Genomic DNA, 57,671 nt, shown 5'->3' with positions numbered 1-57,671 from the left:
CTTATTGTTCATGGTGGGTTCTTAGTTTCAATTTTCGATTATTTATTTATACATTCAGCGATAAATAAATGTCTATTTTTACTCAATTTTTTTGCCGAACGACTTTCATAATCAAATCACATTATTGAAAACATTAGCGGATAAATCATTATACAAATTTTTCAAGGAATGATTTTTACTTTTTGGTTGATAATCTACTAATTTGTTCCACTACTTTGGGCTCATTAATACCTCGACTAATCAGTTGATCTTTGTCCTTGATAATTGTTACTTGATAAACGGACTTCAAGTTGCAACTTTTTGAGATAGAGATAGAATAATCATTAATTTGATCAAATGGATTTATTTTGTTACAATTGGCGTTAATTTCGAGTTGGCTTCTGGCTTCAATCTGAATCGAAACTTGAAATACAACGACTTATCTTCTCCCCTAAGGATAGTTGGAGAACTGATTATCTAGTTTTAATGAATAAACGGGTTTGTCGCTGAGATAAAGGTCAGGAATAAATAAATTCAGGTTTGTTTAGTCCTTAAGATTTTAATTCAGTGATAAAACGACTCGTTTTAATCCATCAAGTCTTACTTTATCTCCTGTTAAAACAAGTTCCGCTGCTCTTGAAGTAGTAGTTTTAAATTTTTTTTAGGAGTATTGACCATGGCAATAATGAAACATGAATCAATAAAGCCATCCCCGGCTGTTGAGGGAATGAGCAGTGGCTGGATCACCATTCGCGTTGTAAATAATGATGTATACCATTACCAGATGCAGAAAAAAGAAATGTCACCTACTATTGATATTTTTGTTTCTGTCGAGGAATTTAATGAAAATCCATATCAGGCTATTGAAATAGCGATTAATGAACAGTCTAAAATCTGCCCCGTTTTATTTACTAAAAAAATGGAACGTACCAGTACCTGTGGTCAGGAAGCAACGTCTGTATTCTTTGATAGTAATCTTGCGACTTATATAGTAGAGGTCCAATTTCCATCCTCTACTGTGAACGGTGCAAAAAAAGCGGAAGGTACCGTTTATGAAAACGCCTTTGAATTACCCCAAGGAAGTCAAATTCAATCTGACCAGATGAAACGTATGGTGCTCGATGTATTGAGCTTGGAGCGTCATTTAATCGTTTCTTTGCACAAAACAAGTAAAAATTTGGAACGCCATGAAATTTGTCTTTTCAAAGAAAATGACAGCTGGTTTTATTGCCTCCCTGGGGAAGATCAAGCTCATATAGTACCAGATGTAATTTTGAAATTTAATGAGTGATACATTTATAAGATTCTAAATATCATTGCAAAGAATTTACCCACTCGTACACCACAATGGAAAGATCTATCAAGTGGAAACTATGGAGACTTGGGTATAGCACTTACCATGGAGCTATTCGAATTGATGGTTTCTGCAGGGCATATTCCCAAAGATTTTGGACTGGATTATCATTTTCCCTTGGAATTAGATTGGAACTATGATCCTACCAATCTGGCAATGGTGTTGATCCAAGGTTCGATGCAGCCAGAATCGAACTTATCCAAATTACCTGCGGACCTAATCAATAGAATTTTTGCAGACTCTGTCGATCAAAAGCCCGAAGAGGTCAGCGCTTACATAAACACAGTAAGAGAATCCGTTAAGAATACTTATGCTGCCAGTATTGTTCCCCAGCTTATTTGCAAAGGAAGCTGGAACAATACTCCAAGCATCAGTATTTCTTGTCCCAATGATCCATCCCTTATTGATAAATTTTATCAATCGAACCTGCAGCCGTTCCATCACATGGTGCATCTTGATCCGAAAAATCATCAAATTATCATGAAAAGCTCCAAGGGCGTTGGTGATCATGGTGTTTATTCAGCCAATGCTGGACATGAACTGGCTATTGCTTTTGCATCTCAGGAAGAACGGGACAACTGGGCTGAATTAATGGGTTTTCAACATGATTATTACAATCAAGGAATTGGAATCTGGGCTGATCACCCTCAATGCATCTATTTCACGCGCCGGTTTTTTCTGATTCAGGAATTAAAACAATACATTCAGGAACAATCCCAAAAGGCCGAAGCCATTGTGCAAGCACTTGATACCCTCTCAACAGAACCTACCAGCATTCTTACGAAATTTAGTCTCTTTGTGCAGCAATTTTATAGGAATGAACAAGAGGAAATGAAATCAAAGCTGAAATGCTGCAATGAGCAAATTTTAGCTGCAAAACTATTGATCGAAGTTTTAAGTAATAAAATCGATGTTAGCGAGTTAAAAGAGGAATACCCTGCTTATGTTTCAATCATTGAACAAGATGAAGGGCTTCATGATATTCTGGCACAAATTGAGGAGAACAGTTCTGCACCACAACCAATGTAACATAAAATACAAACTGAATTGGTTTTATTCAGCCATATTAATCCATAATATGGCTGAATAACTGTCCAGTCAGCACCGGTTATTTTTGCACGTTATTTGGGGGATATTCGTGAATTTGAAGCAGATAATTCAATAAACGAGCTGTAATGTAACCTATTGATTTTCTGTTTTTAATTATTCAATCTTCTTATTCTTGCATTCCTCAATGATGCCAGGAAACGACTTGAGTTTTACTTTTTGGTTGATAATCTACTAATTTGTTCGGCTATTTCGGGCTCATTAATACCACGAATAATCACTTGATTCGTTTTCTTGATGCTTGTCACTTCATAGGGAATCTTACCGCCTAAGGTTTTACCTAGATTCGTCAAGAAATCTGAGGATTTTACTCGTCGTGTCTGCTCAATTTTTTCGAGAGGAATAAGTGCATCGACACGAAGTTGACCGTCTTTGCGCAAATGGGCTGAAACTTCCGGGCCTATTAGAGATTTCAAAATGGATGCGGTCGATGTGTGAAGCTCCTCTGGTTCGTAACTATAACAATGAGCACTTATTTGATCCCATAACGCTGTATCCAACTTTGGATCGGAACTTAGAAACGTATTAATCCCCAGTGGAAAATAAGTGCCATAACCTCCTTTTGCATAGGCCGCAATCAATTCTTTGTGAACTAAAGTTTCATTAGCCGGATTGTGAATATGGAACCAAAGGAATTGATTTGCATTTTCAGCGTATCGTTTAATCATTTGTTGGAATATACAATGACCAAATCCCAGAACAACTATAACCCCGCCGTCATTTTTTTTAACTTCTTTTAAGGTATTATCAGTCAGTGTTTTTTCTCTTTTTTCAGAATTTAAACTTTTTTCTTTAAGTTGCTCAGAGACAGGTAAATCAATTCCCCCAAGTTTGAAACATTGCTCTTTCATTGCCTCAAAAAGTTCCAGTTTAGCAACAATGCTTCTTAACTTTTCAGCTTCGTGCGTATACTCAGGACGTGAAAGCGGTAGTTGCTCTACTTTTTTTACTTGTATACAGATGAGCGTTTTTATTATTGTAATATTTTGCTCCAGCGATGCTCCAGGCTCCATTCCATCGACACAAATTGTGGTATAACCTGTTTTTTTTAAATGAGGTAGATGTTTGATAAGAAATTCGCTTGTTGCTCTATCTGCATGGCTTTCATATAACACAACCGGAGGAAGCTCGTATTTGGCATACATGATAGTTCCAATCTAATTGTATTATTTCAATTATAGCAGGCCTAGGTTGATCATTTTGACCCAACATTAGGATGTTTGATTTGTGTGTTGGGTTATCAATGAAAAGAGAATGTCCATTATTATGTGATGCATGAAGGGTTCCTATAATATCTGTAGTGTTTTAACGAATGATGCTCTTCTATTAATTTATCAAGAGCATCAATAATTCTAAACATGCGAAATTGAAATTCTTGCACGATGAATCGAAACAATAAAGGAATTTTTTATTTTTAGATAATATTACAACATGAAGGTGAAGTTATTTTATCTGCATCATCTTCTTCATCTACTTCATCTGCAGCGCTCAAGATATTTAATTCATCCTGTAAGTCTTCAGGAAGATTTGTTGTAGGCAATCTATACGCTTTCACTGCAAATAAAGAGTGACTCAATAAAGAAGAAGAATAAATTGTGTTAAAACACAAAAATTGTTCTTGGTTCCATTTATGAAATGTATTACCAGTAGGTAAATTTGGAGGAATAAAATCATTACCAAGCTTTATGTAATACTCAAAAAATAAATTTAAAGTGTGGGAGAGGCAAGGGGTGATATATAAGCAACCCTTAGAAGCTCGCTCAATAATGGGGATTGCTAATCTCAATGCGTCCTGATCGGATAATCCCTGATAATTGTTTAATGCGGTATTGTAACCTGTAAACCAATAATTAGCTTCACGAATGTATTTATCATAAAGAGTGCTCTCTACAATTTCCGGAGAAAGAGTACCATATTTGGTAATTTGCAGGGTTATTGCCATATTCATGGTCCCTATCATGATTTGATCTAAACTGAGACCTGTATATTTTCCAGGTTCTTTCAATAAAGAAAGAGCTGGATTTAATACTTGATGAATAACTTCTGCACTATGGTTACTTGTGTGCAGATCAAGCTCAAGTGCTTCAATAAATTTTGGATAATATGTATTTTCTAATTCATATAAAGGGATTAAAGGCATTGTTTAAATTTAATTGGCTCAAAAGGGGGGATGATTATATTGTTTTAAAATCAAATGGTCAATTAATTACTCTCTTTGGTTATATAAATACCTACTTCGATGATCAAGATGAACGTACCATGACCTAACAATAGATAAGCCGAATCAGTATAATTTTATCAAATCTTCTTAATAAAATTCAAAAAAATTGTACGGATTACAAAAAATGTACTTAAATTTTTTAAAGAGCATGACAAAAATACTTATGAAGTCATGAAGAAATGGAGTCATTATGGCCAATCGAATCTGTTCGGCATCAAGCAGCATTACTTTAAGAGCTCGCGTAAAAAATACTCCAGGAACTTTTGGTAAATTAGCAGCGGTTATCGAAAAAGAAGGAGGGCAACTCAATGCGATTGATACTGTTCGTGTTGAGGATGGATATCAGATTCGTGATTTTACCATTTTTACATGCGGCCCAAAACATGCTGAAATCATCGTAAAGCAATTGAGTATGATTCCTGAAGTTGAGGTGCTCCAAGTTTCTGATCGAACTTTTCTTGCGCATCTGGGTGGGAAAATTAGAATTAAAGGTCGTATCCCATTAAAAACCCGAGATGATTTATCAATTGCTTATACACCTGGTGTTGCGCGAATTTGTGATGCAATTCATAAAAAACCAGAAGATGTATTTAATTTGACTATTAAAAAAAATATGGTTGCAGTTGTTTCAGATGGAAGCGCTGTATTAGGTTTGGGAAATATAGGACCTTATGCAGCGATCCCAGTTATGGAGGGAAAAGCATTATTGTTTAAAGAGTTTGCTAATGTTGATGCATTTCCTATTTGTCTGGATACTCAAAATGTGGATGAAATCGTTGCCACCATCAAACATATTGCTCCTGTATTTGGGGGAATTAATTTGGAGGATATCTCCGCTCCTCGCTGCTTTGAAGTGGAAGAACGACTTAAAAAAGAGTTGGATATCCCAGTATTTCATGATGATCAACACGGTACAGCAGTAGTACTTGCTGCTGCGATGATTAATGCACTCAAATTGGTTCAAAAAAAACTGGAACAGATTAAAGTGGTTGTAGTAGGCATTGGTGCTGCGGGTACGGCATGTACTAAAATGCTAATCAATTTAGGCGTAAAAAATATTATCGGTTGTGATTGTGACGGTGTGCTTTATCAAGGTAAACCAGGATTACACCCATCACATCAATGGTATGCCGAACATACCAATCCTAATCTTGAACAAGGTACGGTGCATGAAGTAATCAAAGGAGCTGATGTTTTTATTGGCGTTTCAAAACCCGGAGTTATTACGGCCAAAGATGTAAAAAAAATGAATAAGGATGCAATTGTCTTTGCAATGGCAAATCCTATACCTGAAATAATGCCAGAAGATGCAAAAAAATACGCTGCTATCGTTGCAACAGGGCGAAGTGATTACCCTAATCAAATTAATAATGTATTGTGTTTCCCCGGTATGTTCCGCGGTGTTTTAGATTGTATGGCGACCAGGATTAACGAAGAAATGAAGCTTGCCGCAGCTTATGCTATCGCAAACTCTATAGAAGAGCAGTATTTGAGCTGCAGTTACATTATTCCCAGCGTATTTGATACTCGTGTTGTAAAAAATGTCGCTCAAGCGGTTAAAGATGCAGCCATTAAAACAGGAGTAGCTCGTAAATTAATAAAATACAATTTTTAGCGCCATGCAGCACAAACCTTTAAAATAATCGCACCTACAGAAAGGGTGTATTAAAGACATCAATGAAAAAGGAGCGCTCTAAAATGCCAAACATTGAAATCAAAAGAATTTATGAGGCGCCTAAAAAGACAGATGGATTTAGAATACTGGTAGATAAATTGTGGCCACGTGGCGTTAAGAAAGACGATGCTGCTATTGATTTGTGGCTTAAAGAGATTGCACCTAGTGATTCGTTACGCAAGTGGTTTAACCATGATGATCAAAAATGGACGGAATTTCAAAAACGTTATGCAAAAGAATTGGAAGACAAGCACGATTTACTCGATTCCATTAAAGAAAAAGCAAAACAACAACAAGTAACCCTGCTGTTTGCTTCTAAAGAAACTGAGCACAATAATGCGGTTGCATTACTCAATATGCTTCTACATCGTATACAGTAGTATGGAAGAGAGTAGAAATACCAATAAAAAATGCATGGATTGCCTTAAAAGTGCCAAATTTAAAAACACACAGCAATAACTTCAATCTAAAGGTATTGCCGCAAATATCAAACTGATGAAATAGTAGGGCGTTGTTAAAGAAAAGGATCGCTAAAAATATGTTTAGAAGGAACTCCTGCGAGAAAGATAGTGGTTTTAAGTTTATTGGTCGTTTCTTTAGGTCCACACACATATACCCTGGTATCATGAGGATTATTGATGTGTGTTAATGCTCTTCGTTCAATTAACGCTTCAGGATAACGTCCCTGGCTTTGCACCACACAAGGGTCATAAACAAAGGAACTGAATACTATCGATAAGGATTCCAATTCTTCACGATAGTAAATGTCCTCATCGGTAAGACCGCCATGAACTAAAGTGATACGTCCTTGATGATTTTGGCTGAGTGCGCTTCTAATAATGGCAATGAGCGGCGCAAGCCCCGTACCCGTTCCAGCCAATAACATATCAAAAGTTAATTGGTCGGGATTATAGTAAAAACAACGGCCAAAAGGTCCTCTAAGTTTAACCTCCATATTCTTTTTTGCCTTACTCACAAGCCATTGCCCCATACTCCCGCCTGGATAGATTTTAACGTGTAACTCAATAAATCTTTCTTGCATAGAGAGGTTGGCGATTGAATAACTTCGCATGGTGCCTTCGGGATTAATCAGGCTAAGATATTGGCCAGGGATCCAATGTTGTAACTCGTCCACACTAAGTTTAACTTGCACCACATTGTAGTTAAGTGGTTTAAGCTCAATGATTTTCGCATTGACCTCACACTCTACGCTTTCTGGGGCAACAACTTGAAGGGCTGCTTCTGGTTGTGCCAGACATGCCAGAAAATAGCCTTGAGATTTAAGTGTTTCAGGTAATCCTTCTTGCCACGATGGATGAACTACACCATCTTTAGCTTTAATCAGACAGGACTGACATATTCCCGCCTGGCATGAGTTGGGGTAATTCACACCATGACGCAGAAGACACTGTAATACATTTTCCTGAGGTTCTAGGACATATGATTGATTGTTAAAGTCTATAATACTCATGAGCGCCCCAACACTTCATCGCGAACACTATTGGCAATAGCTGCCACTTGTTTAATATCCTCTGCTGCGGCCCCTAACTCCTTAAGCGTTGCTCCTAAATGTTCTATAACAATATCCACGTGCGTATCATTTAATCCTCGCTTGAGTAAATGGGCATGTCCTTCACTCATGCTTTTTCCACTGTAATGATTGGGTCCACCAAAGACCATGGTTAAAAAACCTTTTTGCTTCAAGATTTGTTGATCCATATCAATATCATCAAAAAAATGACTTACACGCTCATCCATTAACATTTTGCGATAAAAAATATCAACTGCGGTATTTACTGCATCTTGGCCTCCCAAGCGCTCAAATAATGACTCAAACATGGTATACTCCTTAAAGATGTATTTGCAATGCATCTTATAAAAAGAAATAATCGGAGTCAACTCACAATTTGGATTTATTTATGCAACTTACACAATTTACGGATTACTCATTACGCGCATTAATTTACATAGCCCTTCGAAAAGAGTCATGTACGATTAAGGATATAACCGAGGCTTATGATATTTCGAACAATCATATGATAAAAATCATTCACAATTTATCGAAATTGGGGCTGATTAAAACAATCCGGGGGAAGAATGGCGGTATTTTAATGGCAGCCCAACCTGAATCAATTAATTTAGGACAACTCATTACGCAGCTGGAGCCTCATTTTGATTTGGTACCTTGTTTTAATAGGGAAAAAGCCAACTGTTGTATTGCTCCTGTATGTAAATTAAAGGGGGTCTTGTATGAAGCTCAAGCCGCATTTATGGATATTTTGGGGCGCTATACTTTAGCTGATGTATTACACAACAAAAATGAGTTGTCTGTTATCTTGAACATTAAATAGGGCAGACTGGAGTTATACGATTTTTTGTGCGAGCAAAAGACCAAATAAACCTGATATGGGTCTTCCCAGTTCATCTTGTTTATGTAAATGACCTACCGATTCTTTATATTCAAGTATCGACCATCCACTGTCTTGATACACGTGATAGAGTTCTTCTTTTTGCGGAAGAAACGTGAAGAATTCTGGCAGCGAATAAAGTTCTGATTGAATGGGAAATACTAAAAAATGATATCCATCGTTTTTAGTTACTCCCTGAAGCTCGGTGAGCAATCCTGGAATGCGTTGAGGGTTTAAAAACTGCAACGTGACTGTTGAGAGAACTAAATCATAAAGTTCGGATCCAAGATTTAAGGGTTGATTTAAATCATGCAGCAGCGTATCAACCCCAGATAACGCTTCTTTCTGGACAATCTCTTCAATTGTTTCTAATGCCGGTTTGTTATGGTCAATTCCTATCACACGATGTCCCATTTTTGCCAAATAAAACAAATTTCTACCCGAGCCACAGCCTACATCAAGAATTGATGCGTTCTTCAAATGGTGTAAATAAGTCTGATAGGCATACACTAAGTCACTATGTGCTGCTCCTAATCCGTATTTTTTATTGAAATATCGTTGAGGCATGCAATAAAACTCAAGATTTGCTTTAAACGTGTCACTGATTGGAATAATTTTATGCCATGCAGCAGGGGGGATCAGTAATTGAGGGTGCTCCGTATCGATTCGAGCTCGGGAACATTCATGCCCCTGGCCATTTAGGAATACAAAATCAATAATTCCTTCCTGGAGGGAAAGCTTACCCCAAGTTCCTTCTTTGGTACTGTGTTTTTCCAAGAAAAATTTCAGTTTTCCATGGCTATCAATTTCGATTTGCTTATAGCACATTAACTCGCTGTATTCTGATATCATGATGCACCTTTTATTTCTGGTTATCGATAACTCTCTTATTGGTTGATATTCTTATTCTCAGTAAGCTCTGGTTCCAGCCTAGTTAAAAGAGTACGCTCGTTCACTAATTTATCAGCTAACTGATGATTTACATCTCGATGCCCTTCCTCATCAATACGTACGGCCAATAGCACATCTCGCAGACGTGCATCAGTAGCTAATCCCCAGTAGTTTTTAGCAATCTCGGGAGCCGGGCAATTTTCAATGCGGCCATCATCCAACTCTTGTAAATAATGGGTATAGCTAATCACTGCCTCTTCTTCAAGATAACCTACAAATCGATGGGCTGTTTTGGAAGAAATAACATACATCAATAAATATAAAACCACAAAAATAGCTTGTGCTACAAAAATAATAAATCGTTCAAACCAATTTGGTTTGGCGATATACATGAAAGTAATCAAATGCATCCGTTCATTTTCTGCTTCATCGAGCAACGTTTTAATCCAGCCCTCATCATTTTTGATTTTTCTTAAGCAACGTAGATGCAGTAATGCCGCTCCAACCATCCCAGGTACTGCCGCTACTGTTTCGAGTACTATCGCGCGATTTCCATAGCGTTTTTGAAAGAAAGTATCAGCAAAAAATCGAAAAAACTTCACAAGACCAAAGGCAAATTTATCACTGATGGTTTTAGTCGGTTTATGACTTGCTGACATGATATGCTCCTTTAGAGTATGTTACACCAGATTATTATAATAAAGATGTATTTTAAATGCAACTTTAAGTGAATACCTATCTATCAGGAGTTACGAAAAACCCCAAGGTCGAGGCAAAAAATGTTTTTAATGAGGGAGTTTAGATAGACTAAATGACCGAATTAAAAACATTTTTTAACGAAGAGATGGGGGTTTTTCGTAAGTCCTGATTATAAGAGATAGAAGTCTTGCATCGGTTCGTTTTAAACGAACTCAAGATGGCCTGCCGTTTGATGACATCTAGCTGCGCATTTTTATCGGCGGAATGGAACCTGGATGAACGTTGGGGAGGTTTAAAACACCGACTTTGAATAAATTGGAGGAGAATGCTGGATGTGCAGATTTTTTTATTTTTATCGAATTCAGATAGGATGGTTTATGTTCTTAATTGTCTAAGTATTCTAATTTATTACAAAAAATCCAGCTGATGCCATTCCATTCATCATTCTTTTTAAATGAGTCGTATTGTTGGTTTAATAACTATTAACAGCAAATCAAGATTACCCAAAATTGTTGTTTGGAGCGTTGTCCTGAGTTTTATCCTTATTCAAAGAATTAATAAACTCCTTAACACTTTCAGGGTTGTTAAGTTCAAGCTTTGCTAAATTTTGATAAAACTCTTCAACCTCAGGGGCTCTTCCACGCATCTTGTTGTGCCATCCTTTGGTAAAATCAGAGTCTGATTTTTTCCAGTCGGCTAATTGAATCACTTCAATCAATGATTGCATTGGTGAGTCAGAGTATGTTGCTATATCTTTCATTTTTTTTAAGCCATCTACGTTAGAATATGGTTCACAAAATTGGCGTATTTTCTCTAATAATTCACTGTGCATCTCTTTCATTCTAGGGTCTTGGGATTTAATTGCTGCCAAATCGGCTTTAACTTGAGAAGTGTTTGTTCTGGTTACTTTTGATTTTAGTGCTGTATCGATTTTTGAATGTAATTTCTCAAGATCTGTCCCGTTACTATAACTCGCTTTAATTTCAACTTGATTTGTCTGCCCATCTTTTTCTTTTATACTTGTAATTTTTGGTTTAACAGGAACTTTCAAAAAAATATCATTATGTGATCGTTGAGCATGATCTTGTTTCGCGCGGTTTAATAAAGGTGCCTCTGCATACTTGTATCCACTCGTATCTATATCCAGGGTAGTAGTGGAAAAAACCCCATCAACATCAGAGTCCCATTGAACATTATCATTTTTCATTAACTGTATTAATTTGGAGGCAATATTTTTATTTTCTTCTTCGATCGCTTGCTGATATTTCTCTGCCATTTCCTGTTCTTCTATTTTTTTTAAAAACTCGATAAGTTCGGAAGGCTTCGTGTATACAGCTTCATATGCAGGAGGCGACTCTTGAGTTTTAGAAAGTTTTTCCCCAAATAGCACGTTATGATGGATATTATCTTTATCATAATCTTCCTTAGCGATTTTATAGGCTACCCCATCGGCATTGGCAGTCCACTTCCCCTTAAAATTCCACGTTTCTTGCATTTTCTTATTTAAAAACTTAGCAATGTCTTGATTAATTTTTTCTCTACTCATAACAGGCTCACAGAATTAATAGAATATCTTTCATAAATATAGTTCAATTTTTGTTACTTTTGTAATCTTTGGTAAGTAGGACCTGAATTTTGCATGAGCCTAGGTGTTTCATGCTGGACTTGATGGACTTGTAGCTCAATTTCTAATATTTATAAGTGAAGATGAGATGGAAACAAGCTTAAAAAGAATCTATTTAGTATGCAGTAATTTCGCTTTTTCATTTAGTTGCCAATTAAGATAGAGGGAGCATGAAAGCCATCTATTGTTCTACCGCTTTTTCAAGATTTTTTAGGCAATTTACATGATTATCAAATAATAGGATCTTGTTGTTGCTGTTTAATAGTGTTTTTAAATTCCACAAGCAATATCATTAAATTATTTTGGGGGGCTCGATTGATTGTTTCGATATTTGGATTAAATCAATCGAGTCTGAGCCTATTAATTCCTTCAAGGATTGTTCGCGTTTAAAATCATGTTTTGTCCTATTGTTGCTATTGCAGGCGGGGATTTAATATAGGGTTTTAAGCTTCCATCGGTTTTTGCTGCTCCAGTATTGAATAAAATAATAATTCCATATTGCTGTTGCATGGTAAAGCCAAGAAAACTTCGGAAATCCTTATGGCTACCGTTTGTTACAAGCTAGTATCGCCGCGCATTTACTGAATTATGCAAGTTGGGTAAAATAATTGTATCAACAAAAAGGAGAGCTTATGAAAAATAGGAACGATTTATTTACAGCAAACCAAAGTAAAACTGTAAGTTATGGAATGAAATGAACCTTAAACTCATTTAAACCTTCTTTTCTATTTTTACGGAATTTTTCCTATTTCAGTATGTGCTAATTGAGCTATTAGCCCATGCTCGGAGTGTCATGAGGTATTTCTATTTCAAGCTCAGGATTCTTTTCCTTAATTCCCAGACACTTCAAGAAATTGTTCCACATTTCGCTAAGAAGATTATAATCTTTGGATATCGCTTCAAAAACTTCTTTTGCAATTTCACTTTTACCTGTATTGGTATAGTTCATCTCTTCTATATACATGGAATCGTTTGTGATACTTAACTCACAAGACAAGTGTCCTATTTTTTCTCTGCCAAGATCAGTAGCTGTCGGAATTTGAATTGGTGTTTCAATTTTTAACTGGATTTTGTCCTTATTTCTAACCTCAAGACTAATTTGCATTTCTTCTGTCATAGCAGTGACAACAATCCCTGACTTGGTATTATCAGAAATAAGGGATTGGAGAGGAACTACAATACCAAAAGGTACAGCTCCGCGGCCTTGAAGTAAAAGGTTAATTGTCAAATTACGCAAATTAGGATCCATGACCCCTCGTTGTAATAAACTATCGTGTAGTGCAAAAACATTGATTTTTTTCCCTTGAAGTTCAGGGAATACAGCATAACTCTCTCCACGTGTTGCTTCGGTTAATGCAGCAGCGTCATAAAAATTAATAGGGATTTCCGATTCTCCATTCGGTTCTGGCTCAGGGATTATCTCCTTAGGATGGTCAAAATCTACCCTGACACTATCCAAGAATTTTAGTTTCTTTAAAAAATTAACTACAGGTTCCTTAAACCATGAGAGCTGTTCATTAAAAAATTTATAATTATGTTTTAAATCGACTCTATCTGCCATGATTATAAAATATAAAAGTTGGTTATTATTTAATTGTATTGTTTATTTGTTAAGGAAATATTAACAACTGATGGAGCAATAGGAAAAGTTTGTCTTTTCTAATAATACAAAAAAAATTCTAAGAGATATTAATAAATTCATTAAGTTACAAATGTCTATAATTTATGGTAATTAAAAGATAATACACAATTTTTTTGATGAGCAGTGGCAGGAATTTCATTTTTTTCTGGATACTGGCTCTGTTGGTTCTTAAATAATTAATCTGAAAGTTGTTAAAAATAGATTTATTGGATTTTTAAGAACCATAGGAATAAGCTTAAGCTTTTTACATTTTATAGATTGAGGTCCTTAGTTTTTTAAACTAAGGATTGTTAGCGTTTAAAATCATGTTTTTTCCTATTGTTGCTATTGTAGGCGGGGATTTAATATAGGGTTTTAAGCTTCCATCGGTTTTTGCTGCTCCAGTATTGAATAAAATTATAATTCCATATTGCTGTTGCATGGTAAAGCCAAGAAAACTTCGGAAATCCTTATGGCCACCGATTTTTCCACAAATTACTTCTCCATTGATTGGTTCACAGACCCAAGCATAGCCTTGTCCACCGACAATTGGTTCTTGTTTTCCAATATTGGGTAGAACAATCTTTCCTGCGGGTACAGGCAGATAATTATTGGGTGCATGAGCGATTTGCATCCCTTTTAAGAGCGTTAGTTGCTTGGGATCCTGATTGGTGCTTATATTCAAATTGGCACGAATAAAGTTAATCATATCGCTTGCATTGCTGCGAATACATCCTGCACCTGCCCAGGGCACATATGGGAAAGGATTTCCTAATTGATATTCATGAGTGAGCTTGTCGATATGGTATCCAGATGCATATTGAGCATTTTGCCACTGGCTTGTATTGCAAGGAGTTGCGCCGGCAGGAGTTATGACTGGGCACGTTCCATTATGTGCTTCGTCTGGAAGACAAGCACTTGTTAAAGGCATGTTGAGAATGTTTGTAATATTGTTACAGACCCATCCATTAAAATCACCCTCCAAAACATTGGGGAAGCCATCCCGATTCATGAGTGCCTGAGTGATTAATCCTACGCTGCTGTTCGAGTAAAAATTTCGGGTTGGCAAATAATGGGGGGATCCATATACCAAGCGCACTTGTGGCTTGCCATCACCAATACAGGTAGCAAGCGCAGTATTCAGTTTATTTACATCTTTAACGAAGTTCGATTGATTTAAATTCTGATCACCACTGTTTTGATCAACGCTTGGAGCATCTGAAAAACAGAAACCTCCCGAAAAAGTAGCGAGTTCTTGATAAGTCACTGGGGACTCATGGGAGGTTAAATCAAAACTTTTTCCTACCCAACTTTTAGACGGCAGATCGGGTTTGATCGGTGACAATGGATTGATTTGTTTTTTATAGATTGAAGCACCCAGACTCGCTGTAGTAAATGTTTTAGTCACTGAGGCGAGTTCAAAAAGAGTATTTTCATCTGGAGGCGTATCGTTTAAAGCACGAAGTCCACAGCTTATATAACAAATCTGTTCTCCAGAAGCCGTTTTTTTATAAATGCCGAACACTCCTCCCAGGGTTTGTTCTTCGACAACTTTTTGATTTGCTGTATTAAATACATCGGGTGTGAAGGTTAAGGCATGTTGATATTGAGCTTGGCAAAAGGAGGTTTGCCAGCTTTTCTTTTTTAGGAGGGTACAAGCAATATCCTTATTGATATTGATATTAATCGTATTCACTAAAGGGGTTCGCCCTTGATAGTTGATCTTAATGGTAAGTGGTACTGATTTAACTGTATTGGGGGCGTGATAGGCAATAGCTAATGTACAGTTGCTCTTTGCATTGATGAATGTACCACAGCTGCCTAAATTGGTATCAACCGACGCTAATGGGCTCGATAACTTAATGCCTAAGGGCAAATTAACCTTCGTATTATTACGTACTGTGTAATATAAGATAAGTTCTTCCTGTGGTAAAACCTGTTGCGAAGGTGTGGGCGTATTAATGAACTCCACCAGTGGCGTGGCACTATAAATTTGTTCGGTAATACCAAACATCATTAAAGCAGGAAGAAGCAGGGTTATTTTTTTCATAAATAAGACTCATAAAGAATTAAAGCTTAACCCAATATAAAATGCTTGGTTATTGAGTGAAAGCTTAATGGGTTCTAGTAAATTATGATTATTTGATAATGATGAATGTGCTGTATCACTTTGCGAATAGAGATAACGAGCGAATACATCAAATTTCTTATTTAGATGCACGGCAACGCCAGCACCTGCTGCTCCTGCAAATTGGTTATTGATTTTAGCTGGAAGTCGCAAGCTGCTTACAGGTGTGATACCAGGGAGCGCCTGATCATGATAGGTTACTTTGCTTACACTTAATCCCGCACCTAATGTGATAAACGGTGAGATTCTCTCGATAGGAGAGAATAAGTACAAATCACCCTGGAGTACTAGATTGAAGATATTTCCAGATTCTTTATAGGTGTAATTAAAAAATTCTGGATCATTGAGCTCGTAAACATCCCCAGTGAATCGTGCTTGTTGATAATAAATAGCGGGTCCTATGAGGATTTTTTTAAGCAACTGGCTATTCACAGAGATATTTCTTTGAAAAGAAAATGAATAGGTTGCTTGCGTTTTCTGGTGGGAATTAACCAGTGAATCAGTAATATAATCACTGATGATAATGGTTTGGTCGTTACTTTTTGTAAAACGGCTTGCACCGACTGCAATAGAGGTGCTCCATGAACTTTGATTTGCTATGACAGAAGAGGAGAGCAAACCACAAAAAATAGAAAGCAGGTATTTAATGTTCACAAACGATCCTTCAACATAGGGTATGCATCCATTCTTATTAATCACAAAGTACTATTTTCAAAGCGTCTGAAGTGGCCTTAGATAGATCTTCAAATCAACAGACTTGTAACCAATTTAGAACTATACATCAATATACAATGCACTATCAATTTTATAAATGAGGCAAGGGTACCTTAGTCCGATTGCTACAACTCTATGCATCAGAATCGCATCATATTTTGGTTGATAAATTAATTAATTTTATGCACCTGACTCACTGGCTGTTGTGCCGGCTTGTATTGAATTTGACAATTACCTGCTCCTGTCGACTCAATGGTTATTTCATCTTTATCGGCACTAATCGTCATTAATCCCGTGTAATACGTACTCATTCCCCTAACAAAAGCTTGTGTTACGGAAGATGTTGTTGGAATGGCAGGAACAAAATGGGTCAAAACCAAATGCTTTACTTTAGCTTGTTGTGCCATTTTTGCAAGCTCTAGTGAATCAGAATGGTAGTTCTTGGTTTCTAGCGAGAATGCAGCATCCAATGTATCACCTTTTACTATTGCTTGTTGGTAGATTGCTTGATTCAATGGATTACTTAGCACTTCATTAATCAAAAGATCGGCATTTTTAGCGTGAGTAGCGAGTGTAGGAGTAACTTTGGTATCACCACTGATGACGATTTTACATCCTTTATAGTGGACGACATAACCTAGCGCTGGATAGACGGGTTCATGAGAAACTGGAAACGCGGTAATTTTAATATCTGAGGTATCATAAACGATTTTATCTTGCTTCACCGCATCCACTAATTTGGGGAGCCCAAATCCCATTTGTGGATCGAGTCTTCCTTGGCTATTTGAAGCTCGAAACATAACATCCAGTTGATAGGCTTTAGCCAATCCTTTTACAACTTGCTTGACCCCGTAGGGTCCATAAATATTGATGGGTTCGTTACGTCCATTATTCCAAGTAGCGTTAATAACCTGACCCAAGCCACTGAAATGGTCAGAATGCCAATGTGTTATAAATACATTATGAATTGTTGGGTAAGGTAATCCCATCGAAGCCAAGGTTTGAATCGCTCCTTCGCCCGCATCAAATAGCATAAACTGCTTATTCGCAATCAGAGCAAGGCAAGCTGGTTTGCGAATCTCTTGCATGGTAACTTCCGGATCTCCAGTTCCACAGAGATAAAGATGCATCTTACCATCAGTTAATAAATTCTTTTGAATAGGATTCTCTAAATACAAAGCAGCGAATGAATGGCTGGCATAAGCAAATAAAACCAAGCTAAATGTTTTTAAGCATTTAATGGGCATGGGAAAGTCCTTTAAAATTGAGAATAGGGAAAACATTCAGTCCAGTTGTAAATCTTCCAATTCCCTAATCGCCAATTTTCAAATCCCTTCAAAATCGGTTGGCAGGAAGGAACATCTAAACGAATAAACGCTACATTGACTACTGCTTTAGTCGGAATCGGTTTTCCTTTGAATGCGTTATCTTCTTTTAATTCTACTTTTAAAGTTTTTAGTGCATATAAATGTGCAATACCTTTAATTAAGTCGATATCGACCTCAATATTGGAAACTTGAAACGTTAATTTCTTAAAATTAGAAAAATTCCTTTGAGTGAAGTTTATAATATTAGTTTTACCTCTAATAGGCGTATCAAAAGAGGGAACAATTAAACAGCTTTCTGCCTTATCCAACCAGAGTGCATCGATATCTGTTATATCTTGATTTTCTAATCCGTGCACATATTGCATAAATAAATGTGATATATATTTTTTTGTTTTCTCAAGCCTGTTAAGGTAGTTCTGATGATAATCCAATGTTTCTTCAATTAGAGTTTGCGTAATGGGATTAAGCTTATTCTTTATGTGGAGTAAGCGTTGTTGTAATTCAGGGGATAGTTTATTAGGGTATTGCTGCAACATCAGCAATGCGGGCATCATTCGGCCTTCTTGTTTCTCATCTGCTAACCAATCTGCTTCTGGGAAAAAAGAAAAATATAATCCTACTGCCATCATATTGGTAATAAATCGTTGATCATTGATTGCAGTTTGAATTTCAGGATGAGCGATGTCTTTCACACCCCTATCGATTAATGCTTGATACTTTTTAGCATTATCAAATGTTGCTAACGATGTCCCTTTACGATAAAACGTTCCATTGTCAGTAATCATTCCTTGTTTGTTATCAGGAATCAACTTATCTGGATCTATTGCAATAGATGAGTAGTTCATGCTGAAAACTCCTGTAAAATCTTATCAACCATTTTTTGTAATGTCGGAGTGAGCGTTGAATATTTTTCTTTTAATCGGTTTACAATTTCTGGCGTAACTGCTTCAGGTTGTTGCGAAAAGTAAAGCAAAATAATCATTAATCTACCTTGGTGTTCGCTTTGCAACCACTCCTCCGGAGAAAAAAAACCAATGATATCCAAAGCCTTTAAAGAAGGTATAAGTTTGGATTCGGTTTCAATAATTTTTAATAGGTTGTCCTCTTGGCTGATAGGGTCAATTTGTGACAATTCATCAAAGAAATAAGCGTTAATCATGCTTACGCCATATGAAGCAGCACGAGTAAAAGTGCCATCTTTTTGCAATTCACCAATTTGGTTATCCGGTATCCACTTTATAGTCATAGAGTCTTCTCACGTAAGTTAGAGAAAATTAGCTGTAAAAAGAGAATAATTTGCAGTAATTACAATAAATTAAACTATAAGAGTAAACTTTGCCAGTTAAATAGAAAATGAAAGACCTATATCATGATGTGGTCTATAAAACCACCTCGAGATGAATTTATATACTACATTTAGATTGATAGATGAGCCTATGAGTTTCTTCAGAGGTGTCCGCAATGCCACACCCATTATATGAACAATTAAAAAGTATTATTCTGGATGATAGGCTTATCTATGATGAACAGTATGCCTCTGAAAAATTACCTTGTGGGCTAACGAACTTGCAATTTGCGGGATTACTGTTGCTAGTAGAATATGAGCTTCCACATAAGCAAAAACAAGATTTTAAAATCAATCCAGAGGTTTTTCATAAACCCGGAATTATGAACTTCGTCAAACTTAATGCACCTATTCAATTTGTTTCAAAATGCTTGAGTTAGAATATTTTGTTTCTCGATGGAGGAGTAAGAACAAACAAGATGACTATTGGCAATAAAATTAGAAATGTGATTATAATGTTTTAAGGGATAATATTTATTACATGGAAGGTGCCCAATGAGAAATATATTTCAATGGTTAATTGAATTTCTTGATGCGATTGTTGGTGTTGAGGGAGATAAACCGAACAACCGTTATCTCAATGCTTACGAAGCTCAAGAAAAATATGATGCCGGCTTGATTCGAATGCGCGAATATAATAAAGAATTTGAACGCAAGGATAGGTTTTAAGCGATAACTGAATATCATATGACTGCTATGAATTTCATCGATTTGGTTATGGATCTTTCTGTACACGTGTAGCCTGGTTGTTTGCAACTGTCTCTTGCCCACATCTGTGCCTAAGCCGCTGGATATTCGAAAAGAGACAGACTGCTTTTTCTGCGATGGGTAGAATATTTAGGGCTGTTTGGGAGTTTCATAGAGAACTAAAGTGAGTGTACTTATCTGCCAATTCATCCAATGCCTGACCGCTAACCCGATGTACTGTCCATTCATCCATTGGTTTGGCGCCGAGTCGTTCATAAAATTTAATAGCAGGTTCATTCCAATCTAAAACCCACCATTCAAAACGTCCACAATTTCTATCTTTAGCTAACTTAGCTAAGTAGGCCAGCATAATTTGTCCTATTCCACAGCCTCGTGCTTCGGGTTTAACATATAAATCTTCTAAATAAAGGCCTGGCTTTGCTAAAAATGTTGAATAATTATGAAAGAACAAAGCAAAGCTAACTGGTTTTTCATCAAGATAACCAATGATAACCTCTGCATGAGCTTTAGAGCCAAATAAAGTTTCTAACAATTGTTCCTCAGTTGCGACTACCTCATGGAGCAGTTGCTCATACTCGGCTAATTCTTTAATAAATTGAAAAATTAAGGGGATATCAGATGCTGTTGCAATTCTAATTTTTAAATCTTGATTCATTATTTTTATCCTACTATTTACTTAAAAAAGGGCGCAGCATTTTAATTCTCTTCTTAATTTATGTTGCAGGTTATTCTGCTTTTTAAGGATAAAATTATCTTTTTATTGTAACTCTATATTAATTGATATGTTGAGAAAAATGCTCATCTGCTCTCAAGGTAAGAATTTCAAATCCATCCTCAGTTACTAAAATTGTATGTTCCCATTGTGCGGATAATTTATGATCTTTGGTGACAACAGTCCATCCATCTCCTAATATTTTGACCTCTCTAGTACCCAAATTAATCATTGGTTCAATAGTAAAAGTCATTCCTGCTTGTAATTGTAATCCTGTATTGGGCTTACCAAAATGCATGACATTAGGTTCTTCCCACATTGTTCTGCCAATACCATGCCCTCCAAATTCACGAACAACAGAATATCGATTTTTCTCGGCATGCTCTTGGATTATGCTTCCTATATCTCCGAGTCGAACCCCAGGACGCACTATGGCAATGGCTTTATAAAGACACTCTTGCGTAACGGCTACTAATTTTTTAGCAAAAGGTTTTACATCGCCGATGAGAAACATTTTACTTGTGTCACCGATATAACCGTCTTTTTGCACAGTAACATCAATATTAAGGATGTCACCGTTCTTAATTATTTTATCAGAAGGTATTCCATGACATACAACATGATTAATAGAGGTGCAAATGCACGCTGGAAATCCATGATGATTTAAAGTTGATGGTATTGCTTGCAAATCTTCAATAATATAGTTCCGACATATTTGTTCCAGTCCACTGGTACTTACACCGGGTATAACATAAGGTTCTATCATTTGAAGTACTGATGCGGCCAGATTTCCTGCAACCCGCATTTTTGCTATTTCTTCATGCGTCTTCACTAACATCGTGTATTTCACCTAATGATGCTTGATTTATTAGAATTTTGAGAATTTCAGGATAAGTAATAGAAGGATTTTCTTCTGCCAATTTTCCTATTCTAATCCAGTATTCAGCTTGTGAGTTTATTGAGCGGCTCATTGCTCTAGCCATCAGCTTTGTCGCTTCATGTAGTTCATTAGAAATTTTTACAATACCCATATAGTTCTCCCAAAAAACGAATTGTATAGTGATTTAAATCAAAATACTATAATATGCTACATAATATATTTTTTGGGCTTCGAATAGAAAATAGTGGCTGTAATTGGAGCGTTATTCAGGTACTATTGATAAAATCTAAATGTAGATGAAAAGGAGTAATTTAATGATTAATCATATTGTTGTATTACAATTTAAAGCAAATTTAACAGAGTCGAATATTTCTTCTGCGCTAAATCAGTTAGGTAATTTACAAGAAATAATTCCATCTATTAAAGACTTCACATTTGGAAAAAATTGTAGCCCCGAGCAATTAAATAAAGGATTTACTCATGCATTTGTCATGAAATTTGATGATTTAAATGGAAGAGATCTTTATTTAGAGCATCCGGAGCATAAAAGAATCGCTACAGAGGTATTAGTTCCTATGTTAGAAAATGGTTTGGAATCTGCTGTAGTTATTGATTATGAATACAAATAGCAAACCCGGCAACTGTATCTGGTTGTTTGCAACCAAAATACACTTGCTGCCCGAGCCTATTAATTTAAACCCCACTCAGCAACTGGAGTTTCTGAGTATTGATTTTTAATATACTGCTCAAGCAGGCCATTAAAATCATTTTTGTGTTTCGCAAGAAATTTATCTTGCCATATACTTCCATTTTGATTTCTCTCAAGCCTGGTTTTAATTATATCCAAATAAAAATGCGCCTCCAGGATGTCAACTCCCAAATCTTCAAGCCCTTTAAAAGCCAGAGGTAATAAGTTTTTTAAAAGGGTACTCGCCTTAATCTTGCCAGAATTCCAATTCAGTCTCGCTTCTAATCCGTAACGAGCTGATTCATAAAAATTTTTTAAGATAGATTCATGAGAAATTAAAGAGGTTAAGGAGGGCAGGTTATTAGCATAATAATTAGTTATACCATAAAAAAATGCGGCATTTGCTATCATATCCACTACAGTTGGGCCAGAAGATAATACACGGTGTTCTATTCTTAAATAGGGCTCATTCTGTCGATTAAAGTCCAAAATGGGTCTGTTCCAACGGAAAATACAACTATTTTGACATCTCACATGAAACATTTGATTAATAGGTTCTTTATACGCAGCAAGCGGCAAGAGATAAGGAAAATTACTTAGGTTATTTTTAAAAATGGAAAACAAAGTGTCTTGCAAATAATTAGGTTCAAGAAAAACGGTTTTTTGCAATGGAAATGGAAAAGTATAAAGTTGTTCAAAAATGCTGATTCTTGTTTCGCTCCATAAGTGTTTCCCACAAAAGTAAGGTGAATTACTACTAAGAGCCAATAAAGGGGCTGATAATATTTGAATTATATTAAAATAATGAGTTAATTGATGTTGAGGAACTTCTATATGAAGTTGCAAAGAACATATTAATCCTTCTATAGCTAAAGATTCTGGATATAAAAGAAGATTTTCTTTTTCCCCATTTATATGAATGGACAAAGGTTCTCCTTTTCGATATTTAGCTACAAACTCATTCATTAAAAGATAAATTTTTTGGGGTGTAATATATAAATGACTAAAAAGAGCTGGATCTGCTTGAGGTATAGAGCCGATGAGCGCCAAATGATGTTGGGAGTTACAGGCCATTTCACAACATTTATTCCATAGAGATAAAATACTTTGATGTAGAAAGGATAAAAAATTATCTTTTAAAGGAAAAACAGGAGTATTAATTTCTAATTGAGCAGTTCCTGCTTCTCTTACCAATTCTTTAAGTTTTTTCGTAAAAAAATGATTATGAGGTGATAATTGATACTCCTTATCTAAAATAAGAAACTCAATTTCAGCACCTCCATTGATGGATTCAGATTTAAAATAGTCTTTTGCAAACCATTCTTTTAAAAGTTGCGTTTCAGCAACTAAATTTTTTTTAAATAATTCGCAATCAATTTTATAATTTCCAATTTTTTTAATATGCATTGCTTGGTCCTTAAGTATTTAGACTAAAGTTTTTGTAATGAAATACTTAAATTCGACTCAACCATGAAGCAATGGTTCACTGGTATAATTTGCCATTTAAATCCATTAGTTGACAATTTTTCAGAAGCAATAATTACATAATTGTAAACCGTTTCTTTTGTTGCGCTTTTTGCAAGACTCTCACTTAATGAGAAATACATTGTTTCAGGTTTGGTTCGTGCAGAAGTACAATAACGAAAAGCGACGATACGTTTCCCATCAGTGATGCAAATATTAAAGTAGCTTACTGCTTTTTTATGATATTGTTTTACTAACTCATTAATTATTTGTAATGTTTTTAGTAAAATGTTGTGTATATCATGAGAGTTTTTTATTTTTAAATTTTTTGCTAATTGCAAAAATAAAGCAAAAATCAATTCTGAGTCGGTACTTCCTTTAATCCAGCTATAAATATCATCATCTAATAAATTACTAATTTGGCGTTTAATTTTTTTGAAGAAAGGAATAAATCCGTTATGCATAAATAGCCAGTTTTTATATATAAAAGGATGGCAATTAAAATGAGAAATACCCCCAGTACTTGCTGCGCGTATATGAGCAAAAAAAAGCTGAGCCCTGGTTTTTTTTGCTATATAGGAAAAATTGCGATCATTCCACGCAGGAAAAAGTGAAGTGAATAAAGCCGGTGTCTTATCAAAAGGAGTATACCATCCCAAGCCAAATCCATCTCCATTGGTAAGAGTACGTGATTCACGAGCCAAGAGGCTTTGCTTTATAAGCGAATTGTTAGGTTTAACTAATAGATTAGCTAATAAAATATCCTCTTTTCCTATGTAAGCTACGAATCGACACATGATTATTGTCCTTATCGAGGCTTAAAACGATTCATATCATTGTAATTTTAGGAAAGGAGAAATAAGATGTCCAAAATAATATTCAAAATAGTCGCTTTTTATTCATTTGTGACGGTTAGCAGGATGTGAACGATGTCTTCTATTTCTGAAACAATGTTCAAGCATTTTATTGCGATCGGTGCTTTATCAGCAATGGTTGCTACAATTTTAGGTGCCTTTGCTGCTCATGGTTTAAAGACACAATTAAGCGAATATCAGATGCATATTTTTCAAACAGGAGTTTTTTATCAATTTACTCATAGTTTAGCTTTATTATTCGTTGGGGGGATTCTTTTGCATATTAATAACCGGTTCATCCGAATTTCAGGATGGTTGTTTGTTATGGGAATTTTGCTCTTTTCAGGAAGCTTATACTTAATGAGTGTGTTGAACGTAAAAGTTATTGGAATTGTCACTCCAATTGGCGGCACATGCTTTATCCTTGGCTGGATTGTACTGGTTTTGGGAATATATAAAACAAATGCTTAAAATGATTGGTATTATGTGCGCGCAAATTTATAGTAATTTCAGTAAATTATCCTGTTTTTAGTTTCTTTTTAAAAAAGTTGTAGAATTTATCTATCGTATTATAAACATCAAGCGATTATTTTTATGAAATTAAACCATCAATTAAAAGTCATTCTAGCCAGTGCATCCCCAAGACGGTTACAAATATTGCAAGAGCACGGGTTGAATGCCGTGGCCATGCCTGCTGATATTGAAGAAATTTTACAACAAGATGAAGGGGCTAAGGACTATGTAACTCGGTTGGCTCAAGAAAAAGCTCACACTATTTTGGTACAGTCAGCAGTAGATACTGCGGATTTCATTTTGGCGGCAGACACTACAGTGGCTTATCAAAATCATATTTTAGAAAAACCCCGAGATTATGAAGACGCGTATAGAATGTTACGTATGCTTAGTGGCAAATCCCATGAAGTCTATACTGGTTATACTCTGATTTTTTTACCAGAACAAAAGTGGTGCATTAACTATGTAACAACGCATATTACTTTTCACAAACTTACAGAGCAGCAAATTCTAAATTATATTGATTCAGGAGATCCTTTCGATAAAGCTGGGGGGTATGGCATTCAGACAGTACGTGATACATTTGTTAAAGAAATAAAAGGTTCCTATTACAATGTTATGGGCTTACCCATTGAGGAAATTTTGGAAAAAATTTCTTTTGAGTATTCTAAGGAAGCTTGACCATTGGGCTCCACTACCTGAAGTCTATGCATCTTTTAAAGCTAATTTTTATAAATGCATAATGAATTGCTGTCTACTCCTTCTGTTGAACTTGCATTAACTAACAGAACAGGAATTGGTATGTTTAGAAGGAGGATTCTTCTTTTCTTCCAAATCAAAGCCGATGATTTATAAAGTCCAATATTATGTACATACATCTAATTAAGTCATATTGGATGCCTATAATCTTTACTTAACTTTTTCTTGTTATAATGACTCATTCATTTTTTAATCTGGAAAATCAACATGATTGAGTCGATGAAAAAAGTTCTTTTGAACAACAACAAGGAAGTTTTTAAGCAAAATATTGGATCATATAGCAAGGAACGTCTCAACGAGGTTGATGAGCAAGGCAATACGCTACTCCATATTGCGGTGGAGAACGGTTCTTTGTATTTCGTAAAACACTTACTTGCGCACGGTGCGGATATTTCTCTGAAAAACAGGGAAGGGAACAGTGCATTACACCTTGCAGTACAACAAGGCTATTTTAATATAGTCAATGAAATGCTTGGAATTTCACCAGCAGCAAAAGACAGAAAAAGAAAAGAAAAATGGATCGATAAAGATCGTAGCGTTAAAGTAGCAACACTTAAGGCTTCTCAGCGTGAAGCAATAACCCTGCTTAATGTGCCAAATAATAAAGGTGAAATACCGCTTGTTATTGCGGCCAATTTAAAAGATGACCTGATTTATAAAAAACTTCTGCTACTTGAATCTGCACCTGGCTATGCAAAAAGCCATATTGATCAAGCTTTGATCCGGCGGCAAAAACACATAGGCAGTTTGCAGAGTAAAAGTCTTTGGGCTGCATTGTTAGAAACGTTTTGCCCTTCTGCATCTCTAGCAGAATTAACTGAATCGTTTGCCTATACCGGATTATTGGCTGGAGCCAGTGCTGCGGTGGCTTCGGGCTTGAATATTGCGTTTGCCATTATTTCCATTATAGGATTTAGCATGATCATGTATGCTAATTATAAGAAAAATCAATCAGAAAGAAATGCTATTCGTGAATTGGAAGAATTACAAGCGGAACTGGCTTTTCTGCAGGGAATTAGAAAAAGAATAGCAAAACTTGCCTCTCAACAGTCGTTAACTTCTGAAGAAAAAAAAGAACTGGCGTTGATGAAGGAAGAATTAACCAAGACCATACAAAAACCTACACTTGTTAAAGGCGATGAAAAAAATGCGGCTGATTATGTAACGAGGAATGATAAAATACTTGTTGCATTAAGTTCTGCTGGTAGTTTTTTATGCACATACTCAGGAGCCTTGGGTATTATGGGGCTGGGCTTGGCAGTGGGCGCCGAAATTCTTGGTACCAGCTTGGCTGCCCTTATCATTTCTGCTGGTCCAATCGGCATCGGTGTTGCTTTAGGTGTAGGATTAATACTGGCCGGAGCCCTTGCTTATTATCATTATGAAACCAGAAAACAAGGCTATATGATTTTTGGGGAGCATAGAGCCTCTATTCATAAGTTGCAGTACAATATTTATAAAGAACAACAAGATCTAGTTCATGGCTCAGATATGGTTCTTGATGACATTAATCGTTTACTGGAGACACCCCAAAAACCCAAAGAATCAATGGGTGAAAAAAAAGTAGATCAGAAAAAAACAGCTCCCAAATATCTATCCAATAGATATACTCATGGCCATAAACCAGGAGAGATTTGTTCTATAGAAACTGAGCAACTCAGTAGTCATGGCCTCATGAAAACTAGGAGTTTACCTGAGCTTTACGCTTTGGGTGAACCTTCTGATTTAAGCAACAAAGTTTTATAGCTGGGTATAGGGCAATGCTCTTTAGCTTCTGGTTGGTTTTTACGAGATCAACCGTAGTATTTTAAAATCATTTTCTTAAATCATCTCCTATAATTAATGGTGTAACTCGCAATTAATTATTGAGGTAATAAATGCTTAGTCGCGATGAGAATGATTTGCCGATAACCCAATCAACTGGTGTTACTGTTACCAGGCAGGTAAAGAAATTAACTCAAGATCCTACGTATAAGAGCGCGGATTTTTTTGATAAATGTGCGCTAGAGCCAAATTTCACGGTCGATAATGAGCAGATCACGATTCAAGCATCAAAGGCACCTCCTCCTCTTGTCAAAGCCGATGATTTAAAAATCCCCGAATTTTTATTAAATGATTTAACTCCTGATGAAATAGCAAACATTGCTAATCAACTAATAAGTTTTGCTTATGATCCGTTAAACGTTGCACATCACCTTAAAGATTTAGATGAGGTGCTGGGAAAATCAATGGAAGAAAATCAAATTGTACCCTCACAACAAAATTCACTTCCTACTTATTTAATTGCAGGAAGAGGAAACTACATACCTGGAGCTCCTCCACCTGACTATCAACCTTTGAAAAAGGGAAGGATGCTGGATACGTTATTATTAGAACGCGAGGGTTTGCGTGATGTAAATAAAAATGGATTTATCGTTAAGTTTATTGGTTTTGTTAGTAGCATGATAGCGGATCGCATTGTTTCAAGCGGTCAACTTTTTAATGAAAATAAGCAAGTCAATCGTGTTCTTTTACATGGTTCTTATACTCATCGACTATTGCTTGAAGCATTTGCCCACGCGGTAGAAAAGGGCGATATTGATTTAAATATTAAATCAGAACAGAAGCTTAATTTTGTTCAATTGTTACATATTCTGGTTTCAGTTAAAGCAAACAATGGTCAAAGTCTTTGGGAAATGGGGTTAGACTCTGTAGAGGATTCTCAACATTCTTCCAATGCGCCATTAGATTCAAAGCAATTTAGTTTTAGTTGTCGCTCACCTTTTGTTTTCAATTCCCTGTTACTATGTTTTGGTAAGGAGCTTGGATTACCTCATCTTCAAACGTATATGCTGGACAGTCATTACAAAGCTGCATATGAAATGGTTTTACGCTCCAAAGTAAAGATGGCAAAGGCAGAAAAATTGCCTCATTATTCAGAGGTTGATATTTCGAATGAAAGAATATATGAACGTTGTATGGAGTATTTTTCTATAATGGCTGAAAGTTATGGAGAGGTGGGCGGTAACACTCCATTTACAGTCGATGAATTAGCAATGCTCTCTGATGAGCGCTATATATCTTTAATGTGGGGACCAAGTGTACTGCTGAAAATATCATCCCCACAAAAACCTGGTACTTATACAGGTTGGATGGAATTTTTTCAAAATAAGAGCGGTATAAAAGAGCCTATTTCAAATCAATCTAAAAAACATGGACGCTCCGAGGAAGATGGAGAAGAGCGATATGGTAAAAAAAGGTAATGAATATTGCGGGTATTAAGTTTGGGGCTAAGGTATCTATAGGATTATCTCCTCATGTCTCAACCCCATACATTACGCTCTGATGTTCAGTTTATTGTTTATTCAATTGATTAATTAATGATAATAATTTTTTATCTTCTTTAGTTAACATGTTATCTGAATAATCAGGATTAGGTTCATACCACCATTGCTTTTTGAAGTAGTTTTGCAAGTCGGGGGAGTTGAATCGCCGGCCGTATTGGGCATAAACCGTATTACGGAGAATCTGTAATTCTTTGGCACTTAATTTTGATAAAGAGTTAATGGGATTATCTGAATTTAACACGGGATAAATCATAGTGTGGCGAACATAACTTTTCGGGGTATATAAACAAAGTTGCAAATCAACTTTAGGTTGAAAATGAGACAAATTCCATACATATTTTCTGTCTTTGCCATTACCCATAATCTTTATGCCAGCAGGTTTAGGCCTAAGATATTCTGATTTGGGATCTACCTCGGAACATAAACGTGTGGGGGTGTTGGGAATGACCTCTAATTGGGTGTGGCCAATGGTATTATCATGCCATAGTGCCCCGGTTTTGAGTACATACGAAACCCAGTGAAAACCCATCACATCATAAGTTGCACCCGTTTCATAATCATGATGAATGGAAACGGTTGCTAACGCCGGGAACGTAGTGTCCCATACATAAGCATCATTATAGTATAAGCCTTTATCCTCATTAGGGGCGATTTTCTCTTTATGGGAAGCAACAGACGTATTATCAACTCGAACTTGGAAGTTATAAACCAGCGCTTTTCCTTCACTGGTTTTTTGGCCTTGGGGAAGGGCAATTGCACTCATTCCATTATTTACTGGAAAAGGGAAGCCCATAGCTACTTCGATTTTTTTGTTTAAAGTATTTTTAAATTGAAAATCACAGCTGTAGTGCCAGGAGCCATCCCATTCTGAAGTATTTAATTTCTTACCTGTTATTATTATAACTTCTTTAACCATCTTAATATCAGGCTGCGAAACAGGGATAGGTAACGATCCATTTCCTCCCAAGGCAGTGTCGTTGGCAAATAGGCTTTTAGAAAAGAACAGAATAAAAAATAGAGATAAACGTTTTGTTTTTTTGCTTGAATAGCGATTAAGTAAATTCATGTAATTTTCCCTGAACAAGAATAGAGTACTACTTTATTTTTTTATGTGCTTTATAGCAAGAATAAGTGAGGAACCTAATCTTAGTTTTTCTTGAAATGATGATAATTATGAATAGTCTAGATGTAGGTATTTATTTATCTTCTGTGCATGAGGCGCGCACTTCACGGGATTGGATATGCTATAAATTATAGAATTGGAGAGTTTCCTGATGATATTTATAATGAAGTTTTAACATGTTTCGGTGAAAAGGAGATCATTGATCTTACAATGGCAATTATTACTATCAATAGCTGGAATCGTATCGCAGTAAGCTTCCGTAAATTACCGAGCTAAAAAATGGTAGTGAAAGGGAGCAACTGTCTTGAGCGGTTGTTACTTCCCCATGATTCGAAGTTATCTCAAATAACGCCTTTTGATTTTAAAGAACAAAAGAATAAGAAATTTTATAGATTCTTATTTTTAAAGCAATAAAATAAAAAAATCACAAAGAAATAAATGAACAGTGGTTTAATAAATATATTAAATATCAAAATCATTTGTAAAAATAAACTGTTTGAATGCCATAACATCTGACTTAGTTTTAAGATATCAAGTGGTTGATAGGGTTTGATATATAACAGTAATGCAACGTGCTGAATGATAAAAAAACCAACTATTGTACAAAAAATAGCAATCGGGTGCCTAATCGAATAGAGGATATTAAACCATGGATGTTTTTTCATTGATTTTCCTTCGATTCACTGCCATCCAATTTCTGATGATTTTATTACTGAGATGTTGAAAAAAAATGATCCTCAAAAGAACGCAAGTAAAATAGTTAAAAAATCATCATACTAGTTTTTAAATTTAAAATTCAATGCCTGGCCTCATGTGGGTATTACCTATGTGTGTTAATATCTATCCTGCAAAAATAATTGTATTTCATGGAGAGGGTGTATTATGTTTTCACGAAGTTGGTCACCATTTAGTGCTTTATTTTCAGAAACCCGTTCTGAAACCAATAATGAAGAACAATCGAATTTCCTATATGAATTAAATGCTGATGAAAAGAAACAGCTAAGGAATTCAGAAGTTAAACCAAAAATTGTTGCCCTTTATGATGAAAATAATGGTTCAAAGAATGCTGACCTGGCAATTCAGCATTTTGAAAATGATGGATTAGACGTAATCAGGGTTTCTCCAGATGAAGGATTAAATCATCCTACATTTACAAGTAATTCTATTGACGGTATTTATTTGCCTGGTGGTTCAGATATCCCTGTTGACGATGATAATGATCCGCGTACGAAGTTTGAAGGCCAACTGACACGACTGGCACGCACTCAGGATATTCCTCTTATGGGGATATGTCGCGGTGAGCAAGCTATTGGGCATCATAATAGTTTGGAGGTAAAGGATTTGTCAGATTATGAGACGCATTATGCTGGTGAGAATAACGCGAGTAATCCAGATGTAAATAATACAGTTGTTGTTGAAAAAGGAAGTCAATTGTATGCCGTATTACAGAGTGAATTTAAGGATAAGGATGGGCCTATGGTGTATTCGGTTACCTGCCTTCATCATCAACATATACTGGATAATTCAAGTCATAGTGATGTACAAATAACAGGTCGTAATAAATTTGATAATACAATCGAAAGCATTGAAATAAAAACGGGGAAATATTATTCATTTGGTGTGCAACATCATCCAGAAGTACTTATACATTCTTTTGAGAGTGCAAGAGAAGAAAAAATTATCCAGGCGGAAAAAGAAGCTGAAGAAGGCCGATATACAGCGAATTATTTTGATCCCGAGATAGCTTTAGAAACAGAAATTACATTTGCTCAAAAACTAAGGAACGCTCGTTCAGAATCAATAGATGAAAGAGCTGCCAAGGCAGAGATGCGTTTTTTTACTAAGCAAGTTAAAAAACACTTTCTTGAACAAGAGTCGAAGCAAAAAGAAAAACAACCTGGTGATGGAGATTCAAGTGTATATCATACTCTCTGGATCTAAATCTCATTACTACCATATTCCTCTTATAAGCCAAGGAAGGCAAAGAGCGAACTGTAGCAGGCAACTCCACAGCACATCATCTATAACTATTCATGATATTTCTTTTTCCCAATCCTCTTTCCTCGAAAGGCATCATCACGCCACTTAAATGTCTTGCGCGAGGGGAAGACGCGATCGAGGCAAACTCAAAGCAATGGTTTACTGAAGCTACAAAAACGTAAGAGACCTTTCCTGGTAAATTTTACGAAAAAAATTTTCAAATTGATGCTGTTCAAATAATACCAATCCGTATTGAAGTAATCTGCACTCATTGCATAGTCTCGTAGATTCTTCCCATATAAATTGTTCCAGTGCATCAAGGAGGGCATCCATCTTGTTGGGAGTACTGCACAAAATGAGCAAATACCGAATTTATAAATATTTAATAAAAATAATATGCGCTAATAATAGTTACTTAATATTCAAGGAGTACAATCTGTATATTAGGCGAGCAAATATGATTTGTTGTCTAAATTATGAATTAAGGTACGCTATTATGTTTCAGAAATTTACAGAATATTTATCCAATCTTGGCTCCACAAAAAATACAAACAAAGAGAAGCCAAAATTCGAATACACTTTAAATAAGGATGAAAAAGAACAATTAAAGCATTCGGAAGAAAAGCCAAAAATTATCATACTTTATGATAGCGAGGGAGGTACAATCTATTGCGACCTTTTGATTGATTATCTAAAAGGTAAAGGATTTGATGTTATTCCAGTTACACCCCAGGAAGGATTAGGTCATCCCGCTTTTAACGGTAGGATAGATGGTATCTATTTACCAGGGGGGCCCAATGTTCCAGTACATGATGATAGTGATCCGCGTAAGAAATTTGAAGGAGAACTTACAAAATTAGCCGAGAGTCGAGATATCCCTCTTTTAGGTATATGTCGTGGACAACAAACAGTTGGACATTATCATGGTTATAAAGTAACTGACATACCCGAAGATGCTGAGCAGCATGAACTTCATTATGAGCATTTTGATACCGTTTATAAAGAAACCCAAGATGCTACCTTTAATAATAAAGTAGTCGTTGCAGAAGGAAGCCAATTGTATAATGCGTTACATTCTAAACTCAAACATAAAGATAAGAGTAATATAGAATATAATGTTACTTGTCTTCATCATCAACATGTAGAGGAGAATCAAGATAATAACAGTCTTCGAGTTACAGGACGTAATAAATTTGATGGATTAGTTGAAAGTGTTGAAAAAAAGACAGGGAAATATTACACCATCGGTTTCCAACATCATCCTGAAGCGGTCATAAGTATTTGTGGTGAGGTAAGAAAGATAAAACTAGATCAGATAGAAAGAGACTCATTGGAAGCACTAGCTGATGTGGATCCTGTTTCGGATCCAGATGAGCTATACCGTGTTCGACACCAATGCGAGAAAAAAGAGTCGGAGGTTCTGAACGAAACTTGGAATGAAAAAGCAGCAAAAGCTGAGATAGGCTTCTTTTCAAAACAAGTGAAACAACATTATCTTGATAAAGCTCCCAAAAAAGAAGAAACACAGGATACGAACGATAAATATTATCCTCCTTGTATATAATCTTAATTTATAGCATATTTCCCGCACCAAGGAAGGTTATCAGGGGCTCTCTGTCTCAAAATAGCTTCTCTCATACGCAGCCGAATCTAAAAATACCTAAACCAATGTTTTCTGATGCTTTGTCTGAATTTGAACGGCCTCAAAAGCTTTAGATACTGAGATCGATACCGCCAGTGAGCCCATATGCACTGTTTACTTGCGTTCCGAAGTAGTGTTGTATTAATGGGATATTAGCACCCAAATAAAAGGAAACATCCTTATGTATATTTACTCTTAAGCCCGGTAATATAAAAATACTATTTCCACCACTGTTTGGATCTGTTAGCCCTGCGATATGATCTTTTGCGGCGTATTCGCCATTAAGCTCTATAATTCCATCAATGTGTAATTTATCCTGTTCACTTTTATAAAGCTCTATAACAGTCGCAAAATTATAATCAAATAGTGAGCCTATGGTTGTCTGCTGTGTACCCTCGGTACTTTGAGTGTAAATTAAATTTGTACTTAAAGAAAAGTTGTTAAATTTTTTGGAAACAATAATTCCTGCAAATGGAGTCCAGGCACCACTCCCTGGTTGATCCGATGCGGAAAATAGTATTCCATAGTTATCTCTTGCTGTGGTTTTACCCGTTGGGGCATTAATTCCAGAAAGTATAGCCAGTGAGGTGGGATACTTATCCTCATCCAACAATCGCCACATAGAGAAGAAGTTGGTATCACCTATTCCAGAAGAACTTCCTAAATCAATAATGTTTCCAATATTTGTTTCTTCATTGAAATTAACAGCAGAGATAGAGGAGTTAAGCACATAAGGTAGGCTGGCGCCAATGGTTATATTTTTTTCAAGTCCATAAAATGCCAGAATATAATTCGCAAAGTTAGACTGTTGGCTTTCGGTTAAAGGATGCTGCAAAAGGGTGGTATCAGAAAGAGGGATACTGGGGTAATATTCTAGTCTTTGACTGATACCTATTTCACCTTTATCCAGGGTATCAGCGGTTGCGGTAGTTATTGGTGCGCCGATCCCGGTAGAGTAACTAATCGATTTTTGAGGAAAACTAACTGCATATAGTTTTAAAGAAATGCAGCAGTATAAACCTATTACCCGCTTTAAAGTTTTTTTCATTTCATGAATAGTGTTTAAAGTTTTATTCTAACTTAGAATGTTGATTATGCCCAATAACCAGTTAAAGATAATAAGTAACCAATACTCAGATTGGCATAATAAAAGCGAAGCAAATGTAGCGCTGTATTAGTGCGAGAGCTGGGTTTAAGGACTGTAAATGGACTATGAGGACTTTTAAATCGCAAAATGAGTGACTAATAATAAACATTATTATATTATCGCCTTTTTTTTGCGGTGAGAAAAAAATGCCATCAAGTCAATTAGCAGTTTTATGTCAACACATTGAAAATCAAGATACCGACCATTTTGGAAAATTTTATATGTATGTCAGTTTGCTAAATACTCTGACAGCAAGAAATAAGTCATTTGCTGATGGATTACCTCAATATTCAGGGACTTTTTTCGGGGGAAAGAAAGCGCTAAACATTGGGGAAATACCCGCTGAGTTTACGAAACAATTAAATATTTATGCTCAAGAATTTATTAATTTACAGCCTCACTGGTCTAAATCACTGCATAATCTTGTTATGGCCTATATACGTAAGGGGAAGGTTTCTGACCTAATCTATATTATTGATCAAATGCTCAGTCATCTTGCGTCAATACACGGAAAGCAAAGTCATAATAATAAAATTTATGATGATATTAACTTTGCCAAAAATAAGGAAAATTTAACTGGATTCATTAAGGAAATTTCAGCCTTTAACCAGCAATTATTATCCATTACTGATAATAGTTGTAATGCGGCATTATCTTTATTGGCAGTTACTACAGGGTTAGTATTGGTTTTTACTATTGCACCTCTGATTATTAGTTTGCCACTTGTCTTGGGTGGATTGTATGGTGTCTATCATTTTGCAGCAGCAGCAATGGCACAAATAGAATCATTAGAACTTCAAATGCAGCAAATAAGTCAAAAAATGGAAAATCTACCACAAGATAGAAGTTTATTTGGTAATGTTAATCACAATGCCTTTTATACCGCGGTAATTAAACCGTTACCCTATGCAGCAATTACAGCGGCTGAGCAATTTATGGTTGATGAGTCTCAACAGGAACAATTAAAAGGCTATCGACAGGGGCTGGATTTGGCGTTTAACTCAGCTATGTTCTGATGAATCCAAGTTTTATCAGAGCATGCTGTTGCCTGCTCTGATAAATATGAAATAGATTACAACTAAACTATAATGATACATTGGATAGAATGTTCCGTATGTTCTGGAGTAATTTTTGTTTTCCCTTGCCACCGCAGTTTCTCCTTAGTAAGTATTGAAAATAAATCAAAACTATAAATGTTAAGTTCATAATTACCAGAGTAATACTTAATGAAAAATCTAAAAGATTTTTCGAAATGCAGCTACAGAGGAGAGTTGTATGGGTATACCACTTGAATCGCCACTTTATATACGCTGTGCATATATTTTATTGTTTGAATTAGGTATGATTACTCTATCAAGAAAATGAATTTATGAGTCAATTATGAAAAAATTAGTTTTTATTATGGCATTATGCTCGTTGAATGCATTTGCAGTTAATTCAGTAAATCCAAATAATAATAATTGTGACAGCATACAAGATCCTGCAGAGCGAAAGGATTGTTTTAATATTGAAAAGAAGAATGAAGCGGAAGAAAATTTTAAAAACTTTCAAGAAAATCTTCCTGATTCTTATCAAGATGATTTCTAATAAGCTAAATTACATGAATACAGGTAATGCATTAAATTGAATGGTTTATAAATCGATTTGGATTTAAGGCATTACCTACAATAAATATTCCATTTTCCCAATGTCATTAAATTTAAATGAAGACGCAAAATTTCAATTCTGATATGCATAATCCAACTTTATTTTGTTTAAAAAACTTAAGTTAATTTCTGATTGTTATGAGTTAAATTCTTAATTTTTATCAATGGTTCAAATAATTTATTTCTCAAAGAAACACTAACAAATGATTAATTTATAAACTATATATACATATAGAAGTCATTGTTATGGGTTCAAGGAGAAAATAATGAAAGTAATCGTTACATCTTCAGCATTGCTCATGTCTTTAAGTTTGGTTGGTTGCAATACAATGGATCAGGCCAGCCAATACAGCAATTCAACTGTAGGTGCCGGAGTAAAATATGGTGCTAATGTGGTAGGTACCGGGGTGGGTTTTATAGCCGATACTGGTGCTGCTGTAGGTAATGGGGTTGGTAAGGTTGTTGATACAGGCGTTGGCGTTGTAACCGAACATAAAGTTTCTTATCACAAGGCAAAACCACAATATGTTTATTACAATGGCCATCGTTATATGTTACAAAATGGTCGTTATATTCTTGTACACTAACTTTAAAAGGCTCTTCATTAAGAAGAGCCTATATAAATCTCATTGTCGAAATTTTCAAAAGCTGTGCTATCGAGTAAGAATTATTGCTATAGTTTTCTATGAATCAATACTGCATTGGTTTTATTTGATTATAAGATAGTACAAGTCCATGGATTCGTAGGTTCCTCTTTTAGTTGTACTTTCTTATTTCCTTGAGCATACATGCCATACGGATTAGGCTCTATTGGTGTTTTGGAACTTGATTTGCCTGCTAAATTTCCAAGCTGTACGCCATCTAGATATTTTTGAAACACCTGAAAGTTAGGTCCATTCTCAATATTTATTATTGGGAATACAATATGTTGAAAGTGCTGTGCCCTTTTTTCAATTTCCTCACGATATATACTGGCAATTATCTCTGGATTATTCTTAAAACTTCCACATCCCCAGGCTCCCATGATTGCTTCAGTCTTTCCTTTCAGAATTAAGGTATCAAGTTGGGCGCCGATACGACGACTTAGGTCTTTAACATATTCTCTTACAGTATTTTCATCCTTAAAGTCAATTTTTCTATCAACAAGCTCAGGAGCAGCTGATCTGAATTCATAGAAAGGAAATATTCTGTTTTTAGGAAGGAAGATATAACTCAATGTACTGTCCGCTATAAATTGTTTTCTTGATGTGAGTTCTTCAGAACTTGTTGGAATCAAAATTTCAGGTCCACGGAAGCAAATTTGAGGCTCATCATTCATAAAAATTTTATAGGCTTCAGGTACTTGTATTCCTCGTCGTATGCTTAATGATTCCAGTTCCTCTGGGCTCATTTTTTCTTGCGCACTTAACAGTTTTCTGGTTTGTTCATCATAAAGAAAACATTTTCGCGTTTCATCGTAATAAATGCCCTTGGAGAGTAATGAGCGGACACAAGATGAACGATGCCACATATTTTCTTCCTGAGCATCTCCTCCTTCTAGAGCTGCCCCCCCTGGAAATAAAGAATTGGCCATATTGAGAACAGGATATATTTTTCCATACTTTCTAGTTACTTCAAGAGCGACATCTCCAAAGTCTTGGCAAACCACTTCAACCTTATGAGGTGGCTCTACTTTTTCCTTTGCCCATAATCTTAAATTTTCAGACGCATGTGACTTTAACTCATCATATAACCTGGGATTTGTAACATGTTCTATTGTTTTTCCCATGCTTTTATAACGCCAACTATTTCCAGATAAAACACCTAATAGATAACCTGGTTTGTTGTAATAATGAACATCCTTTATTTTCGATAAATGAAGTGGATTAGGAAGGCGGCTTAATTCTCTATATGCTCTCATAAATAACTCCCTTAGTATTAGCCTCATTTGGATATTTGTAAGAAAGGTCCTGTCATATAACTGATGTGAATTCATCAACAATGATCCATAATTTTCATCATTGTTCTTTTTATGTTGTCGTTGTTATCTCACATATTGTCCTATTTGGTCAATAAAAATCTTTTGTTGAATTTAATGCCATAAAGTAAAAAAAGTGATTTTTCATCAGAAGTGATAATTGTAAAGAATAGATTCTTAATTTATATGCGCCATTTTATTTGCTGACTAAAAAAAATACAAATAAATGAGTGCTCGATCTACAAATACTTTAAATTAGCGAGTTAAATTTTTCGCCTCTGCTGACAATTGCTTCATTAGTCTACGTTCCGCTTTATGCCCTAATCCAGTAAAGGCCGTATTAAAAATAGGTACATAAATGTCAACAGACTCTAGCTTTTTTTTGTCCAATTCCCTAAAAATATGAAATTTTGAACTAATATATAAACAACTACGATATGATACTTTGTGCGTCTCGAGTTGGGTTGATGTTTTAATTTGACAATAAGAGATGCTTATTTAAAAGGAAATTATTTTGAAAAAAGTTCATGTCTGCTTTCAGCTTGTACTATTCTTGTTGCCTTTTATCTTTTGTGAAAGAGGGTGGTGTGCTCAAAGATTACCACTTTTAAGTGATTATATGCGAATAAAGACCGTCGGTGAGCCAGATTTGTCGTCAGATGGGAAATGGATAGTCTACACAGTAGAAGAAAATGTTAGCAAAACAAGCGCAATTCGAAATATCTGGATAGTATCCTACGATGGCAAGATCTCAAAACAACTCACCAATGATAAGAAAGCCAGTAATTATTTACCTAAATGGAGCCCTAATGGTCAATGGATAGCTTTTTTATCTGATAGTGATGACAGTCTTAGATTATTAAATAGACAAAATGGAAAAACTATCAGATTGACTAATAATCAGTATGAAGTTAGTGATTTTACTTGGGCCCCAGATTCCCAAAGTATCGCTTTTATTGCCAGTAAAACCAAGGACAAAGCTTCTAAAAATAAACCCATTATCATTACAAGATATCTTTTTAAAAAAGATATCCAGGGTTATCTTTACGAAAAAAGAACGCATCTTTATCGTATAGCACTGCAAAGTAAACACATTGAATTATTAACACCAGGCCCTTATGATGAATGGGCTCCAGCTTGGTCACCGAATGGAGATTATATAGCGTTTATCTCTAAAAGAGGGGCAGAACCGGATAGGAGTTATAATTCAGATGTGTATGTCATAAGCAACAAATCTGGAAGTAAGGCAATACAATTAACTGGTTTCCCCGGAGCTGGCATGGATCCTGATTGGGAATCTTCTCCCTCATGGAGCCCTGATAATTCTCAAATAGCCTATTTAAGCTTTAACAATAAGTCACCTATCTATGCACCCACGCAATTAGCAGTTGTTAGATTAGACAATCATCAAGAACGGATTGTCGTTTCTTTAGATCGTTGGTTTACAAAGCCTGAATGGTCTGAGGATGGTAAAAAAATATATGCTCTGATTGAAACAAGTAGAAATACCCATCTGAGCGAGATTGATGTACGTACCGGTGATGTCAAAGCATTAACTAAAGGGGAGCAAGTTGATAGCGAATTTTCAATAGCGCAACAGCATATAGTAGTTGTTTCTTCTGATGATCAACATCCATCAGAACTCTTTGCAGTCGAAGATACTTTGAGGCCCTTAACCCATCATAATCAAAAACTTTTAGATGAGGTACTATTTCGTCCTGTAGAAGATATTGAGTTTAAAAGCGCTGATGGAACACTGATTGAAGGTTTATTGCTCAAACCTGCAAATTACAAATCTGGAACACAATATCCCGCTCTTTTAAATTTACATGGCGGGCCCGTTTATCAATTCAGTCATGAATTTAATTTTGATTGGCAGTGGCTTGCTGCGCAGGGTTATACCATTATAGCCCCCAATCCACGAGGAAGTTCCGGAAAGGGGTTTGATTTTTCCAATGCAATTAACGCAGACTGGGGGAATCTCGATGTAAAAGATGTTCTTGCTTCTGTAGATTATGCAATTAAAAAAGGTATTGTCGACCCCAATAAATTGGCTGTGGGAGGCTGGAGCTATGGCGGCATGCTTACTGATTATGTTATTGCGAGCACTCAACGTTTTAAGGCAGCTGTTAGCGGTGCTGGAACCGGCAACATCTTGGGCAACTATGGTGTGGATCAATATACTTTAGATTATGAGTCTGAATTAGGAAAACCCTGGTTAAATGCTCAAATTTATATGAAATTGAGTTACCCATTACTGCAGGCGAATAAAATTAAAACACCAACTTTGTTTATGTGCGCTAGTTTGGATTTTAATATGCCATGTATTGGCTCGGAACAATTATATCAAGCCTTAAGATCACAAAATATACCCACAGAATTGATCATATATCCTGAACAATACCATACTCTTGATAGACCAGATTTTCAAATGGATCGTTTGCAACGATTTAAAAATTGGATGGATTTTTATCTTAAAATAAACAATTAATTCAATAATGTGTGCAAATATATGACAAAAAAGAAAGTTAAAATTTCTTATTATTTCAAGCATTGAAATTAGCCAAAATGATAGCTAATAGACTATAAATATCTATAGGGCTTCAATTTGCTTCTATAGAGTTTTTATGGATAAAGAACAATGTAATATCCTTTATGTTGATGACGAAGTGCATAATCTTACCGCATTTGTCGCAACATTTCGCCGTCACTTCAATGTGTTTACTGCTACTTCAGGACGCGAAGGTATGGATATTATGCGCCATAATAATATTCAAATTGTTATTACTGACCAAAGAATGCCTGAAATGACGGGAGTACAATTTTTAGAATCCATTATTCCAGAATATCCCAATACAATTCGTATGATTTTAACTGGATTTACGGATGTTGAGGCGATTATAAAGGCTATCAATACGGGACGAGTTTTTCGTTATATTACCAAGCCATGGGATCCTGTTGATTTAAAGATCAATATTGATACAGGTTTGAAGATGTTAAATCTTGAAAAAGAGCGCTTGTCTTTGATTGAAAAACTGAACCAAGAAGTATTATATCAAAAACGAATCATGGAGTTGTTTCAAAAATACGTGCCTAAAAATATAGTCGATGAAATTTTAAATGCTCATGGAGAAGAATCTCTGATTGGTGAATACCGTATTATTTCGGCGATGTTTGCAGACATGCGCCAATTTACTTCCATATCAGATAAGTTAGGCCCGGTTAAATCTGTGGAACTACTAAATGCTTATTTTGAGTTAATGACTCAAAAAATTCGAGAGCACCATGGCAGCGTTAATAAATTAATTGGCGATGGAATCTTGGCTTTATTCGGTGCACCAGTTTCGCACATCGATAATCAATTAAATGCTGTATTTGCAGGATTAGCAATGATCGATGCATTGAATGAATTTAATGAAAAATACTATGACGCAATTGGCTTTGAAATCGCTATAGGAATTGGCATTAATACCGGAGAGGTAATTGCTGGCAATATAGGTACTAGTGAACATATGGAATATACAGTAATTGGCGACACGGTAAATACTGCATCACGAATAGAAGAGCTAACCAAAAATACACCCAATACTTTATTAATTAGTGAAAGTACATATAAACCTATTGCTAATGAAATTCTGGTTGAAGAGATAGAACCCCAAGTAATTCGAGGTAAAGAAGAAAAAATCAAGTTATATAGGGTACTTGGAAAGAAAACATGAGCTTTGACACTTTAAAAACGTGGCAATTCTGGTACCAGAATATAGTTATCGTTTTACTTTACACAATCTCTGGGATTGTAAGTAATATTTGGATTGTTCCCAATACATTAGTGACGCCACTTTGGCTTCCATCCGGTGCAGCATTGGCTATGGTGCTATGGTATGGGAATAATATTTTTTTGGGGATAATAATTTCTGAAGTAATCCTAACTGCAACACTAGGTAACCTGATGTCTTGGCAAAATTGGATTGCCTCTACAATGGTAGGGGCTGGAGCGGGACTACAAGCAATATGGGCTGCTCGATTTATTCAACATTACACTCATACCAAAATACCTTTCTATACAGTCAGAGATGTTTTAATTTTTACCTTTGGAGGAGATTTTTTGTTGTCTCTTACCAGTTGCACTCTTGGTGTTATTTCGCTGGTTTTATTTGACTTAATTAAACCCGAGCTAATTATTACCAATTGGTTTATTTGGTGGTTAGGTGATGTTGTAGGTATTATCGTTATAACTCCCCTTATTATGACTTGGTATCATAGTAAACTTACCTTTAACTGGAAGTCACTTCTTGAATATACGATCTTAATCGCTTTATTAATCTGTACTATTGTTATGATCTATATGTTGCATTATCCTTTAGCTTATATTTTGCTTCCTTTTTGTGTATGGTCTGCTGTACGTTTTAGTGTTCGATTGGCACTAATTACGGCTTTTATAATTTCGATTTCTGTGCTCTGGCTTGAGATCCATGGCTATCAAGAGTTTAGATTTGTCGGTATTCCAACCAGCTTGGTATTTTTACAGGCATTTGTTGCCGTCATTTTTTTTACTACCTTAATCTTGTCCGCAGTAATAACCGAACGAAAAAAAGCACAAGAAGAATTACTGCAAGCAAATATCAAACTGGAATCCCGAGTGGAACAACGTACGCGGGATCTGAATAAAAAGAACATTCAACTTAATAAAGCATTAGAAACTTTAAAGCAGGCAGAGGCTCAATTAATTCAAGCAGAGAAAATGTCTTCATTAGGAGTATTAACCGCAGGGATTGCTCATGAAATCAACAATCCGGTTAATTTTATATCGGCCAATATCGGTCCATTAAAAAATGACATTGATGATATTATGCAACTATTAAAAAAATACGAAGAAATTACCCCTGAAACACCAATAAAAAATAAATTACTCGAAATTTCAAAATACAGCGAAGCTATCGATTTGGCTTGCACCCTGCAAGAAACCCATAATTTACTTGATGGCATTGAAGAGGGGGCAAGACGCACCGCAAATATTGTAAAGGATTTACGCACTTTTTCGCGGCTTGATGAGGGAGCGCTGAAACATGCTAATATTCACGAGAATATCGACTCCACCTTAACTTTATTACACAATCAATTTCGCGATCGAATTATTATTAATAAAAACTATGGTGATATTCCTGAAATAGAATGTTATCCAGGAAAAATCAATCAAGTATTTATGAATATCCTCACCAACGCAGCACATGCAATTCCTGAACACGGGGAAATTACTATTACAACCACTAAGGAACAAGATCACATTTTAATTAGTATTCGTGATACAGGCACAGGAATGACTAAAGAAACAATAAATAAGATTTTCGAACCTTTTTATACTACGAAACCAGTTGGAAAAGGAACCGGTTTAGGTTTATCTATTTCTTACAGTATTATTCACGAACACCATGGAACCATTTCAATTAAGAGTGTTTTAGGAAAAGGAAGTGAATTTATCATCACTCTACCCATTAAATATGTCAGTAACTGAATGAGTGGTCATGATTATAGTCTGGAGGTTGCGAAGCGGAACCCAAAGCGACTCTCAACGGGCTCCACTTCTTTTTAGCTTGGCTAAAATTTTTGTAGCCCGCTACCATTATTGACCGTTACATATTAGCCATTGTTAAAACAAAGTTTGGAATATTGGGTGAGCCTATGCCAACTCCATCGTTCCAAAATTGGCCTTCTGGCTCAAGGGTAAGTGATGAATCCCATCCAAAAGTTTTGTTCTTAATGGTAAATGCAGAGGCTGGGGCAGGGGTACCTTGAATTGTGGTAGATGGCGGTGGTGTTGCTCCACTAATAATAAGTGCTGGTGGAATAATAAGATTAATTGCTCTGTTGGCGAGCAAAACATCATTCATTTGATACAAATAAGGCGCTGCCTGGCCTATAGGTGTCCCTTTATTCAGTAAACTGCGTGCTTGATTTACTAAGACTAAAGTTGCCGAAAATAAAGGGCAAGCTAAGCTGGTGCCGCCATCCTTAATTTGTGTTCCATCAGCAATAATCAGTAATCCAGTTTGTGGATCACCAAGCATCGCAATATCAGGTAATGCACGACGATTTCCAAAATTACTAATAACACCATAACCACCAGCAGTGAAATTTTTAATGGAGCTCTGCCAAGCAACTGGACCATAAAATTGGCTAATGCCTCCACCAGTACCTCCACCATAGGCATAGGTGCCTTGAGACGCTTTAACCGAACCCCAGACAGTTTCAAATGCATAACGGTAATTTACATCTACAAATAAGGCAGTTGCTCCGACAGCAGTAGCATAAGCCGAGCTGGCAGGGTAATTAACTTTTGGTGCTGAAGGCCAAGTTCCAGTACATTTTTTTTGAGTACTGTACGTAAAATCGCCACAATCGCCAGAAGAAAAATTAACACTGATTCCAGCAGCAGCAGCTAATTTCAAAGTTTGTTCAAGTGAAGTATCTAAAACCTCTTCGTTCCCCCAGCTGTTAGAAATAACGTACGCATTAGAAAAACCAGCAATGGTATTTTTATTCTGAATCAACGTATGAATCACATCAGTTAATATGCTCTTTTGATCTTTACCTAGTACCAAAACTGTATTATCTCCAGGTGCTATTGTATGAGATGATTCAATATCCAGAAGGATTTCATGACTCGAAGATGAGGCATTCGGGCATGTTGTGAAGGGAGTGCCATCAGGATTAATTATTGCAAAATTCTTTGATGGTCCTGAAGTCACAAAGGGTTTTATCTTGTTTGCTTTAAAATATTGATTTGCATCCCTCAAAATTTGCTCTGGCCTATTAGTTCCACACGCATCGACAATAACTAAAGTTTGTCCTGTTCCATCGAGATGTGTACCATTAATACGAGGAATGTTGTTTAGATTATAAGTCTTTTGTAAATGCTCACCTGTGAAACCTTGCAATGAAATATCTGTAGGAATTGCAAAAGGAGTAAAAGTATTCCAGATAAAATTTAAATCATGAACCTCTTCAGAATTGTTTGTAACAGTTTCTATGTTCGAGTGAAATTGAGGAATAGTGCTAAGCCCGGTAATTTCGGCAATATATTGGGCAATTTCCTGATTTAATTTAGGCTTGCTTGCATTGGCATGAGCGATTTTGTTTTGATATCGATAATTATTGATTTGAACGTGAAGGGTTTGTTCAATTTGCGCCACTGTTCCAGTTATATGAATACTATGATTAACAATGCTTGCCTGCATTCCTTGAGAAGAAAAAAACTGTTGCACGGCTTCTTCCGCTTCTTTCTTTGGTGCAAATTCTTGTTCATAAAGGGAGGACGTTAAAAATTGATGATATCGAGAACTATTTGGATCATAAATATCTTGAACAAGCTTATCTAATTCGGTTTGATTACGTATTTTTAACCGCGCTATAAATGAAATTTTTATATTAGGCTCCATAGGTCGAATCAGGGTGGCCTCATTGAGTAAGTTTAGCCCCGGACTAGGCAAGCTCGATAAGTCACTTGCTTGCTTTGCATAGGAAGTTGTAGTCACAAAACTAAATGACAATAAAAGAAATACTACTTTTTTAAGTTTCAACATGAATTATCTCCCTATGTTATCCGAAAAAAAAGAGACTACTTATTGGACTATATGTGATAAATCCCAAATCATCTCCCGTTGTTAAAGAAAATACATGTCCATTCTGAGTTCCTGCATGGATCACGGTTGCATCTGCATTAACAAACAAGGTATAAGTTATTTGGGATAAAAGAGTCCACATGGGATTTGAATTGGTTAAGCTGTTGGTGAAATAGGCATATTCAAAATTGATGGTTCCAGGTGGTAAGGTGCTATTCGTTGAGGTTTGCCGAGTATTTACATAAAGTTGGTTACTCGTAGCAAAGACATTTTGAATAGGCACTGGAACACTTGATTCTGGACCATTGATTCTAGCCCAAGTAACTCCATTATTTATTGAATAATAAACATTGCCATCTGCACTTCCTGCATAGATAGTAGATGGGGTCAAGAATATACTGTTGACGGCTCCATTACCTGGATTTGTTGCGGTAGATACCCAAGTAGTTCCCTTGTCGCTTGAGTAGTAAACTTTTCCCTCTTGAGTTCCGACATAAATTTTCGACGTAGTTGTAACAGAGACACTATTTATTGCTGAAGTACCAGGTGCTGTTGTAGCATTCCAAAAAGTACCATTGTTAGTTGAATAGTAAACTTTACCATCTGCACTGCCTATGTATAAAGTGTTTGGTGTTACAAATATCCCATTCACTGTATTACCCGGTGATGGTACAGTTGGCGTGGCAATCCAGGTTAAACCATTATTCATAGAAAAATAAACAGAGCCGCTGGCAGTCCCTGCATATACTATTCCTGACCGCGTAAATGTAACATCTACTGTATGATTGCTATCAATATTGAATAATGTAAACGTTGTTCCACCTTTTTGCGCAGTGCCTCCATCCATTAACCATTCACTAACTTGATAACCCGCACTAGGCGTTGCCGTAAAAGTCAAACTACTTCCAGCGATGACAGTTTGTGGTGTATTGGGATTAATTTTTCCATGAGCGCCAGCAGTTGGAGTAATCAAATATTTTGTTACAGGAATTATTGTAATATTTAAAATGTTAGCTAAGGCTGGTCGATAACACTCCAATCCATTTCCTTGTTCACATACAATAGGACCACCTTTAATATTGCCTGTCAGTTTGCTTCCATTTACATGCAAATTAAGAGTACAGGATTGATGATAATTCAATTTAAATGGATTTGGACAATTTCCGGCTGAAGTGACTTGGGTAATCCCTGCCATGTGTTTCATGGACAAGGTATGTGTTTTGCGTGATTGATTCGTTATCGTATATTTAATCGTCGCTGATCCTATTGGTGTTATAGAAATTGTTGGTGGATAATTGGGATCCGGTGTAAAAGTCCACACGGGTTTACTTGCATAGCTTACTGTAAGGAATAGAAAAGCAACCCCAACGAGAAAAAGCTGGGGCAAAGTAGTTTTAAATAGTCGCATCTTCAAATCCATTTTCGGATATTTTAGTGTTTATCTTAAGTTGATTACTGATCTTAGATCAATAAAAGTTAACAATTTTTTCAATGAGTTAAAAAGGATTCGCGGGCAAAAAATATATCTTATGTAATGGGTACGCTGGCAATAAAAATAGAATATTAGTTTTCCTGAGAAGAGGAGGAAGTGCGAACAAACGATTAATGTCTACTGAGAACTCATTAAATACATAACAAATCACCATGAGCATTATTGATTTCTTTAAGGGTTTTACTTAATTACCAAAATATTTATTATAAATAGTTAAATAGGTCCCATCGGTTTCTATTTGTAACAAGGCTTTATTAATTTTATCAATGATGGCCGCATTCTTTTTAAGTGCAATTATTCCATAGCCGTTTCCCATAACAATAGGTTTTCCTACTAGCTGAAATCCTTTGAGGGCATTGTTAAGCAGATATTTGGCAACATTTTCATTTACTAAGGCTACATCGATGTCATGATTACTAAGTGCTCCTATTAATGATGTGATTTTGGAATATGCTTTAATGTTTTGTTTGGAGGTATAATTAGGTAATACATTATATTGGATAAAAGTTGCCTGAAGTGCGCCAATTTTTTTGTTTTTAATATCATCGACTGAGGTGATATTTGAATTCTTTAATGAGATAAATTGTCCTCTACTTGTTATATAGGGCAGACTGAATACGTAATTTGTTAATTGAGTTGAAGGGAGAGGGCTTGGTAAAAAAGTAATGTCGATATAACCTGAATCGAGATCTTTAAATTGCGAATCCAAATCGGTGGGTTTATAGATACATGTTGTAGCAATACGGTTACATATTTCATCCATAAGGTCGACACTAAAACCAAAATAATGATTGTCACTGTCGGTTGATGAAAAAGGCGGGGCAAATTTCAAAACGCCTACAACAAGCGGACTGCCATAAGCAAAGAGACTACTTGCTAATAGGGTTATAAAAACAATGTGCCTAAAAAGCTTCATGTTGTATATCCATATTATATATAGTTAAACTCTAGAAGGTTAGAAAAGGGTTGTCAATGAAGTCGGAGAATGAGTGTTAACATTGTTTTTTTGTATTCATATATGCAAAGAACTTAATTAAATCATCCAGATCATTATCAGATAAAAATTGTTTATCTGAACCGCTCATTCGGCCTTGTGGAAGAATGCGGACTGATTCGGGGTCACGTATAAATTTTTTTAATTGGGTGATGTTAGGATAATAATTCAATGGATTTTTTGGGCAATTCAAGTCTGGGCCGATATCGCTTTTTCCAACATGATTTATCATGTGGCAACCCTCACAATGACTAATATAAATTTTGTACCCATTAGCAATCGATGCGTTTGTTGTTTTGGGAGGCGCAAGAACGTGTTGATAATTAAGTTCTCGGCTAATTTTTATCGTTATGACACTCCATGCCCAATATTCGTTTGATATATAGGAACGCTCAGGATAAAGCCAAATAATTTCATAAGGTCCAGCCGTAAGCCCGGTATGATTGTCAATTATTGGCCATTTTGATATAGGTTCTATGGCCAGCATTGCGATGGATGAATTTTTACTACAATCCATAATTTTATGTGAAGGCACATAGACATGAAAATTATCTTTGGCTATGAACTCGATGATATCTTGTTGTCCTATATGAAAGGGGGCGAGTAACTTGCATAAAGGAATAGCTTTATGATGCATGACTCTATTTGGATAAGCGCGGTCATTATTAATCGTTACTTGGGTTAGGTCGGGGTGGGTTAGTAATTCAGATTTAGTCAAAGTAAACGATTTATTCGGAGAAGCAATTTGAAGTGCGCTGTATGATGATTCGCTCGAGGTATAAGCAGTTTTCCATATGAGCCAGAGACCAATCAATAAAAAACTATACTTTAATCCCTTCACGGTAACTCCTGGCTTTTATAGTTGTTTTATTTAGACTAGGACTTACCAAAAAAACCAAGTTGAGGCAAAAAATGTTTTAATGAGGGAGTTAGATAAAATAAGTTACTGAATTAAAACATTTTTTAACAAAGAGATTGGATTCTTTCATAAGTCCTGTAGATACAAGTGAATTACTTTTACATAGATCTGAGAATTTTTCCAGAAAAAATAGAATTACTTGTTTATTGTTTTTATTGTTATTTTTTAAAAAATATCAAAACGAATTTAAATAACTGAAGCAGTAGTTATAAATAGAGTCTTGAAAATAAAATCTTGATTTTTGCTTTCATAATCATCATAGTGCAGAGCTAAAACCTATGATGAAAAATGATAAAAACCTCCATTTGATAATAAATATATTCTTAATCAGGAGTATGAGAAATGGTTTACAAATTTCGTTTAAGCTTTGCATTATTACTGAGTGTGCCATCACTTTTATTTGCAGATGATACACTTATTTTTGCTGTTGATATCATTCGGCATGGTGATAGGACACCGATTATTCCTCTTTCAGCAGTAAATTACCAATGGCAAGAGGGACCTGGGCAGCTTACTGCCGAGGGCATGCAACAAGAATATAAAATGGGCATGCAATTTCGTAAAAAATATATTGAGCAAACACATTTATTGCCTGAGCATTACGAGCATGGAAGAATGTATGTGCGCTCCACTGATTATGAACGCACACTGATGAGCGCCCAATCATTATTAATGGGATTGTATCCTCCAGGGACAGGACCCAATACTACAGAATCTTCTCTGCCAGCTTTACCTTATGCTGTTCAGCCTATTCCTGTTTTTAGTGCTCCATCTAAATATGATGAAGTGATTATTCAGCAGATAAGTTCCGCGGAACGAGCAAAATTAATGGAGCAATATGTATACTCTACGACGGAATGGCAACAAAAAAATAATGAGCTCAAGGATAAATACCCTCTTTGGAGTGCTCTGACAGGAGTTCAAATTAAAAACTTGGCTAATCTTGAATTATTAGGCGATGCTTTATACGTTCATCAAATACATAACGCTCCGATGCCAATTGGATTGAGTAATCAAGATATCGAAACAATTATTAGCGCCAGTAATTGGGCTTTTATGGCGCAAGAAAAACCTCAAGCAGTTGCAGCTGCTTACAGTACAAAACTCATGACGAATATTGCCAATTATCTCAATATTGGTAGCCAGAAAAAATCCAAGCTAAAATATGTTTTATTATCTGGTCATGATACGACTATTGCGAGTGCATTGAGCTTTTTGGGCTCTCCCTTGGAAATAGCCCCACCGTATGCTTCAAATCTCAATTTCTCACTTTACGAACATGATGAAAATTATTATCTGGTAAAAATCACTTATAATGGTAACCCAGTTTCGATTCCAGCGTGTGGTGGGAACACATGTGAATTGCAACAATTTATAAAACTGGTGAATGGCTCTAAGAATTATTCGATTTAAGAGTCTTTTTTCTCCTTCGTGAATGCGAGGGAGGCCCATTGGTAGATATCTTATTTGCTCTGATCCGCGGCGGCAATTGGTTCCAACTTGGATTTTATAAATAACGTTCTTTAATATGTGCAAAATAATAATCAGGATTTAATGCCTCACCTGTTGCTTGCCGCAATAGTTCAGGATAGGTTAATAACCTTCCCTTTTGATGAATATTTTTTCTTAGCCAAGATAATAATGATGTAAAATTGCCTTGCTGTAATTGCTCTTTAAGGTCGGGAATTGATTTTTTTACTGCTGAAAATAATTGAGCGGCAATTAATGCTCCAAATGTATAAGCAGGAAAGTATCCAAAAATGCCTGATGGCCAATGAACATCTTGCATTACTCCATTTTTATCATCGCCTTTTGTTGATAGTCCTAAATATTTCTGCATGGATGAATCCCATACTTCAGGCAAGTCAGCGACAGTAATTTCGGAAGAAAACAATTGTTGCTCTATTTCGTAACGAAGTATCACATGTAAGGGATATGTTACTTCATCCGCATCAACACGGATTAAACCGGGTTGAACCTTTGTGTAATGATAAAAAATATTTTCTGCCGTGATATTCTCTACATCTTTAAAATAGTTCTGTGCGATAGGTACAAGAAAATGGATGTATTCCAAACTTCTACAAATTTGCATTTCAATAAACAAGGACTGACTTTCGTGAACAGCCATCCCTAAAGAATGACCGACAGGTTGCGTACTCCATTCTTTCGATAGTCCTTGTTCATATAGGGCATGGCCAGTTTCATGGGTAATTGCCATTAAGGACGATAAAAACTCATGCTCGTTATAACGTGTAGTAATGCGAACATCACTGGAAATACCACCACAAAACGGATGATGGCTTACATCCAGTCGCCCGTGATTAAAATCGAAACCCAGACGAGTCATTATTTCCATGCCAAGTTGTTTTTGCTTTTCTACCGGAAAATTTCCTGTAAGCGTTTTTATTTGTCTGGTTTTTTGTTTCTCAATGATGCTGGGAATAAGCTTGGCAAGTTCATGTTTTAATGAATTAAAAATCGGAGTAATTGTTTTACAATCTAAATCTGGGGAATACTCATCAATTAAAACATCCAAAGTAGGCTTATTAAATGTTTGTGATTTAATCTCCGCCATCATTTTTACTTTTTGAAATAATTTTTCCAGGTAAGGTTTAAACGTTTTCCAATCATTTTTTTGGCGTAATTCTCGCCAAGCTTGGCCACAAATTAAGGATTCATTAGTAAATTCTTCGACTAAATTTACGGGAATACAGGTTGCCTGAAGATACTCTTTTTCCATCCAATAAAGATTTTTTTGTTGCCATAATGATAAACTGTCAATATCTTTTGCTTGCTTTATCAAGTCACCAACTTTTTTATTAGTTAGCCAATCATGCTGAACAGCGCTTAATGTAGCTAACGCTTCTGCTCGTGCTTTACCTCCACCAGCTGGCATCATTGATGCTTCATCCCAGGAAACAATTGCCGCTAGATTTTCAAAATCATAATATTTTTTAAAATGCTGTTCTAACTGTTGGTATGCATTCATGAATGGTTCTCATTATTCTGTTTTGATTCAGGTATTTTTTAAATATATATGCATATTCACATGATTCAAATAAATTTATGTTTCGTATTTAATAAATAAAAGGAATTATTTTTTTCTTAACCGTTGATACGTACTTTGCATATTCAGGATATTTCTTGCTTAATAAAGCTTCTTCTTTTTTCGCTTTGAAATGAAAAAAAATGATTAATGCAAGCGAAGCGATTATAGAGAGTATCGAGCCCCAGAATAAACACCAGCCAACAGCCATAAGAATTATTCCGGTATAGATAGGGTGGCGTATAATACTGTAAATTCCTGAGGTCACTAACTGAGCATTGTCTATGGGGGTGACAACCGGAGTAAAAGCGACTCCTAATTGCTTTATAGCAATTATAAGAACCCACAAACCAATAATGAACAACACAGGGCCTATAATCTGCAATACCCAAATAGGGAAACGTGCGAAAGGGGTGAGCACGAGAATTGCAGTACCGATGCAGGCTTGTATTGTCACATATTTATCTAGATATTTTGCGATCATAATGGTGATTCAGATGTTCACTGATTCAATATCAACCGGATTATCAATTTATAGCCTAAAATGCTGGGTGAGTCAAAATTTCCCAATCCCTTTTTTTATAAATTTTATTTAAAATCAATTAGTTGAATTAATTGTTTCAAGATTTTTTTTCTGAAAAAGTAATACAAAGAAATTTTAATTTGTACATTTGTGCTACCAAAATTTGTAAATTAACTGTAAACTTTTCCGTGAAAAGATATGGCCGTTAGAATACGAGCTCTTTTCAGAGGTATTTTTATTATCGGAATTTTAATTATTTAATTTTAAAGGAGCAATGACATGCCTCACACACCACCAGCCTCACCTCGAGTTGGAAAAAAAACTGAAGAAGGAAAAAGTTTAAACAGTTCACAGGACAGTAGTTTTGATGAAAACAGTTTTGACGAAGGTAGTTTTGATGAAAGTGGTTTTGATGAGCGCGTTGAAGAGAATTCCGAACTAAGCGCAGATGAAAATGCCGAATTTAGCGCAGATGAAGATAATGAACAAACTTCCGAAGAGAGCTCGCAACACACTTCGGAGTCTAGCGAAGAAACACAATCCCCACATAATAATGCACAGCGAAGAAATGCTAACACGCTCTTTGGTTTTGCTCCACGTGCCCCCCAAGTCTATGTTTGTGAGCATGGCCATGTACATCTTATGGATTTTATTAATGAAAACACAATGGTTTTCATCACTTTAAATGGCGGACCAGATCTAATGCGTCTAATGGCACTTGCATCACTATTGGAGGCTCTAGGTTTAGGCGAAGAAAATGACCTGGAAGAAAATGTTGCCCAACAAACTGAGCAAAAGCAGGAAGAAGAACCAATAAAAGTGAGCGAAGGAGAAGTTCAAACAGAAGATGAGGAAAGCGAGGAAGAATACAACGAAGAATACAACGAAGAGTACGGTTACAGTTACTTCAAAATGTAAGCCGAAATTCCGCAGCCTTGGCTGCGGAGTCAACTATTAATCTAGCCTAAAAAGAACATTTCTTAATCTCATGCTTTTCTGATTTTCCAGAAGAGTCAGGATTGATAATCAACGCCAACTTCCTATATCATCGCACCAGAAAATCGCCTCTAAATATTTTAAAAAGGAATTATTAATGCATATTAAATGGATATTAATTGGATTCTTTGCTTCAGTGGCTCATGCCAATTTACCTTATTTTCCATTAGACTTTCCCAGAGATGAGGCTGCACACTATCAAAACATACCATACTCATTTGAGCACATGATTGAGTGGTGGTATTTCAATGGCAAATTAGTTACTGATGAGGGGCGGAATTTAAGCTTTGATGTTGCATTGTTTAATGCTGCTATAGAGGTAAAAGGACGTGTTTATACACAACCCATGCTCCATATGCAACTTGCTGATTTGGATAAGAAAATTGGCTATGGAGTTGCTAAAGACTATCTTCTTAATGAAGGTAAATTTGCTACTGACAAATTAAATATTATTTTAAAAAATGATTACAGCTTACAAAAAAAAGTTCAACAAGGAAAAGAGGTTTATTTGCTGAAAGCAGAGGGTCGTCAAAATAATACGGTGTTAAAATTTAATCTAACTCTGGAGCCACAAGCATCGTTTTTCTTAATCAATGAAAATGGACTGATGCCAATGGCTGATAACACCAATTCATATTATTATTCCATACCCCACTTCAAAACAACGGGAACGCTTAAACTCAATGATAAGACGTACCAAGTTAACCAAAGCCCCGGTGATGCTTGGATGGATCATCAATGGGGTGATTTCAATCTTGATTCAAATGGATGGGAATGGTTTGGGGTGCGCCAGAATAATGGAATTGTTGCCAATATTTTCCTTATTTTCAATTATAACGACAACAATGTAATTGGCGGTTTAGCAAATGTAATTCTTCCTTCGGGTGAAAAACGATTTATTTCTTATCAAGATATGGAAGTAGTTCGCGAAGATTATTGGCTTGACCCGGCATTATCAATTCTTTATCCCACTACATACAAGATTAATATACCTAGTATTGGATTGTCATTTACTAATATTGCCGCTTTTCCAGAGCAGGAGCAACATGGTTATTGGGAAGGATATTGCGAGGTTTCAGGAAGCTATAATCAGCAAGAAGTTACAGGTTTTTCTTATACAGAAATAGTTTATCACAATCCAACCTTATCAGTTCTCTCCGGTATTGAGAGTAAGTTAAGATCGGAAAACAGTGGATTTAAATTCGGCCCCATGCGGTGATTAAATCAATTTGGGGTTACTAACAATAGAAGACTGAGTGCAAATGAGATTATTAATAAAGGCAATGATGAAGCTTTTTATGTTTTTTCCTTTCATAGCGATGGTGCTTCTCCTTAAAGCTATTGTGGTTAACGGAGCCCCTGAGTCGAAAGAAATTCAACTTAAGGTAAGTCAACTTGCAGAAATCAATAAAATAGGTACAAAGGTGGACTCGTCTCAATTACCAAGTCCTTATAATGAGTTATTAACGCCACCTCTAATGACTAAAAGCATAGAAAAATATTATGCGCGCAGTGCAATTATAAAAACAATTTTTGCAGCCCAGGATCTAGATAAAAATACTTATCAACGTGCCATAGTTATGTTTATTGATAGCAATAAAGAGAGAAATCAACCTGATTTCGCACAAACAAAAAAAGAAGTGACTGTTGTTGAGTTGGCTTTTATTACAATGAACTTTAATGAGCTGCCAAATAGTATGATAGAAGAAATACTGCATACGAATACCCCTTTTGGTAAATTGCTAGGTAAGTATCAACTACAAATACTTACCCAAGATCGAACATATTATAAGATCAGATGTAACAGTGCATTGGCATCATTAATTCATTGCAATTTAAATGATTTTATTTATGGGCGCACAAATACCATTATTAGGTCTGATAATAAAAAATGGCTGGCGCATGTTGTAGAGATTTTACCTAACTCCACTAAGGGGGGTAGGTGATGGCGGATAATGCCTTCACCTTAATTCCTAATGGGCATTAAGATTAGGAAAAACTGTTGCTCCCGCGAAGGCGAGAACGCATGTTGCAAATCACTCATCACGTTTTGAAATAAATAATGAATCGATGCTTTTTGCTGCAAAGTCGCTGTTTACAACGAAGACATTCGGGTTTTATTTATCAACTAATAGGTTGGAAGATTACTCTTGGTATCATTTTGAAAATTAATTCCATGATTTAAGGGTTCGCTATAAACAAGAACCTGTTTCTCCGATGAAGCAGAAAAAACTCCATGATGCCCAAGAAGTGCAGCCACATTTTCAGGAATACTTTGAGATAGTTGATAAATGTTCCACACATCAGGAATTGGATAAGTTTGAGTTTTAATTAAATCAAGTGTATTCATTCCCGTTTTGAATGATCCATCAGCTTTTAAGCGTTGAAAACTGTTCATCCCACGAATTAACTCAGAGATAAATTCTTGGATAGTATAGCCTTCAATCATATTTGGATTATCAAGTATGGTGGGAGAAAATCCATGGCGTACCAATTCTCGATTTAAAAGGAGGTTACAAAACAATCTGCCATTGCAATCGCTAAAGGGATGAGTCAGCTCTAATTTCTTGCAAAAAATAATGATGGCATGTAATAGATCTTGTGGGTTCTCAGCATGGGTGCAAACCGTTGACTCATATTCTTCTATTATTTGCTCGATGACAGTATCTAAGCGTTCTGTTTCTATACAAGTCAATGCATCAAACCCCAAAGATCCATGCTTTGCTAATGTACATAAGTTATTAAACTGCGTTAGGTGCTCGATATAGCCAAGAAAAGTTAAAGTCCTCAATGACAGTCCAAAACTAGTCCGATATTTTCGATACATACCTTCAGTATTATTCCAAATAATATTTTTAGCACAAATAGAGTGTATTTTCTTAAAGTACTCAGGGGTTAATGGTTCTGTCATTGTTTCTTTAGTATACAACCAGGCTTGGTATAGTTGATTAATACAGCCCTTTTCGCGTGCCTCATAATTACTCCATCCTGCTTCTTGTTGATAACCATCCATAAAGAGACGCCACAATTCAATCTCAGGAAAATCCTGATAAAAATAGGCTATATTACCTTTTTGTTCAGGATGCCAATAAATTTCTAGTGAGCGTGCAAGCTCTTCTTCACTTAAAGTATTTCTCTGAAAGTGCGGCCAATTAAATTGGCCTGAAGCATACAACTCCATTACTAAGCCAATGAGCACTTGATTCCCATGTATTGCCCCAATTAATCTGCGTAACTCCAATTCGCTGAGTTTGCTTGCATATTCCCTAATAAATAAAGACAACTCTGGGATAAGTTCTTGTAATAATTCAGGAGCCTCAGCTATTTTATCCAGGGCTGAGGCTGTCCACACAGTATCACCATATTCAGTTTTTTGTTGAATTGACTTTATAAGGGATAGTGGATTTTTTTCAAAGAAAATCCGAAAGGCAAGTAGAATATTTCTTTTATTTTCCTCCGATAATTCCAAAATATAGCTTGGTAATATACCAAATAATTCGGCAATGACTGTATAAGTCTGGTGATCATCAGGCTGATTGATGGCTTCAATATCAGCAGGATCGGTAATAGAAGCAAGAATAAATTCACG

The 57,671-nt window shown here is 35.9% G+C and carries 55 protein-coding genes (2 of these 55 only partly in view); 24 read left to right on the top strand and 31 right to left on the bottom strand.

Annotation, left to right across the window (positions count from 1 at the left end; translation table 11 throughout):
• A protein-coding gene (locus DGG96_RS07095) for an MFS transporter (protein WP_110141369.1) crosses the window boundary here: on the bottom strand, positions 1 to 12 show its 5' end (the start). The gene continues 1,188 nt to the left of window position 1, outside the view; 12 of the gene's 1,200 nt are visible here — the first part of the coding sequence; it begins with the start codon at positions 10 to 12; the stop codon falls past the left edge of the window.
• Positions 13 to 655: 643 nt separating this feature from the next.
• On the opposite strand from DGG96_RS07095, the gene DGG96_RS07090 reads away from it, so the two are divergent.
• Both DGG96_RS07090 and DGG96_RS07085 read left to right on the top strand, forming a co-directional pair.
• Complete coding sequence (locus tag DGG96_RS07090; protein WP_110141370.1) at positions 656 to 1,270, top strand: hypothetical protein; 615 nt, start codon at positions 656 to 658, stop codon at positions 1,268 to 1,270.
• Between the two features lie 108 nt (positions 1,271 to 1,378).
• Positions 1,379 to 2,362, top strand: coding sequence for a hypothetical protein (locus DGG96_RS07085; RefSeq protein WP_110141371.1), 984 nt, complete (start codon positions 1,379 to 1,381; stop codon positions 2,360 to 2,362).
• Between the two features lie 230 nt (positions 2,363 to 2,592).
• On the opposite strand, the gene DGG96_RS07080 is transcribed toward DGG96_RS07085, so the two are convergent.
• Both DGG96_RS07080 and DGG96_RS07075 read right to left on the bottom strand, forming a co-directional pair.
• Complete coding sequence (locus DGG96_RS07080) at positions 2,593 to 3,585, bottom strand: hypothetical protein (protein WP_110141372.1); 993 nt, start codon at positions 3,583 to 3,585, stop codon at positions 2,593 to 2,595.
• Between the two features lie 269 nt (positions 3,586 to 3,854).
• On the bottom strand, positions 3,855 to 4,580 hold the full coding sequence (locus tag DGG96_RS07075; protein WP_110141373.1) for a hypothetical protein: 726 nt from the start codon (positions 4,578 to 4,580) through the stop codon (positions 3,855 to 3,857).
• 271 nt (positions 4,581 to 4,851) lie between these two features.
• Here DGG96_RS07075 and DGG96_RS07070 point away from each other — a divergent pair, with 271 nt between their 5' ends.
• A complete protein-coding gene (locus DGG96_RS07070; RefSeq protein ID WP_110141374.1) occupies positions 4,852 to 6,276 on the top strand; it encodes an NAD-dependent malic enzyme in 1,425 nt (474 codons plus the stop codon).
• Between the two features lie 83 nt (positions 6,277 to 6,359).
• Complete coding sequence (locus DGG96_RS07065) at positions 6,360 to 6,716, top strand: DUF488 domain-containing protein (protein ID WP_110141375.1); 357 nt, start codon at positions 6,360 to 6,362, stop codon at positions 6,714 to 6,716.
• Between the two features lie 134 nt (positions 6,717 to 6,850).
• Here the strand turns inward: DGG96_RS07065 and DGG96_RS07060 are convergent, their stop codons facing one another.
• Positions 6,851 to 7,807, bottom strand: a complete 957-nt coding sequence (locus DGG96_RS07060) for an FAD-binding oxidoreductase (protein ID WP_110141376.1) — start codon at positions 7,805 to 7,807, stop codon at positions 6,851 to 6,853.
• Positions 7,804 to 8,175 carry a group I truncated hemoglobin gene (locus tag DGG96_RS07055; protein ID WP_165831563.1) on the bottom strand — a complete coding sequence of 124 codons (372 nt, stop codon included), beginning with the start codon at positions 8,173 to 8,175 and terminating at the stop codon, positions 7,804 to 7,806. The genes DGG96_RS07060 and DGG96_RS07055 overlap by 4 nt, the downstream gene beginning before the upstream one ends.
• A gap of 80 nt (positions 8,176 to 8,255) precedes the next feature.
• On the opposite strand from DGG96_RS07055, the gene DGG96_RS07050 reads away from it, so the two are divergent.
• A complete protein-coding gene (locus DGG96_RS07050) occupies positions 8,256 to 8,687 on the top strand; it encodes an Rrf2 family transcriptional regulator (protein WP_110141378.1) in 432 nt (143 codons plus the stop codon).
• Positions 8,688 to 8,699: 12 nt separating this feature from the next.
• On the opposite strand, the gene tehB is transcribed toward DGG96_RS07050, so the two are convergent.
• The 10 genes from tehB to DGG96_RS07000 form a co-directional block, all read right to left on the bottom strand.
• A complete protein-coding gene (gene tehB, locus DGG96_RS07045; RefSeq protein WP_110141379.1) occupies positions 8,700 to 9,596 on the bottom strand; it encodes an SAM-dependent methyltransferase TehB in 897 nt (298 codons plus the stop codon).
• A 35-nt stretch (positions 9,597 to 9,631) separates the two neighbouring features.
• Positions 9,632 to 10,294 carry an alternative oxidase gene (locus tag DGG96_RS07040; RefSeq protein WP_110141380.1) on the bottom strand — a complete coding sequence of 221 codons (663 nt, stop codon included), beginning with the start codon at positions 10,292 to 10,294 and terminating at the stop codon, positions 9,632 to 9,634.
• Positions 10,295 to 10,833: 539 nt separating this feature from the next.
• Entirely contained in the window at positions 10,834 to 11,880 is a 1,047-nt protein-coding gene (locus DGG96_RS07030; RefSeq protein ID WP_110141381.1) for a hypothetical protein, read from the bottom strand.
• Between the two features lie 447 nt (positions 11,881 to 12,327).
• Positions 12,328 to 12,468, bottom strand: coding sequence for a hypothetical protein (locus DGG96_RS20785; protein ID WP_158618862.1), 141 nt, complete (start codon positions 12,466 to 12,468; stop codon positions 12,328 to 12,330).
• 262 nt (positions 12,469 to 12,730) lie between these two features.
• On the bottom strand, positions 12,731 to 13,519 hold the full coding sequence (locus DGG96_RS07025) for a hypothetical protein (protein ID WP_110141382.1): 789 nt from the start codon (positions 13,517 to 13,519) through the stop codon (positions 12,731 to 12,733).
• 361 nt (positions 13,520 to 13,880) lie between these two features.
• Positions 13,881 to 15,629, bottom strand: coding sequence for a serine hydrolase (locus DGG96_RS07020; RefSeq protein WP_110141383.1), 1,749 nt, complete (start codon positions 15,627 to 15,629; stop codon positions 13,881 to 13,883).
• Positions 15,630 to 15,638: 9 nt separating this feature from the next.
• Positions 15,639 to 16,361 (bottom strand): outer membrane beta-barrel protein, encoded by a 723-nt coding sequence (locus tag DGG96_RS07015; RefSeq protein ID WP_158618861.1) that lies wholly within the window; start codon positions 16,359 to 16,361, stop codon positions 15,639 to 15,641.
• 230 nt (positions 16,362 to 16,591) lie between these two features.
• Complete coding sequence (locus DGG96_RS07010) at positions 16,592 to 17,668, bottom strand: MBL fold metallo-hydrolase (RefSeq protein ID WP_110141385.1); 1,077 nt, start codon at positions 17,666 to 17,668, stop codon at positions 16,592 to 16,594.
• 11 nt (positions 17,669 to 17,679) lie between these two features.
• Positions 17,680 to 18,594 carry a hypothetical protein gene (locus tag DGG96_RS07005; protein ID WP_110141386.1) on the bottom strand — a complete coding sequence of 305 codons (915 nt, stop codon included), beginning with the start codon at positions 18,592 to 18,594 and terminating at the stop codon, positions 17,680 to 17,682.
• A complete protein-coding gene (locus tag DGG96_RS07000) occupies positions 18,591 to 18,995 on the bottom strand; it encodes a hypothetical protein (protein WP_110141387.1) in 405 nt (134 codons plus the stop codon). The genes DGG96_RS07005 and DGG96_RS07000 overlap by 4 nt, the downstream gene beginning before the upstream one ends.
• A 215-nt stretch (positions 18,996 to 19,210) precedes the next feature.
• Between DGG96_RS07000 and DGG96_RS06995 the strand changes: the two genes are divergently transcribed.
• Positions 19,211 to 19,474, top strand: a complete 264-nt coding sequence (locus DGG96_RS06995) for a hypothetical protein (protein WP_110141388.1) — start codon at positions 19,211 to 19,213, stop codon at positions 19,472 to 19,474.
• A 115-nt stretch (positions 19,475 to 19,589) separates the two neighbouring features.
• A complete protein-coding gene (locus tag DGG96_RS20780) occupies positions 19,590 to 19,763 on the top strand; it encodes a hypothetical protein (RefSeq protein ID WP_165831564.1) in 174 nt (57 codons plus the stop codon).
• A 187-nt stretch (positions 19,764 to 19,950) separates the two neighbouring features.
• Here the strand turns inward: DGG96_RS20780 and DGG96_RS06990 are convergent, their stop codons facing one another.
• From DGG96_RS06990 to DGG96_RS06980, 3 genes are all read right to left on the bottom strand, one after another.
• Positions 19,951 to 20,457, bottom strand: a complete 507-nt coding sequence (locus DGG96_RS06990) for a GNAT family N-acetyltransferase (protein ID WP_110141389.1) — start codon at positions 20,455 to 20,457, stop codon at positions 19,951 to 19,953.
• A gap of 118 nt (positions 20,458 to 20,575) precedes the next feature.
• Positions 20,576 to 21,352, bottom strand: a complete 777-nt coding sequence (gene map, locus DGG96_RS06985) for a type I methionyl aminopeptidase (RefSeq protein WP_165831565.1) — start codon at positions 21,350 to 21,352, stop codon at positions 20,576 to 20,578.
• The gene (locus tag DGG96_RS06980) at positions 21,333 to 21,545 is read right to left on the bottom strand and encodes a ParD-like family protein (protein ID WP_058468834.1); all 213 of its coding nucleotides are present in this window, start codon (positions 21,543 to 21,545) and stop codon (positions 21,333 to 21,335) included. The genes map and DGG96_RS06980 overlap by 20 nt, the downstream gene beginning before the upstream one ends.
• A 163-nt stretch (positions 21,546 to 21,708) precedes the next feature.
• On the opposite strand from DGG96_RS06980, the gene DGG96_RS06975 reads away from it, so the two are divergent.
• On the top strand, positions 21,709 to 22,023 hold the full coding sequence (locus DGG96_RS06975; protein WP_158618860.1) for a Dabb family protein: 315 nt from the start codon (positions 21,709 to 21,711) through the stop codon (positions 22,021 to 22,023).
• A 59-nt stretch (positions 22,024 to 22,082) separates the two neighbouring features.
• On the opposite strand, the gene DGG96_RS06970 is transcribed toward DGG96_RS06975, so the two are convergent.
• Together DGG96_RS06970 and DGG96_RS06965 are read right to left on the bottom strand one after the other, a co-directional pair.
• A complete protein-coding gene (locus tag DGG96_RS06970) occupies positions 22,083 to 23,489 on the bottom strand; it encodes a glutamate-cysteine ligase family protein (protein ID WP_110141392.1) in 1,407 nt (468 codons plus the stop codon).
• Positions 23,490 to 23,512: 23 nt separating this feature from the next.
• On the bottom strand, positions 23,513 to 24,343 hold the full coding sequence (locus tag DGG96_RS06965; protein WP_110141393.1) for a class II glutamine amidotransferase: 831 nt from the start codon (positions 24,341 to 24,343) through the stop codon (positions 23,513 to 23,515).
• Between the two features lie 132 nt (positions 24,344 to 24,475).
• On the opposite strand from DGG96_RS06965, the gene DGG96_RS06960 reads away from it, so the two are divergent.
• The 4 genes from DGG96_RS06960 to DGG96_RS06945 all read left to right on the top strand — a co-directional run bounded on the left by DGG96_RS06960 (position 24,476) and on the right by DGG96_RS06945 (position 28,914).
• The gene (locus tag DGG96_RS06960) at positions 24,476 to 24,871 is read left to right on the top strand and encodes a DUF423 domain-containing protein (RefSeq protein ID WP_233590488.1); all 396 of its coding nucleotides are present in this window, start codon (positions 24,476 to 24,478) and stop codon (positions 24,869 to 24,871) included.
• A gap of 123 nt (positions 24,872 to 24,994) precedes the next feature.
• Positions 24,995 to 25,594, top strand: coding sequence for a Maf family protein (locus DGG96_RS06955; protein ID WP_110141394.1), 600 nt, complete (start codon positions 24,995 to 24,997; stop codon positions 25,592 to 25,594).
• Positions 25,595 to 25,879: 285 nt separating this feature from the next.
• Positions 25,880 to 27,418: an ankyrin repeat domain-containing protein gene (locus tag DGG96_RS06950; protein WP_110141395.1), complete on the top strand. Its 1,539-nt coding sequence runs from the start codon at positions 25,880 to 25,882 to the stop codon at positions 27,416 to 27,418.
• A 131-nt stretch (positions 27,419 to 27,549) separates the two neighbouring features.
• Positions 27,550 to 28,914 (top strand): hypothetical protein, encoded by a 1,365-nt coding sequence (locus tag DGG96_RS06945; protein WP_110141396.1) that lies wholly within the window; start codon positions 27,550 to 27,552, stop codon positions 28,912 to 28,914.
• 91 nt (positions 28,915 to 29,005) lie between these two features.
• On the opposite strand, the gene DGG96_RS06940 is transcribed toward DGG96_RS06945, so the two are convergent.
• Positions 29,006 to 30,064: a YARHG domain-containing protein gene (locus DGG96_RS06940; protein ID WP_110141397.1), complete on the bottom strand. Its 1,059-nt coding sequence runs from the start codon at positions 30,062 to 30,064 to the stop codon at positions 29,006 to 29,008.
• A gap of 443 nt (positions 30,065 to 30,507) precedes the next feature.
• On the bottom strand, positions 30,508 to 30,786 hold the full coding sequence (locus tag DGG96_RS06930) for a hypothetical protein (protein ID WP_110141399.1): 279 nt from the start codon (positions 30,784 to 30,786) through the stop codon (positions 30,508 to 30,510).
• A 217-nt stretch (positions 30,787 to 31,003) separates the two neighbouring features.
• On the opposite strand from DGG96_RS06930, the gene DGG96_RS06925 reads away from it, so the two are divergent.
• Both DGG96_RS06925 and DGG96_RS06920 read left to right on the top strand, forming a co-directional pair.
• Positions 31,004 to 32,062 carry a gamma-glutamyl-gamma-aminobutyrate hydrolase family protein gene (locus tag DGG96_RS06925; protein ID WP_110141400.1) on the top strand — a complete coding sequence of 353 codons (1,059 nt, stop codon included), beginning with the start codon at positions 31,004 to 31,006 and terminating at the stop codon, positions 32,060 to 32,062.
• Between the two features lie 535 nt (positions 32,063 to 32,597).
• Complete coding sequence (locus tag DGG96_RS06920; RefSeq protein ID WP_110141401.1) at positions 32,598 to 33,665, top strand: gamma-glutamyl-gamma-aminobutyrate hydrolase family protein; 1,068 nt, start codon at positions 32,598 to 32,600, stop codon at positions 33,663 to 33,665.
• Between the two features lie 148 nt (positions 33,666 to 33,813).
• Here the strand turns inward: DGG96_RS06920 and DGG96_RS06915 are convergent, their stop codons facing one another.
• Entirely contained in the window at positions 33,814 to 34,791 is a 978-nt protein-coding gene (locus DGG96_RS06915) for a transporter (protein WP_110141402.1), read from the bottom strand.
• Between the two features lie 245 nt (positions 34,792 to 35,036).
• On the opposite strand from DGG96_RS06915, the gene DGG96_RS06910 reads away from it, so the two are divergent.
• From DGG96_RS06910 to DGG96_RS06900, 3 genes are all read left to right on the top strand, one after another.
• Entirely contained in the window at positions 35,037 to 35,906 is an 870-nt protein-coding gene (locus DGG96_RS06910) for a hypothetical protein (RefSeq protein ID WP_110141403.1), read from the top strand.
• A 385-nt stretch (positions 35,907 to 36,291) separates the two neighbouring features.
• Positions 36,292 to 36,477 carry a hypothetical protein gene (locus DGG96_RS06905; protein ID WP_240610425.1) on the top strand — a complete coding sequence of 62 codons (186 nt, stop codon included), beginning with the start codon at positions 36,292 to 36,294 and terminating at the stop codon, positions 36,475 to 36,477.
• Positions 36,478 to 36,802: 325 nt separating this feature from the next.
• Entirely contained in the window at positions 36,803 to 37,123 is a 321-nt protein-coding gene (locus DGG96_RS06900) for a hypothetical protein (RefSeq protein WP_110141405.1), read from the top strand.
• A 128-nt stretch (positions 37,124 to 37,251) separates the two neighbouring features.
• Here the strand turns inward: DGG96_RS06900 and DGG96_RS06895 are convergent, their stop codons facing one another.
• On the bottom strand, positions 37,252 to 38,436 hold the full coding sequence (locus DGG96_RS06895; protein WP_110141406.1) for a poly(ADP-ribose) glycohydrolase domain-containing protein: 1,185 nt from the start codon (positions 38,434 to 38,436) through the stop codon (positions 37,252 to 37,254).
• Between the two features lie 676 nt (positions 38,437 to 39,112).
• On the opposite strand from DGG96_RS06895, the gene DGG96_RS06890 reads away from it, so the two are divergent.
• The 3 genes from DGG96_RS06890 (at position 39,113) to DGG96_RS06880 (ending at position 44,005) form a co-directional block, all read left to right on the top strand.
• Positions 39,113 to 40,984 carry a S9 family peptidase gene (locus DGG96_RS06890; protein WP_199739182.1) on the top strand — a complete coding sequence of 624 codons (1,872 nt, stop codon included), beginning with the start codon at positions 39,113 to 39,115 and terminating at the stop codon, positions 40,982 to 40,984.
• Positions 40,985 to 41,120: 136 nt separating this feature from the next.
• The gene (locus tag DGG96_RS06885; protein WP_110141408.1) at positions 41,121 to 42,212 is read left to right on the top strand and encodes an adenylate/guanylate cyclase domain-containing protein; all 1,092 of its coding nucleotides are present in this window, start codon (positions 41,121 to 41,123) and stop codon (positions 42,210 to 42,212) included.
• Complete coding sequence (locus DGG96_RS06880) at positions 42,209 to 44,005, top strand: MASE1 domain-containing protein (RefSeq protein WP_110141409.1); 1,797 nt, start codon at positions 42,209 to 42,211, stop codon at positions 44,003 to 44,005. Before DGG96_RS06885 ends, DGG96_RS06880 begins: the two co-directional genes overlap by 4 nt.
• 118 nt (positions 44,006 to 44,123) lie before the next feature.
• Here the strand turns inward: DGG96_RS06880 and DGG96_RS06875 are convergent, their stop codons facing one another.
• The 4 genes from DGG96_RS06875 to DGG96_RS06860 all read right to left on the bottom strand — a co-directional run bounded on the left by DGG96_RS06875 (position 44,124) and on the right by DGG96_RS06860 (position 49,439).
• The gene (locus DGG96_RS06875) at positions 44,124 to 46,073 is read right to left on the bottom strand and encodes a S53 family peptidase (protein WP_110141410.1); all 1,950 of its coding nucleotides are present in this window, start codon (positions 46,071 to 46,073) and stop codon (positions 44,124 to 44,126) included.
• 16 nt (positions 46,074 to 46,089) lie between these two features.
• A complete protein-coding gene (locus DGG96_RS06870) occupies positions 46,090 to 47,520 on the bottom strand; it encodes an InlB B-repeat-containing protein (protein ID WP_110141411.1) in 1,431 nt (476 codons plus the stop codon).
• Between the two features lie 268 nt (positions 47,521 to 47,788).
• A complete protein-coding gene (locus DGG96_RS06865; RefSeq protein ID WP_110141412.1) occupies positions 47,789 to 48,520 on the bottom strand; it encodes a transporter substrate-binding domain-containing protein in 732 nt (243 codons plus the stop codon).
• 76 nt (positions 48,521 to 48,596) lie between these two features.
• The gene (locus DGG96_RS06860; RefSeq protein ID WP_110141413.1) at positions 48,597 to 49,439 is read right to left on the bottom strand and encodes a c-type cytochrome; all 843 of its coding nucleotides are present in this window, start codon (positions 49,437 to 49,439) and stop codon (positions 48,597 to 48,599) included.
• A gap of 420 nt (positions 49,440 to 49,859) precedes the next feature.
• Here DGG96_RS06860 and DGG96_RS06855 point away from each other — a divergent pair, with 420 nt between their 5' ends.
• Complete coding sequence (locus DGG96_RS06855; RefSeq protein ID WP_110141414.1) at positions 49,860 to 50,930, top strand: histidine phosphatase family protein; 1,071 nt, start codon at positions 49,860 to 49,862, stop codon at positions 50,928 to 50,930.
• A gap of 94 nt (positions 50,931 to 51,024) precedes the next feature.
• Here DGG96_RS06855 and DGG96_RS06850 read toward each other — a convergent pair whose 3' ends face one another.
• Positions 51,025 to 52,506 (bottom strand): carboxypeptidase M32, encoded by a 1,482-nt coding sequence (locus tag DGG96_RS06850; RefSeq protein WP_110141415.1) that lies wholly within the window; start codon positions 52,504 to 52,506, stop codon positions 51,025 to 51,027.
• A gap of 88 nt (positions 52,507 to 52,594) precedes the next feature.
• On the bottom strand, positions 52,595 to 53,047 hold the full coding sequence (locus tag DGG96_RS06845; RefSeq protein ID WP_110141416.1) for a methyltransferase family protein: 453 nt from the start codon (positions 53,045 to 53,047) through the stop codon (positions 52,595 to 52,597).
• Between the two features lie 318 nt (positions 53,048 to 53,365).
• Here DGG96_RS06845 and DGG96_RS06840 point away from each other — a divergent pair, with 318 nt between their 5' ends.
• The 3 genes from DGG96_RS06840 (at position 53,366) to DGG96_RS06830 (ending at position 56,028) form a co-directional block, all read left to right on the top strand.
• Complete coding sequence (locus DGG96_RS06840) at positions 53,366 to 54,004, top strand: hypothetical protein (protein ID WP_110141417.1); 639 nt, start codon at positions 53,366 to 53,368, stop codon at positions 54,002 to 54,004.
• A 175-nt stretch (positions 54,005 to 54,179) separates the two neighbouring features.
• Positions 54,180 to 55,301: a lipocalin-like domain-containing protein gene (locus tag DGG96_RS06835; protein WP_110141418.1), complete on the top strand. Its 1,122-nt coding sequence runs from the start codon at positions 54,180 to 54,182 to the stop codon at positions 55,299 to 55,301.
• 43 nt (positions 55,302 to 55,344) lie between these two features.
• Positions 55,345 to 56,028, top strand: coding sequence for a hypothetical protein (locus DGG96_RS06830; protein ID WP_110141419.1), 684 nt, complete (start codon positions 55,345 to 55,347; stop codon positions 56,026 to 56,028).
• A 182-nt stretch (positions 56,029 to 56,210) separates the two neighbouring features.
• Here the strand turns inward: DGG96_RS06830 and DGG96_RS06825 are convergent, their stop codons facing one another.
• Positions 56,211 to 57,671: the 3' portion of a Fic family protein gene (locus DGG96_RS06825; protein ID WP_110141420.1), read on the bottom strand. It continues 129 nt past the right edge of the window; 1,461 of the gene's 1,590 nt are visible here — the last part of the coding sequence; the start codon falls outside the window, past its right edge; its stop codon occupies positions 56,211 to 56,213.

This window comes from Legionella qingyii, from assembly GCF_003184185.1.
This window is presented reverse-complemented; position numbering and strand designations above follow the sequence as displayed.

What these genes read in the sequence shown, in the direction of transcription:
- DGG96_RS07090 (WP_110141370.1), top strand. Translation starts at nt 656, where the DNA reads ATGGCAATAATGAAACATGAATCAATAAAGCCATCCCCGGCTGTTGAG.
- DGG96_RS07085 (WP_110141371.1), top strand. Translation starts at nt 1,379, where the DNA reads ATGGAGCTATTCGAATTGATGGTTTCTGCAGGGCATATTCCCAAAGAT.
- DGG96_RS07080 (WP_110141372.1), bottom strand. Translation starts at nt 3,585, where the DNA reads ATGTATGCCAAATACGAGCTTCCTCCGGTTGTGTTATATGAAAGCCAT.
- DGG96_RS07075 (WP_110141373.1), bottom strand. Translation starts at nt 4,580, where the DNA reads ATGCCTTTAATCCCTTTATATGAATTAGAAAATACATATTATCCAAAA.
- DGG96_RS07070 (WP_110141374.1), top strand. Translation starts at nt 4,852, where the DNA reads ATGGCCAATCGAATCTGTTCGGCATCAAGCAGCATTACTTTAAGAGCT.
- DGG96_RS07065 (WP_110141375.1), top strand. Translation starts at nt 6,360, where the DNA reads ATGCCAAACATTGAAATCAAAAGAATTTATGAGGCGCCTAAAAAGACA.
- DGG96_RS07060 (WP_110141376.1), bottom strand. Translation starts at nt 7,807, where the DNA reads ATGAGTATTATAGACTTTAACAATCAATCATATGTCCTAGAACCTCAG.
- DGG96_RS07055 (WP_165831563.1), bottom strand. Translation starts at nt 8,175, where the DNA reads ATGTTTGAGTCATTATTTGAGCGCTTGGGAGGCCAAGATGCAGTAAAT.
- DGG96_RS07050 (WP_110141378.1), top strand. Translation starts at nt 8,256, where the DNA reads ATGCAACTTACACAATTTACGGATTACTCATTACGCGCATTAATTTAC.
- tehB (WP_110141379.1), bottom strand. Translation starts at nt 9,596, where the DNA reads ATGATATCAGAATACAGCGAGTTAATGTGCTATAAGCAAATCGAAATT.
- DGG96_RS07040 (WP_110141380.1), bottom strand. Translation starts at nt 10,294, where the DNA reads ATGTCAGCAAGTCATAAACCGACTAAAACCATCAGTGATAAATTTGCC.
- DGG96_RS07030 (WP_110141381.1), bottom strand. Translation starts at nt 11,880, where the DNA reads ATGAGTAGAGAAAAAATTAATCAAGACATTGCTAAGTTTTTAAATAAG.
- DGG96_RS20785 (WP_158618862.1), bottom strand. Translation starts at nt 12,468, where the DNA reads ATGCAACAGCAATATGGAATTATTATTTTATTCAATACTGGAGCAGCA.
- DGG96_RS07025 (WP_110141382.1), bottom strand. Translation starts at nt 13,519, where the DNA reads ATGGCAGATAGAGTCGATTTAAAACATAATTATAAATTTTTTAATGAA.
- DGG96_RS07020 (WP_110141383.1), bottom strand. Translation starts at nt 15,629, where the DNA reads ATGAAAAAAATAACCCTGCTTCTTCCTGCTTTAATGATGTTTGGTATT.
- DGG96_RS07010 (WP_110141385.1), bottom strand. Translation starts at nt 17,668, where the DNA reads ATGCCCATTAAATGCTTAAAAACATTTAGCTTGGTTTTATTTGCTTAT.
- DGG96_RS07005 (WP_110141386.1), bottom strand. Translation starts at nt 18,594, where the DNA reads ATGAACTACTCATCTATTGCAATAGATCCAGATAAGTTGATTCCTGAT.
- DGG96_RS07000 (WP_110141387.1), bottom strand. Translation starts at nt 18,995, where the DNA reads ATGACTATAAAGTGGATACCGGATAACCAAATTGGTGAATTGCAAAAA.
- DGG96_RS06995 (WP_110141388.1), top strand. Translation starts at nt 19,211, where the DNA reads ATGCCACACCCATTATATGAACAATTAAAAAGTATTATTCTGGATGAT.
- DGG96_RS20780 (WP_165831564.1), top strand. Translation starts at nt 19,590, where the DNA reads ATGAGAAATATATTTCAATGGTTAATTGAATTTCTTGATGCGATTGTT.
- DGG96_RS06990 (WP_110141389.1), bottom strand. Translation starts at nt 20,457, where the DNA reads ATGAATCAAGATTTAAAAATTAGAATTGCAACAGCATCTGATATCCCC.
- map (WP_165831565.1), bottom strand. Translation starts at nt 21,352, where the DNA reads ATGTTAGTGAAGACGCATGAAGAAATAGCAAAAATGCGGGTTGCAGGA.
- DGG96_RS06980 (WP_058468834.1), bottom strand. Translation starts at nt 21,545, where the DNA reads ATGGGTATTGTAAAAATTTCTAATGAACTACATGAAGCGACAAAGCTG.
- DGG96_RS06975 (WP_158618860.1), top strand. Translation starts at nt 21,709, where the DNA reads ATGATTAATCATATTGTTGTATTACAATTTAAAGCAAATTTAACAGAG.
- DGG96_RS06970 (WP_110141392.1), bottom strand. Translation starts at nt 23,489, where the DNA reads ATGCATATTAAAAAAATTGGAAATTATAAAATTGATTGCGAATTATTT.
- DGG96_RS06965 (WP_110141393.1), bottom strand. Translation starts at nt 24,343, where the DNA reads ATGTGTCGATTCGTAGCTTACATAGGAAAAGAGGATATTTTATTAGCT.
- DGG96_RS06960 (WP_233590488.1), top strand. Translation starts at nt 24,476, where the DNA reads ATGTCTTCTATTTCTGAAACAATGTTCAAGCATTTTATTGCGATCGGT.
- DGG96_RS06955 (WP_110141394.1), top strand. Translation starts at nt 24,995, where the DNA reads ATGAAATTAAACCATCAATTAAAAGTCATTCTAGCCAGTGCATCCCCA.
- DGG96_RS06950 (WP_110141395.1), top strand. Translation starts at nt 25,880, where the DNA reads ATGATTGAGTCGATGAAAAAAGTTCTTTTGAACAACAACAAGGAAGTT.
- DGG96_RS06945 (WP_110141396.1), top strand. Translation starts at nt 27,550, where the DNA reads ATGCTTAGTCGCGATGAGAATGATTTGCCGATAACCCAATCAACTGGT.
- DGG96_RS06940 (WP_110141397.1), bottom strand. Translation starts at nt 30,064, where the DNA reads ATGAATTTACTTAATCGCTATTCAAGCAAAAAAACAAAACGTTTATCT.
- DGG96_RS06930 (WP_110141399.1), bottom strand. Translation starts at nt 30,786, where the DNA reads ATGAAAAAACATCCATGGTTTAATATCCTCTATTCGATTAGGCACCCG.
- DGG96_RS06925 (WP_110141400.1), top strand. Translation starts at nt 31,004, where the DNA reads ATGTTTTCACGAAGTTGGTCACCATTTAGTGCTTTATTTTCAGAAACC.
- DGG96_RS06920 (WP_110141401.1), top strand. Translation starts at nt 32,598, where the DNA reads ATGTTTCAGAAATTTACAGAATATTTATCCAATCTTGGCTCCACAAAA.
- DGG96_RS06915 (WP_110141402.1), bottom strand. Translation starts at nt 34,791, where the DNA reads ATGAAAAAAACTTTAAAGCGGGTAATAGGTTTATACTGCTGCATTTCT.
- DGG96_RS06910 (WP_110141403.1), top strand. Translation starts at nt 35,037, where the DNA reads ATGCCATCAAGTCAATTAGCAGTTTTATGTCAACACATTGAAAATCAA.
- DGG96_RS06905 (WP_240610425.1), top strand. Translation starts at nt 36,292, where the DNA reads ATGGCATTATGCTCGTTGAATGCATTTGCAGTTAATTCAGTAAATCCA.
- DGG96_RS06900 (WP_110141405.1), top strand. Translation starts at nt 36,803, where the DNA reads ATGAAAGTAATCGTTACATCTTCAGCATTGCTCATGTCTTTAAGTTTG.
- DGG96_RS06895 (WP_110141406.1), bottom strand. Translation starts at nt 38,436, where the DNA reads ATGAGAGCATATAGAGAATTAAGCCGCCTTCCTAATCCACTTCATTTA.
- DGG96_RS06890 (WP_199739182.1), top strand. Translation starts at nt 39,113, where the DNA reads ATGCGAATAAAGACCGTCGGTGAGCCAGATTTGTCGTCAGATGGGAAA.
- DGG96_RS06885 (WP_110141408.1), top strand. Translation starts at nt 41,121, where the DNA reads ATGGATAAAGAACAATGTAATATCCTTTATGTTGATGACGAAGTGCAT.
- DGG96_RS06880 (WP_110141409.1), top strand. Translation starts at nt 42,209, where the DNA reads ATGAGCTTTGACACTTTAAAAACGTGGCAATTCTGGTACCAGAATATA.
- DGG96_RS06875 (WP_110141410.1), bottom strand. Translation starts at nt 46,073, where the DNA reads ATGTTGAAACTTAAAAAAGTAGTATTTCTTTTATTGTCATTTAGTTTT.
- DGG96_RS06870 (WP_110141411.1), bottom strand. Translation starts at nt 47,520, where the DNA reads ATGCGACTATTTAAAACTACTTTGCCCCAGCTTTTTCTCGTTGGGGTT.
- DGG96_RS06865 (WP_110141412.1), bottom strand. Translation starts at nt 48,520, where the DNA reads ATGAAGCTTTTTAGGCACATTGTTTTTATAACCCTATTAGCAAGTAGT.
- DGG96_RS06855 (WP_110141414.1), top strand. Translation starts at nt 49,860, where the DNA reads ATGGTTTACAAATTTCGTTTAAGCTTTGCATTATTACTGAGTGTGCCA.
- DGG96_RS06850 (WP_110141415.1), bottom strand. Translation starts at nt 52,506, where the DNA reads ATGAATGCATACCAACAGTTAGAACAGCATTTTAAAAAATATTATGAT.
- DGG96_RS06845 (WP_110141416.1), bottom strand. Translation starts at nt 53,047, where the DNA reads ATGATCGCAAAATATCTAGATAAATATGTGACAATACAAGCCTGCATC.
- DGG96_RS06840 (WP_110141417.1), top strand. Translation starts at nt 53,366, where the DNA reads ATGCCTCACACACCACCAGCCTCACCTCGAGTTGGAAAAAAAACTGAA.
- DGG96_RS06835 (WP_110141418.1), top strand. Translation starts at nt 54,180, where the DNA reads ATGCATATTAAATGGATATTAATTGGATTCTTTGCTTCAGTGGCTCAT.
- DGG96_RS06830 (WP_110141419.1), top strand. Translation starts at nt 55,345, where the DNA reads ATGAGATTATTAATAAAGGCAATGATGAAGCTTTTTATGTTTTTTCCT.